The organism is Streptomyces sp. NPDC000878, assembly GCF_053599695.1.
The window spans coordinates 1-57671 of the sequence record NZ_JBSFMT010000068.1; the positions used below are offsets into that span (position 1 = coordinate 1).

45 protein-coding genes and 2 pseudogenes (1 of these 47 running past the window's edge) are annotated in these 57671 nt (G+C 69.7%); 14 read left to right on the forward strand and 33 right to left on the reverse strand.

Annotated features, from left to right (window positions below; genetic code table 11):
- From ACWDR4_RS39230 to ACWDR4_RS39240, 3 genes are all read left to right on the forward strand, one after another.
- Window positions 1-408, forward strand: a 408-nt coding sequence (locus tag ACWDR4_RS39230; protein ID WP_450415639.1) for a CoA transferase, incomplete at its 5' end; no start/stop codon positions are given.
- A gap of 194 nt (window positions 409-602) precedes the next feature.
- A complete protein-coding gene (locus ACWDR4_RS39235; protein WP_450415705.1) occupies window positions 603-1994 on the forward strand; it encodes an OFA family MFS transporter in 1392 nt (463 codons plus the stop codon).
- Window positions 1995-2038: 44 nt separating this feature from the next.
- A complete protein-coding gene (locus tag ACWDR4_RS39240) occupies window positions 2039-3484 on the forward strand; it encodes an OFA family MFS transporter (RefSeq protein ID WP_450415641.1) in 1446 nt (481 codons plus the stop codon).
- 79 nt (window positions 3485-3563) lie between these two features.
- Here ACWDR4_RS39240 and ACWDR4_RS39245 read toward each other — a convergent pair whose 3' ends face one another.
- The 19 genes and pseudogenes from ACWDR4_RS39245 to ACWDR4_RS39335 all read right to left on the reverse strand — a co-directional run bounded on the left by ACWDR4_RS39245 (window position 3564) and on the right by ACWDR4_RS39335 (window position 27080).
- The gene (locus tag ACWDR4_RS39245; RefSeq protein WP_450415642.1) at window positions 3564-4604 is read right to left on the reverse strand and encodes a sugar phosphate isomerase/epimerase family protein; all 1041 of its coding nucleotides are present in this window, start codon (window positions 4602-4604) and stop codon (window positions 3564-3566) included.
- Window positions 4605-4664: 60 nt separating this feature from the next.
- Window positions 4665-6017 carry an alkaline phosphatase family protein gene (locus ACWDR4_RS39250; RefSeq protein ID WP_450415707.1) on the reverse strand — a complete coding sequence of 451 codons (1353 nt, stop codon included), beginning with the start codon at window positions 6015-6017 and terminating at the stop codon, window positions 4665-4667.
- Window positions 6018-6307: 290 nt separating this feature from the next.
- Window positions 6308-7477: a metabolite traffic protein EboE gene (gene eboE / locus ACWDR4_RS39255; protein WP_450415643.1), complete on the reverse strand. Its 1170-nt coding sequence runs from the start codon at window positions 7475-7477 to the stop codon at window positions 6308-6310.
- A 3-nt stretch (window positions 7478-7480) separates the two neighbouring features.
- Complete coding sequence (locus ACWDR4_RS39260) at window positions 7481-8329, reverse strand: TatD family hydrolase (RefSeq protein ID WP_450415645.1); 849 nt, start codon at window positions 8327-8329, stop codon at window positions 7481-7483.
- Complete coding sequence (locus ACWDR4_RS39265) at window positions 8329-8997, reverse strand: EboA domain-containing protein (protein ID WP_450415647.1); 669 nt, start codon at window positions 8995-8997, stop codon at window positions 8329-8331. Before ACWDR4_RS39265 ends, ACWDR4_RS39260 begins: the two co-directional genes overlap by 1 nt.
- Window positions 8994-10241: a sugar phosphate isomerase/epimerase family protein gene (locus ACWDR4_RS39270; protein ID WP_450415648.1), complete on the reverse strand. Its 1248-nt coding sequence runs from the start codon at window positions 10239-10241 to the stop codon at window positions 8994-8996. Before ACWDR4_RS39270 ends, ACWDR4_RS39265 begins: the two co-directional genes overlap by 4 nt.
- A gap of 392 nt (window positions 10242-10633) precedes the next feature.
- Window positions 10634-11761: pseudogene (locus ACWDR4_RS39275) on the reverse strand (inositol-3-phosphate synthase); the annotation flags it as partial.
- A gap of 91 nt (window positions 11762-11852) precedes the next feature.
- Window positions 11853-13214 (reverse strand): ThuA domain-containing protein, encoded by a 1362-nt coding sequence (locus ACWDR4_RS39280; RefSeq protein ID WP_450415649.1) that lies wholly within the window; start codon window positions 13212-13214, stop codon window positions 11853-11855.
- Between the two features lie 12 nt (window positions 13215-13226).
- Complete coding sequence (locus ACWDR4_RS39285) at window positions 13227-15749, reverse strand: PQQ-dependent sugar dehydrogenase (protein WP_450415651.1); 2523 nt, start codon at window positions 15747-15749, stop codon at window positions 13227-13229.
- Window positions 15750-15855: 106 nt separating this feature from the next.
- Window positions 15856-16860: a sugar phosphate isomerase/epimerase family protein gene (locus ACWDR4_RS39290; RefSeq protein WP_450415653.1), complete on the reverse strand. Its 1005-nt coding sequence runs from the start codon at window positions 16858-16860 to the stop codon at window positions 15856-15858.
- Between the two features lie 15 nt (window positions 16861-16875).
- Window positions 16876-18120 (reverse strand): Gfo/Idh/MocA family protein, encoded by a 1245-nt coding sequence (locus tag ACWDR4_RS39295; protein ID WP_450415655.1) that lies wholly within the window; start codon window positions 18118-18120, stop codon window positions 16876-16878.
- Between the two features lie 243 nt (window positions 18121-18363).
- Window positions 18364-19410 carry a substrate-binding domain-containing protein gene (locus ACWDR4_RS39300; protein ID WP_450415656.1) on the reverse strand — a complete coding sequence of 349 codons (1047 nt, stop codon included), beginning with the start codon at window positions 19408-19410 and terminating at the stop codon, window positions 18364-18366.
- A 17-nt stretch (window positions 19411-19427) separates the two neighbouring features.
- A complete protein-coding gene (locus ACWDR4_RS39305) occupies window positions 19428-20447 on the reverse strand; it encodes an ABC transporter permease (RefSeq protein WP_450415657.1) in 1020 nt (339 codons plus the stop codon).
- A gap of 176 nt (window positions 20448-20623) precedes the next feature.
- A pseudogene (locus ACWDR4_RS39310) lies at window positions 20624-22147 on the reverse strand (sugar ABC transporter ATP-binding protein); the annotation flags it as partial.
- A 173-nt stretch (window positions 22148-22320) separates the two neighbouring features.
- Entirely contained in the window at window positions 22321-23502 is a 1182-nt protein-coding gene (locus tag ACWDR4_RS39315; RefSeq protein ID WP_389355019.1) for an ROK family transcriptional regulator, read from the reverse strand.
- A 196-nt stretch (window positions 23503-23698) separates the two neighbouring features.
- Window positions 23699-24376, reverse strand: coding sequence for a GntR family transcriptional regulator (locus tag ACWDR4_RS39320; RefSeq protein ID WP_450415709.1), 678 nt, complete (start codon window positions 24374-24376; stop codon window positions 23699-23701).
- Between the two features lie 153 nt (window positions 24377-24529).
- The gene (locus ACWDR4_RS39325) at window positions 24530-25483 is read right to left on the reverse strand and encodes a beta-ketoacyl-ACP synthase III (RefSeq protein WP_450415659.1); all 954 of its coding nucleotides are present in this window, start codon (window positions 25481-25483) and stop codon (window positions 24530-24532) included.
- Window positions 25484-25621: 138 nt separating this feature from the next.
- Window positions 25622-25768: an MFS transporter small subunit gene (locus ACWDR4_RS39330; RefSeq protein WP_450415661.1), complete on the reverse strand. Its 147-nt coding sequence runs from the start codon at window positions 25766-25768 to the stop codon at window positions 25622-25624.
- Complete coding sequence (locus ACWDR4_RS39335) at window positions 25743-27080, reverse strand: OFA family MFS transporter (RefSeq protein WP_450415662.1); 1338 nt, start codon at window positions 27078-27080, stop codon at window positions 25743-25745. Before ACWDR4_RS39335 ends, ACWDR4_RS39330 begins: the two co-directional genes overlap by 26 nt.
- A 340-nt stretch (window positions 27081-27420) precedes the next feature.
- Between ACWDR4_RS39335 and fdhD the strand changes: the two genes are divergently transcribed.
- Window positions 27421-28278: a formate dehydrogenase accessory sulfurtransferase FdhD gene (gene fdhD, locus ACWDR4_RS39340; RefSeq protein ID WP_450415664.1), complete on the forward strand. Its 858-nt coding sequence runs from the start codon at window positions 27421-27423 to the stop codon at window positions 28276-28278.
- A gap of 105 nt (window positions 28279-28383) precedes the next feature.
- Here fdhD and ACWDR4_RS39345 read toward each other — a convergent pair whose 3' ends face one another.
- On the reverse strand, window positions 28384-28815 hold the full coding sequence (locus tag ACWDR4_RS39345; RefSeq protein ID WP_450415666.1) for a MarR family winged helix-turn-helix transcriptional regulator: 432 nt from the start codon (window positions 28813-28815) through the stop codon (window positions 28384-28386).
- A 334-nt stretch (window positions 28816-29149) separates the two neighbouring features.
- Between ACWDR4_RS39345 and ACWDR4_RS39350 the strand changes: the two genes are divergently transcribed.
- Window positions 29150-31051, forward strand: coding sequence for an exo-alpha-sialidase (locus ACWDR4_RS39350; RefSeq protein WP_450415668.1), 1902 nt, complete (start codon window positions 29150-29152; stop codon window positions 31049-31051).
- Here the strand turns inward: ACWDR4_RS39350 and ACWDR4_RS39355 are convergent.
- Entirely contained in the window at window positions 30990-32093 is a 1104-nt protein-coding gene (locus ACWDR4_RS39355; RefSeq protein WP_450415710.1) for a bile acid:sodium symporter family protein, read from the reverse strand. The two genes, ACWDR4_RS39350 and ACWDR4_RS39355, sit on opposite strands and share 62 nt — an antisense overlap.
- Window positions 32094-32265: 172 nt before the next feature.
- On the opposite strand from ACWDR4_RS39355, the gene ACWDR4_RS39360 reads away from it, so the two are divergent.
- Window positions 32266-33129 carry a LysR substrate-binding domain-containing protein gene (locus ACWDR4_RS39360; protein ID WP_450415670.1) on the forward strand — a complete coding sequence of 288 codons (864 nt, stop codon included), beginning with the start codon at window positions 32266-32268 and terminating at the stop codon, window positions 33127-33129.
- Window positions 33130-33477: 348 nt separating this feature from the next.
- Window positions 33478-35304 carry an AMP-dependent synthetase/ligase gene (locus ACWDR4_RS39365; RefSeq protein ID WP_450415671.1) on the forward strand — a complete coding sequence of 609 codons (1827 nt, stop codon included), beginning with the start codon at window positions 33478-33480 and terminating at the stop codon, window positions 35302-35304.
- A 5-nt stretch (window positions 35305-35309) separates the two neighbouring features.
- Here the strand turns inward: ACWDR4_RS39365 and ACWDR4_RS39370 are convergent, their stop codons facing one another.
- The 3 genes from ACWDR4_RS39370 to ACWDR4_RS39380 are packed head-to-tail and all read right to left on the reverse strand — an operon-like array spanning window position 35310 to window position 38287.
- Window positions 35310-37229, reverse strand: a complete 1920-nt coding sequence (locus tag ACWDR4_RS39370) for a discoidin domain-containing protein (protein ID WP_450415672.1) — start codon at window positions 37227-37229, stop codon at window positions 35310-35312.
- Window positions 37230-37240: 11 nt separating this feature from the next.
- Complete coding sequence (locus tag ACWDR4_RS39375) at window positions 37241-38032, reverse strand: Tat pathway signal sequence domain protein (RefSeq protein WP_450415674.1); 792 nt, start codon at window positions 38030-38032, stop codon at window positions 37241-37243.
- Window positions 38033-38047: 15 nt separating this feature from the next.
- Entirely contained in the window at window positions 38048-38287 is a 240-nt protein-coding gene (locus tag ACWDR4_RS39380; protein WP_450415713.1) for a hypothetical protein, read from the reverse strand.
- Window positions 38288-38629: 342 nt separating this feature from the next.
- Between ACWDR4_RS39380 and ACWDR4_RS39385 the strand changes: the two genes are divergently transcribed.
- A complete protein-coding gene (locus ACWDR4_RS39385) occupies window positions 38630-39466 on the forward strand; it encodes an aldo/keto reductase (RefSeq protein WP_450415676.1) in 837 nt (278 codons plus the stop codon).
- Window positions 39467-39516: 50 nt separating this feature from the next.
- Here ACWDR4_RS39385 and ACWDR4_RS39390 read toward each other — a convergent pair whose 3' ends face one another.
- The 3 genes from ACWDR4_RS39390 to ACWDR4_RS39400 form a co-directional block, all read right to left on the reverse strand.
- Window positions 39517-40083 carry a VOC family protein gene (locus tag ACWDR4_RS39390; RefSeq protein WP_450415677.1) on the reverse strand — a complete coding sequence of 189 codons (567 nt, stop codon included), beginning with the start codon at window positions 40081-40083 and terminating at the stop codon, window positions 39517-39519.
- 105 nt (window positions 40084-40188) lie between these two features.
- Complete coding sequence (locus ACWDR4_RS39395; protein WP_450415678.1) at window positions 40189-40890, reverse strand: SDR family oxidoreductase; 702 nt, start codon at window positions 40888-40890, stop codon at window positions 40189-40191.
- A 101-nt stretch (window positions 40891-40991) separates the two neighbouring features.
- A complete protein-coding gene (locus ACWDR4_RS39400) occupies window positions 40992-41888 on the reverse strand; it encodes a class I SAM-dependent methyltransferase (protein ID WP_450415680.1) in 897 nt (298 codons plus the stop codon).
- 156 nt (window positions 41889-42044) lie between these two features.
- On the opposite strand from ACWDR4_RS39400, the gene ACWDR4_RS39405 reads away from it, so the two are divergent.
- Complete coding sequence (locus ACWDR4_RS39405; protein ID WP_450415682.1) at window positions 42045-42815, forward strand: phytanoyl-CoA dioxygenase family protein; 771 nt, start codon at window positions 42045-42047, stop codon at window positions 42813-42815.
- Window positions 42816-42945: 130 nt separating this feature from the next.
- Here ACWDR4_RS39405 and ACWDR4_RS39410 read toward each other — a convergent pair whose 3' ends face one another.
- The gene (locus ACWDR4_RS39410) at window positions 42946-44652 is read right to left on the reverse strand and encodes a glycoside hydrolase family 6 protein (protein ID WP_450415684.1); all 1707 of its coding nucleotides are present in this window, start codon (window positions 44650-44652) and stop codon (window positions 42946-42948) included.
- 124 nt (window positions 44653-44776) lie between these two features.
- Complete coding sequence (locus tag ACWDR4_RS39415) at window positions 44777-46273, reverse strand: cellulase family glycosylhydrolase (RefSeq protein ID WP_450415686.1); 1497 nt, start codon at window positions 46271-46273, stop codon at window positions 44777-44779.
- A 275-nt stretch (window positions 46274-46548) separates the two neighbouring features.
- On the opposite strand from ACWDR4_RS39415, the gene ACWDR4_RS39420 reads away from it, so the two are divergent.
- The 3 genes from ACWDR4_RS39420 to ACWDR4_RS39430 all read left to right on the forward strand — a co-directional run bounded on the left by ACWDR4_RS39420 (window position 46549) and on the right by ACWDR4_RS39430 (window position 52701).
- The gene (locus ACWDR4_RS39420) at window positions 46549-49464 is read left to right on the forward strand and encodes a glycoside hydrolase family 48 protein (protein WP_450415687.1); all 2916 of its coding nucleotides are present in this window, start codon (window positions 46549-46551) and stop codon (window positions 49462-49464) included.
- 153 nt (window positions 49465-49617) lie between these two features.
- Window positions 49618-52278, forward strand: coding sequence for a cellulose binding domain-containing protein (locus tag ACWDR4_RS39425; RefSeq protein WP_450415689.1), 2661 nt, complete (start codon window positions 49618-49620; stop codon window positions 52276-52278).
- 168 nt (window positions 52279-52446) lie between these two features.
- Window positions 52447-52701 (forward strand): SCO0607 family lipoprotein, encoded by a 255-nt coding sequence (locus ACWDR4_RS39430; protein WP_450415711.1) that lies wholly within the window; start codon window positions 52447-52449, stop codon window positions 52699-52701.
- A gap of 42 nt (window positions 52702-52743) precedes the next feature.
- Here ACWDR4_RS39430 and ACWDR4_RS39435 read toward each other — a convergent pair whose 3' ends face one another.
- The 3 genes from ACWDR4_RS39435 to ACWDR4_RS39445 all read right to left on the reverse strand — a co-directional run bounded on the left by ACWDR4_RS39435 (window position 52744) and on the right by ACWDR4_RS39445 (window position 55954).
- Window positions 52744-54642 (reverse strand): rhamnogalacturonan lyase, encoded by a 1899-nt coding sequence (locus ACWDR4_RS39435; protein WP_450415691.1) that lies wholly within the window; start codon window positions 54640-54642, stop codon window positions 52744-52746.
- A gap of 235 nt (window positions 54643-54877) precedes the next feature.
- Window positions 54878-55627, reverse strand: a complete 750-nt coding sequence (locus tag ACWDR4_RS39440; protein ID WP_450415692.1) for a class I SAM-dependent methyltransferase — start codon at window positions 55625-55627, stop codon at window positions 54878-54880.
- 21 nt (window positions 55628-55648) lie between these two features.
- Window positions 55649-55954 carry a 4a-hydroxytetrahydrobiopterin dehydratase gene (locus ACWDR4_RS39445; RefSeq protein WP_450415694.1) on the reverse strand — a complete coding sequence of 102 codons (306 nt, stop codon included), beginning with the start codon at window positions 55952-55954 and terminating at the stop codon, window positions 55649-55651.
- 106 nt (window positions 55955-56060) lie between these two features.
- On the opposite strand from ACWDR4_RS39445, the gene ACWDR4_RS39450 reads away from it, so the two are divergent.
- The gene (locus tag ACWDR4_RS39450) at window positions 56061-56906 is read left to right on the forward strand and encodes a helix-turn-helix domain-containing protein (protein WP_450415695.1); all 846 of its coding nucleotides are present in this window, start codon (window positions 56061-56063) and stop codon (window positions 56904-56906) included.
- On the opposite strand, the gene ACWDR4_RS39455 is transcribed toward ACWDR4_RS39450, so the two are convergent.
- The gene (locus ACWDR4_RS39455; protein WP_450415697.1) at window positions 56888-57316 is read right to left on the reverse strand and encodes a hypothetical protein; all 429 of its coding nucleotides are present in this window, start codon (window positions 57314-57316) and stop codon (window positions 56888-56890) included. The genes ACWDR4_RS39450 and ACWDR4_RS39455 overlap by 19 nt on opposite strands.
- A gap of 295 nt (window positions 57317-57611) precedes the next feature.
- Between ACWDR4_RS39455 and ACWDR4_RS39460 the strand changes: the two genes are divergently transcribed.
- On the forward strand, window positions 57612-57671 hold the start of the coding sequence (locus ACWDR4_RS39460) for a helix-turn-helix domain-containing protein (protein ID WP_450415699.1). 804 nt of this gene lie beyond the right edge of the window; the window shows 60 of its 864 coding nt (coding positions 1-60); its start codon is at window positions 57612-57614; the stop codon falls past the right edge of the window.

Consider the following 57671-nt stretch of genomic DNA (forward strand, 5'->3'; position numbering starts at 1 on the left):
TTGATCGGCCGGCCTGAACTCGCGGACGACCCGGAGTGGGCGACCCCCGAAGTCCGGTTGCCGAAGCTGGCGAAGATGTTCCAGCTGATCGAGGAATGGACCATCACCCTGCCCAAGTGGCAGGTCCTGGAACTCCTCAACACCCACAACATCCCGTGCGGGCCGATCCTCTCCACGAAGGAGATCATCGAGGATTCCTCGCTGGCCGCGAACGACATGATCGTCACGGTCGGGCATCCCGAGCGCGGTGAGTTCACCACGGTCGGCAATCCCCTCAAGCTCTCCGACTCCCCCACCCGTATCACCGCCCCGCCCCTCCTCGGCCAGCACACGGAGGAAATCCTCATCGGCGAACTCGGCCTGGGCGACGAGGAACTGCGCCTGCTCAGGTCGAGCGGGGTGATCTGACGTGGGGGCCCTGGAGCGCACCACACAGGTGAAGGTGCGGAACCGTCCGGCTGTTGGGGGGCGGTTCATGACGTAACCGAGCACAGGGAGCGGCCGACGGTGCGCGTCGGCAGCCCCGGGACCCATGCGCGCACGAAAGGCATTTGGACAGGGGGCGCTGGCCAGATCTTTCGACGCAAGGAGTCTTGACCAAGATGACAACCATCGACTACTCGACGTCCGTCCCGTACCGGGAGGTGACGGATCCCAACGGCCGCAAGTACCGCATCGGAGAATCCGATGTCGACATCATGGGCCGTGGGCGCAAGTGGATGGTCATCCTGCCGTGGATCGGCATGATGGGCATCAGCTCCGCCGAGTACGCGTTCACGTCCGCGGAGGACACCCTCCACGAGGCCCACCTGTGGGACAGCGGACACATCTTCTGGCTGATGGGCGTCTGGGTGTTCTTCCAGGCGGCCGTGGCCTTCCCCGCCGGTCAGTTGCGGGAGAGCGGCAAGCTGCCCGCCCGTACGGCGATGATGATCGGCGCGGTCGGCACCATGCTCGGCTATGTCTCACTGGCGTACGCGCCGAACGTGCTCGTGGCGTACTTCGGCTTCGGCATGTGCAGCGGTATCGGTGCCGGTCTGGTCTACGCGACCTGCGTGAACATGGTCGGCAAGTGGTATCCGGAGCGCAAGGGCGGCAAGACGGGCTTCGTCAACGGCGGTTTCGCCTACGGCTCGGTGCCCTTCGTGTTCCTGTTCACCTCGTACATGGACATCAGCAACTACCAGACCGTGCTCGCCTGCGTCGGCGTCGGACTGTGCCTGGTCGTGGCGTCGGCCGGCTGGTTCTTCAAGGACCCGCCGAAGAACTGGTGGCCCTCGCACGTCGACCCGCTCAAGGCCACCGACGACCCGAAGATCCGCCGGGCGCTGGAGAAGAACCCGCCGGCGGTCAAGCAGTACACCCCGCGGGAAGCCTCTCGGCAGCCCGTCCTGTGGATGATGTGGTTCTGCCTGCTCTGCACGGCGGGCATCAACATCTTCGGTATCGCCTTCCAGGTGCCGTTCGGCAAGGACATGGGCTTCGCGGGCGGGATCGTGGCCACGGCGATGTCCCTGAAGGCCATCGTCAACGGCACCGGTCGCGGTGTGATCGGCTGGATATCCGACCGGTACGGGCGTCGCAACACGCTCATCATCGTGTGTCTGGTGCTGGGCACGGCCCAGTTCGGTGTGCTGATCTCCGGCCAGATGGGCAGCATGCCGTTCTTCCTGTTCTGCTCCATGGTCTCCGGCTTCGGCGGCGGGGCGATCTTCCCGCTGTTCGCGGCCATGACCGCGGACTACTTCGGTGAGAACAACAACGCCTCCAACTACGGCATGGTCTACAGCTCGAAGCTCATCTCCGGCCTCGTCGGCTCCGGAGTGGGCGCGATCGTCGTCGACAACTGGGACTACGAGGGCGCGTTCGTCCTGGCCGGCTGCATCGGCCTGGCCTCCGCGGTACTGGCCGTGTTCCTCAAGGCGCCCGGCAAGCCGACAGCCGCCCGCCGGGTCTCCCCCAACCCCCAACCGCTCGGCGAGGAAACGGCCTGACCCATCGGCAAGGAAACGGTCCGACACGGAGGAATTGGCCTGAGATGACGGCAGATCCGATCGCGACGAACGGTTCGACGAGCAGTCCGACCAACGGTTCGTCGACCGACCCCGAGGCCGCACACCGTCCCCATCCCCATCCCACCCCCTATCGAGAAGTGACCGACTCCCGCGGTCGGGTCTACCGCGTCGGCGAGACCGACCGGGACATCCTCGGTCACTCCCGCAAGCTCATGGTGTACCTGCCGTGGATCGCCATGATGGCCATCAGTGTCTTCGAATACGCGTACGGCTCGGCGGAGGACACCCTGTCCCACGCCCACGGCTGGACGCAGAGCAACACCTTCTGGATCCTCAGCGTCTGGGTCTTCTTCCAGGCCGGCATCGCCTTCCCCGCGGGCTGGCTACGGGAGAAGGGCGTCCTGACGGCCCGTAGAGCCATGTACATCGGCTCAGGCCTGTGCGCCCTGGGATTCCTCGCCCTGTCGCACCTGAGCAACGTCTGGCTGGCGATCCTGGGCTTCGGCGTCGTCGGAGGCATCGGCGCCGGGCTGGTCTACGCGACCTGCATCAACATGGTCGGCAAGTGGTTCCCCGAGCGCCGGGGAGCCAGGACCGGGTTCGTCAACGGCGGATTCGCGTACGGATCGCTGCCGTTCATCTTCATCTTCAACTACGGCTTCGACACCGCGAACTACCACCGGGTCCTCGACCTGATCGGCTGCTACATCATGATCGTGGTCCTCGCGTCCGCCTTCTTCTTCAAGGATCCCCCGAAGAACTGGTGGCCCGCGGACATCGATCCGCTGACGTACGCCGGCGACGCGAAGAACGCGACGAGCCTCGCCAAGAACCCTCCCGCGGTGAGGCAGTACACGCCCAAGGAGGCCATCAGGACCGGCATGCTCCCCCTTATGTGGGTCTCCATCGTGCTGACCGCCGGCGTGTCGATCTTCGGAATCTCCTTCCAGGTCGACTTCGCCAAGGAGGTGGGATTCGGCCCATTGGTGGCCGCCTCGTCCATGGGTGTCATGGCGGTCATCAACGGCATCGGCCGCGGTGTCGTGGGCTGGCTGTCCGACAAGTGGGGGCGCAAGCCCACCCTGGTGTTCGTCATCGTCGTCCTGGGCCTGGCCCAGTTCGGGGTGATCTGGGCGGGCGACGTCAAGAGCGAGGCACTGTTCCTGTTCTTCGCCTTCCTCTCCGGCTTCGGCGGCGGCGCGTTCTACCCGCTGTTCGCGGCGCTCACCCCGGACTACTTCGGGGAGAACTACAACGCCTCCAACTACGGGCTGGTGTACAGCGGAAAGCTGATCAGCGGCCTGTTCGGGGGCGGCCTCGGCTCCATGGTGGTCGCCGCCTGGGGGTACGACGGCGCGTACGCCCTTGCCGGTGCCGTCTCCATGGTGGCGGCGGGGATCGCCCTGCTGCTGCGGCAGCCGGGGCACTCCACGGCCGTCCGGACCGCGGAGCCGCAGCCCGCGGGGTGACGGCACGCGCGCGTGAGGAGGCCCTCCCGGAATCCGCCGACCCCGGGAGGGCCTCCTCATGTGCACAGGGTGCTGTTCGTCAGCACTTCTCGCGCAGCGAGTGCAGGTGCTCGCTGGAGCGGCGCGCGAAGGTGAAGGACTCGGTCGGGTTGTCGTGCTCGGCCTGCCAGTGGTGGGCCAGCCGCTCACCGCGCAGCCGGGTCACGGCGGAGATGAACCGCTGGTAGTCGATGTCGCCGTCGCCGACGTCGGTCATGCGGTAGCCGTACTGGTTGCCCGGGTCGCTCACGCCGTCCTTCACGTGGAAGAGCGGGTAGCGGTGGGGCTGCTTGAGCACGTAGTCGAGCGGCTCGAACGGGGCGGGTTTGCCGTCGGGACGCCTGGAGAAGCGGAACTGGCCGGAGTAGGCCCAGAAGATGTCCATCTCCAGGTACACGAGCTTGGGATCGGTCTCGGCGAGGAGTACGTCGTACAGCCGGACCTTCGGGTTGTCGGTGGCGAAGGAGAACTCCTCGGAGTGGTTGTGCTGGTAGAACTTCATGCCGCGCGCCCGGGCCGCCGCGCCGTACGTGTTGAACTCCTCCGCCGCCCGCTTCCAGGCGTCGACGGTGGAGCCGTAGCGGAACGGGCCGGAGGCGGTGCCGATGTGCTTGAGGCCGAGGGCCTGGGCGTCGTCGAGGACCTTGTCGAGGTTCTGCGCGAAGGTGTACGCGTTCGGGTCGTCGGCGTAGTAGCCGACGTGGCTGCCTATCGGGTTCAGGCCGTTGTTGCGCGCCAGTCTCTTGAGCTGGGCGAGGGTGATGGGGCCCGCCGAACCCTGGGTGTATCCGGCGAACTCGACCTCGTCGTACCCGTACTTCTTCAGCTCGGCGAAGACGGGTGCGAAGCCTAGCGTGGAGACCTTGTCGCGCAGGCTGTAGAGCTGGATGCCGAGCCGGCCGGGCGGCAGGACGGGGCGGCCCCGGCCCGCGCCGCCGGACGTGGACTGGGTGGTGGCGCCGGCGGGGGCCGCGGCGGCGCCCACGAGTGCGGCGGCGGTGGCACCCGCGGCCACGCCGAGCATGTTTCGTCTGCTGAGGCGGTGGGCGAGTTCGGGGTCGGTGTGGTGCGTGCGGCTCATTGCTGGAACTCCTCGGAATTGGAGGGCGTTGTCAGTGGTGAGTGCTTCACTTGTGACCAGTCAGGAGAGACCGGCCAGTTGGAGCAGGAGTGCTTTCACGTCGGTGGCCGCGATACGGCCGTCGACGGCACGGGGGGTGGAGCAGATGAGGAGCGGACCGTCGTCGTCGCTCGCCGGAAGGCGGCCGTGGCTGCCGCGAATAGGTGAGGGATCCAGGGGCACGACGGCCATGCGGTAGCGCAGGCCGAGTTTCTTGCGGGCCAGTGCGGTGGCCGCCTTGACCTTGACGTAGGGGTCGCGCGGATCCATGAAGAGTTCGACCGGGTCGTATCCGGGTTTGCGGTGGATCTCGACGAGCTGTGCGAAGTCGGGCGCGTGTGCGTCGTCGAGCCAGTAGTAGTACGTGAACCAGGCGTCCGGCTCCGCCACGGCGACGAGCTCGCCGGCGCGCGGATGGTCGAGATGGTGGGTCTTCTTGCCCTCGTCGTCGAGGAGTTGCCCGATGCCGGGCAGGTCGGCGAGCGCTTCCTTCACGGTCTCCAGATCCTCAGGTCGCCGCACGTAGACGTGGGCGATCTGGTGGTCGGCGACGGCGAAGGCGCGTGACGCCATCGGGTCGAGGTACTCCATGCCGTCCTGGGTGTGCACTTCGAGCAGTCCCGCGCGGCGCAGGGCCCGGTTGATGTCGACGGGCCGGTCGACACGGGTGATGCCGTACTCGGAGAGCGCGACGACGGTCCGGCCTTCGGCCCGGGCGTCGTCGAGAAGCGGGGCCATGGCCGCGTCCAGGTCGGCGGCGGCCTTCAGGGAGCGCGGGTCGTCGGGGCCGAAGCGCTGCAGGTCGTAGTCGAGATGAGGGAGGTAGCACAGGGCCAGGTCGGGGTGGCGGGTGCGCAGGATGTGCCGGGTCGCGTCGATGATCCAGCGGCTGGAGGTGAGGTCGGCGCCGGGGCCCCAGAAGTGGAACAGGGGGAACGTGCCGAATTCGGCGGTGAGTTCGTCGTGCAGGGCCGGGGGCCGGGTGTAGCAGTCGGGTTCCTTGCGGCCGTCGGAGTAGTAGATCGGACGGGGGGTGACGGTGATGTCGGTGTCGGCGCCCATGGCGTACCACCAGCAGATGTTGGCGACCGTGTAGCCGGGGTGCGCGCGGCGGGCGGCGTCCCACAGTTTGTCGCCGGCGACGAGTCCGTTGTGCTGCCACCACAGGAGTACGTCGCCGAGGTCGCGGAAGTACCAGCCGTTGCCGACGACGCCGTGCTCGGCGGGGTGGGTGCCGGTCAGGAAGGTGGACTGGGCGGCGCAGGTGACGGCGGGCAGGACGGTGCCCAGCGGGGCACGGGAGCCGGACTGGCCGAGGGCTTTGAGCCGGGGCATGTGGTCGAGGAGACGGGGGGTGAGGCCTACGACGTCCAGGACGAGGAGGGGTGTGGGGGCTGCGGGGGCGGAGTCCGTAGGTACGGGGGCAACGGGGTCGGGGGCGGGGTCGGCAGACGCGGGGTCAGGAGGTGCGGGCACTGGTGGTGCCGAGGTCGGAGGTGCCGGGGTTGAAGGTGCCGGAGCTGGAGTCGCCCGGTTCGGTGCTGCCGGGGTTGAAGGGGCCGAGGTTGAAGGTGCCGGAGCTGGAGATGCCGAAGCTGGAGTCGCCCGGATTGAAGGTGCCGGGTCCTTCGGCGGTTCGGAGTCTTCGCCGGCGGGGTGGGGGCTCATGGCAGCTCCTTCAGGCCCAGGTCGGTCAGCAGGTCGCGGGCGAGGGTGAGTTCGGCGGCGATGCCGTCGGCGAGCTGGGCTCGGGCTCGGGGCCGTAGTTCCGGCGGGAGGGCCTGCCAGGTGTAGGTCTCGACCTCCAGATGGCGGGTGAGGGGGTGCGGGCCGCCGACGAGCCAGGTCAGGGCGGACTTGAGTACGGGGAGCGTGGAGGTGAGGGGTGCGGCGGGGGCCGCGTGGAGCGGGACGTGGAAGTGGGCGCGCCACGGGGAGGCGTCGGGCAGGGTGTCGCCCTTGAGGGCCTCGCCCAGGTCGTCCGTGCCGCGCAGTCCGGCGGCGGTGGCCGTGCGGGTCTGGTGCAGGAAGCGGGGTTCGTCGAAGGCGGCGAGGGCCTCGCGGACTTCGGGGAGATGGGGGTGTTCGGCGTGCAGGGCGGCTGAGAGCTGGGACTTGACGACGGGGACACGGGCCTCGGTGAGCGCGTCCAGGGCGGTGTGCGGATCTTCGAAGGAGGTGGCGAGGTGGCAGGTGTCGACACAGATGCCGATGCGGTCGTGGCCGATCGCGGACAGCGGGGCGATGGCGTCGGCGGTGGTCTCGACGGTGCAGCCGGGTTCCGGTTCCAGTCCGACGCGGATGGAGCGGCCGGTGAGTTCGGCGAGGGCGTCGAGGCGTTCCGCGAGGGTGCCCAGGGCGGTCATGGCCGAGGCCGCGCGCTCGCCGTCGTATGCGGTGCGCCAGGCGAGCGGCAGGGTGGAGATGCTGCCTTCGGTGACATCGTCGGGGAGGAGGCCGGCGAGGACGCGGGCCAGGTCGGTGGTGTGGGCGAGCCTCTCAGGGTCGGCCCAGTCCGGCTTGTAGACGCGGTACTTGACCTCCTCGGCGCCGAAACCCTCGTACGGGAAGCCGTTGAGGGTGACGACTTCGAGGCCGCGGCGGTCGAGTTCGGTGCGCAGGCCGCGCAGGGCGGAGGGGTCGGTCACCAGGGAGTGGGCGGCGTCCTTGGCCAGCCACAGTCCGATGCCGAGGCGGTCGCGGCCGAGGCGTCGGCGTACGGGTTCGCAGTGGTCGCGGAGCTGGGCGAGGACGCCGTCGAGGGTCTCGGCGGGGTGGACGTTGGTGCAGTAGGCGAGGTGGACGGTGGAGCCGTCGGGGTGGCGGAAGCGCATCGGTCACTCACCGCCGCGCAGGATGGAGTTGCCCTCGTGGGTGGCGTCGGTCGCGTCGACATCGAGGTCCAGTCGGCCGCTGAGCCCGTAGAAGGCGACCGGGTTGCGCCACAGGACGCGGTCGACGTCGTCCTCGGTGAAGCCCTCCGCCAGCATCAGGTCGCCGACTTTGCGGGTCTTGAGGGGGTCGCTTCTGCCCCAGTCGGCCGCGGAGTTGACCAGCACCTGTTCGGGTCCGTGGGCGCGGAGGATCGCAACCATCCGTTCCTCGTCCATCTTGGTCTCCGGATAGACCGAGAAGCCGAGCCAGCAGCCGGCGTCCTTGGCCTCCTTCACGGTGGTCTCGTTGAGATGGTCGAGCAGGACGTGCTCCGGGGGCAGCGCGGACTCCCGTACGGCGTCGAGGGTGCGGCGCAGGCCGGCGAGCTTGTCGCGGTGCGGGGTATGGACGAGCGCGGGCAGCTGGTGGTCGGCGGCGAGCTGGAGCTGGGCGGCGAGGGCGGTGTCCTCGGCGGGGGTCATCGAGTCGTAGCCGATCTCGCCGACGGCGACGACGCGGTCCTTGACGAGATAGCGGGGAAGTTCGTCGAGGACGGGGGCGCAGCGGGGATCGTTCGCTTCCTTGGGGTTGAGGGCGATCGTGCAGTGGTGGGCGATGCCGTACTGGGCGGCGCGGAAGGGTTCCCAGCCGAGGAGGGAGTCGAAGTAGTCGAGGAAGGAGGCGGGCGAGGTGCGGGGCTGGCCGAGCCAGAAGGAGGGTTCGACGACGGCGCGGACACCTGCGGTGTACATGGCCTGGTAGTCGTCGGTGGTCCGTGACGTCATGTGGATGTGGGGGTCGAAGATGCGCATCAGGACTCCTTGGCTTCGGACGCCGTCAGGGCCAGGACTCGGTGCAGGTCCTCGGGGACGGGGCGGCCGGCGGCGGCGCGTTCGGCGGCGTAGTCGTCGAGCATGCGGGCGAGTTCGGTGTCGGCACGGGCCCGGTGGTGGAGGTCGGCCACGGTGTCGAGGGGTACGCCGGTGAACAGGCACTTCAGTACGGCGTGGCGCCAGTTGTGGGCGTCCAGGTGCCGGGCGGCGTACGGGCCGACGGCTGCGGCGACGAGGCGGGTGTCGTTGGTGCGCAGGGCGTCCTCGACGAGGGGGAGGGCGTCGGGGCCGGGGACCAGGTGGGGCAGGGCGTGCAGGACGGCTCGGCGTTCGGCGGCGGTGCCCTGCTGGTAGACGCGGGTGAGGGCGTCCGGGCCGGCTTGGGCGGCGTGCAGGATCAGAACGCGTACGGCGTCCACGTGGTCGGTGCCGCAGCGGCGGCCGGCTTCGGCCAGACGCAACTCCCAGGCGGAGATGGGTCCGTGGGTGCCGGAGCGGGCGGCTGCCTCGTCCAGGGCGCGGGCGAGCCAGGCGCGGGCGGGTTCGGTGAGGTGGGCGGTGAGGTGGGTGCGGAGGTCGTCCAGGGAGGTGAGGGCGAGGGGGTTGCCTGCCGGCGGGGTGTCCCTGCTGGTGTGGGGCTGGGTCACGGGGTGCTCCCTTCGGCGGGGGTAGTGGAGTGCTTGGCCGGGGCGGCTATGAAGGTGGCGGGAGCGGCAGCCGGGGCTGCGACGGGCTGCGGGCGGGGTGTCTGCGGGACTTCGGTGGGCCGGGGCGGCGAGGCGGGCGACGTGGCGGGCTGCGGACGGGCGGCCTGCGGGGCTTGAGCGAGCCGGGACGCCGTGGCGGTCGGCGCTGCGGCTTCAGCGGAGCAGGCGGACTCTGCGGCTTCAGCAGAGTCGGCAGACTCGGCAGACTCGGCAGACTCGGCAGACTCGGCAGACAGGGTCGGGGTGCCCGGTGCCGTTCGGCGGAGGAAACGCAGGGAGTGTTCGGCGTAGTGGGGGCCCGCGTGGGAGTGGCGGGGGAGTTCCACGACGGTCAGTCCCTGGTAGCCGGTGGTGGACAGGGCGGCCAGTACTGGCGGGAAGTCGATCTCTCCGTCGCCGAACGGGAGGTGTTCGTGGATTCCGCGGCGCATGTCCTCGATCTGGACGTGGCGCAGCCAGGGGGCGGCGGCGCGGACGCAGTCGGCGGGAGGGAGTGGTTCGAGGCACTGGCAGTGGCCGATGTCGAGGGTGAGGCCGAGGGCCTCGGGGTCGTCGAGTGCGTGGCGGAGGTGGTGGAAGTCGGCGATGGTGGCGAGGAGTTGGCCGGGTTCGGGTTCGACGGCGAGCGGAACGCCTGCTGCGGTGGCCGCGTCCAGGACGGGGGCGAGGGCGTCGGTCAGGCGGTGCCAGGCGGTGTCCGGGTCCGTGCCGGTGGGGGTGATGCCGCTGAAGCAGTGCACGGCGTGGGCGCCGAGGTCCGCGGCGACTCGCACGGCCCGGAGCAGGAGGTCGACGCGTCGTCGGCGGTCGTCCGGGTCGGGGTCGAGGAGGGAGGGGCCGTGTTTGCGGCGCGGGTCGAGCACATAGCGGGCGCCGGTCTCCACGGTGACGCCCAGGCCGAGGGTGTTCAGGCGGCGGGCGAGCTGTCGGGTGCGGGCGGGGAGGTCGGGGGCGAGCGGGTCGAGATGCATGTGGTCGAGCGTCAGGCCGACGCCGTCGTAGCCGAGGTCGGCGAGCAGGCCGAGGGCGTCGTCGAGGCGGAGGTCGGCGAGGCCGTTGGTTCCGTAGCCGAAGCGGAGGGGGGTGGTGGCGGAGGAGTCGTGCGGTGCGCTGGGCCGGGTGTGTGCCCGGTCGCCCCGGTCCTGGGCGCCACCCCGGGTCGGCGCGTCCGCTCGCGTGCTCACCGGCGTTCCCCCTCACCGTCGGCCGGTCGCCCGCCGCCCGGGGACCCGCTCGGCCGGGGTTCCTCCGCCCAGGCGTCCGCGTCCCGGCCGCTCTCCTCGACGCTCGAAGGCCCGGCCGGTCCTGCCACGTCACCCGAAAGCCCCGTGTCCCCCGCAGTCCCCGGTGTCACCGCAGACGCACCAGGCCCCGGGCCATTCCCTTCGGCGCCCGAAAGCCCCGCCGGTCCCACCCCCTCACCCGAAACTCCCGCGCCCCCCGCAGACCTCGGCGGCACCGCAGACCCAGCAGGACCCGCAGACCCCGCAAGACCCGCAGGCTCCGAAATCACTGCAGGTTCGGCAGCCCCCGACATCACCACCGGCCCCGCAGGCACCGCCGTCACCCCCGCCCCTCCCCCACCCCGCAACCGCCCCGCGAACCCCACCAGCTCCGCGTACTGCTCCCCCAGCCCCGGCGGGCCGTCCCCGACCGGGTCCTTGAAGTAGAAGCCGAGTTCGCTCAGGGGGCCGGAGAGGCCGGCCTCGTGGGCGCGGGCCGTCAGGCGGGCCAGGTCGAGGATCAAGGGCGCCGCCAGGGTCGAGTCGCAGCCCTGCCAGGTGGTCTGGAGGATCATGCGGGTGCCGAGGAAGCCGTCGAAGGCGATGTGGTCCCACGCGGTCTTCCAGTCGCCGAGGGACGGGACGTCGTCGATGTGGACCGTGCCCTCCGGTGTCGTGCCGAGGGTGTCGGCGAGAACGCGTTCCTTGCCGGCGTTCTTCGCCGCAGCCGCGGAAGGGTCGGCGAGGGACGCCCCGTCGCCGCCGCCGAGGAGGTTGGTGCCCGACCAGGCGCGGACCTCCAGGGCGCGTTGGGTGAACATCGGGCCGAGGACCGACCTGAGCAGGGTCTGGCCCGTCTTGCCGTCGCGGCCGGCGTAGGGGAGGCCACTGGTCGCCGCCGCTTGGGCCAGCGCCGGGTGGTGCAGCCCTGTCGACGGGGTGAAGTTGACGTAGGGGCAGCCCGCGCGCAGGGCCGCCGCCGCGTACAGCGAACTGGGCGGGAGGGCGGTGCCGGTCGGGGTGGGCTCCGTGGAGGCCACGTTCACCACGACCGCCCGGGTCAGCGCGTGGCGTCGTACGAAGTCCTGGATGTCGGCGGCGAAGGCGGCCACCAGGTCGTCCGGGGTTCGGGTGGTGTCGCCGGGGGTGGGAGCGCCGGGCCTGATCTCCCGGTCCGCGGCGGCCAGTTCGGAGGTGATCGCCGATGTGAGGCCGTACGGCAGGACGCCTGCCGCTGTCAGCGCCTCCGCGCGTTTCGGGAGGGGGCAGTCCACGGTGTCGTGGCCGCCGAAGACCAGGGCGGACAGGGGCGGGAGGCCGCAGTCGGTGAACGGGGGTGTTTCGGTGACCATGCCCGTGGGGCGGTGCAGTCCCGCTGTCACGGCGGCGCAGCCCGCGACGACGGTGGTGGCGACGGAGCCGCGGGCTCCGATCAGCCATACCCCCACACGAGTTCGAGGTTCGGACGACGACGTGGACATGGGCAGCAGCCTCCTTGTCGTTCACACGCCCCGGCGGCAAGCCGGGTGGAAGGCGGCGGGCGGGAGTCCGGCGTCCCCCGCCCGCCGCCGCTCAGTCGCCCGTGGCGGCCGGGGTCGCCGGCGCGGTCACGGGCAGTTCCCTGATCCGGATGTCACGGAAGGACACCTGGTCGTCGGCTCCGTGGTTCTGGATGCCGATGTGGCCGTCCCGCAGGCTGCGGGCCGGATCGGTGTTGGTGAAATCGTTGATCCGCACGCCGTTGAGCCAGATGCGGAGGCGTTCGCCCTCCACGCGGATCTCGTACGTGTTCCACTCCCCCGGCGGATTCAGCGCACGGTCGCGCTTCTTCACGTCGGCGGACTTGAACCCGTACACGGCCCCGGTGGTGCGGTCGGGGGCGTCGGTGGCGTCGATCTGGATCTCGTAGCCCTGGTCGACCGCCGACCACGGGTCGTCCGAGGGCGGGAAGCCCACGAACACCCCGGAGTTGTCGTCGCCTTGGGCCTTCCAGTCGAGCTTCAGCGAGTAGGCGCCGAAGCTCCGGTCGGCGTACCAGAGCATCCCCATGCCGCCCGACGACGTGAGTGTGCCGTCGTCGGAGAGGGTGAAGGTGCCCGGGCCCGCCTGTCTCCACCCGGCCTGGGAGGTGCCGTCGAAGAGCGGCCTGTAGCCGTTCTCCGGACGGCAGTCCGCCTGGGCCTTGCCGGTGGCCCAGCGCAGGCCGCCCAACAGGTGCTGTCGGAGGGCGGGTTCGGCGTACGCGGACGGCAGGTGGCCGACGCCGGTGTAGAAGGAGCGTCCGCCCGCGTAGTTCTGGCACCAGGCGATCGGATGGTCGCCGTTCATCGTGCCGCCGGTGTACGACGACTCGTCGAGGGAGGCCAGGACGTGCACCGAACTGCGGGGATTTGAGCGGTAGTTGTACCACTCGTCGGTACGGTTCCAGTCCGCGCCCAGGGTCGAGGTGGCCGGGTGGGCGCGGTCCTCGACCACCGTCCGGGCCGGCTGGATCGCCGGGTGGCCCTGGAAGTAGGCGCCGACCAGGCCGCCGTAGAACTGCCAGTCGTACTCCGTGTCGGCCGCCGCGTGGATGCCCACATAGCCGCCGCCGTGGTGGATGTAGCTTTCGAAGGACGCCTGTTGACGGTCCGTCAGGACATCGCCGGTCGTCGAGAGGAAGACGACGGCCGCGTACCGGCGGAGGTTCGCCGGGTTGAACGCGGTCGCGTCCTCCGTCGCGTCGACCCTGAAGCCGGCGCTCGCGCCGAGTTCCTTGAGTGCCGCGATGCCGTCAGGAATGGAGTCGTGCCGGAAGGCTGCCGTCTTGGAGAAGACGAGCACCCGGTCGGTATGGCGTGGCGGTGCGGGCTTGGACGCGGCCGGGGTCGACACGCTTCCGAGGAGGAGTGCCGTGCCCACAACAGCGGTGACGGTTCGGCCTGTTGGTCGCATGGCGCACTCCCCTCAGCCCGTCGTGAAGTGGAAGTCGTCCACCTCGTACAGATCGCCGCTCGCCGCTCCCTTGAAGACCAGGTAGAAGGTGGTCGTGCCCTTGGGGGTGTGGGAGAGGGTGGCGGTGACGTCCTGGTAGGTGTCCCAGCCGCCGGTCGCCGGTACGGTCGTGCGGCCCAGCACCTTGCCGGTCGGTGAGCCCGCGCGGATCTCCAGCTTGCCGCCCGCGCCGGCCGAGGCGACGCGTGCCGTGAGCGACTTGGCGTTGCTCAGGACGTACGGCGTGAAGGCGATCCAGTCGCCGTTGTCGATGTCGCCGACGGCCTTGCCGCCGTTGGCCGACTCACGTGAACTCACCGCCGTGCCCGAGGAGTTGTTGAAGTGCTCGGCCTGGCGGTGGGTGGGCTGGACGACGTTCTGGTCGTGGGTGGTCAGGGGTGCCTGGCCGCCGCCTCCGAGGTCGGTGTACTGGGCGTCGAAGACCCCGAAGATGTTGGCGTTCGGGTCGTGGCCGCCGTCGGCGCTGGTCTGGATGGTGCCGGAGCAGCCGTTCGCCGAGGTCTGCGGGTGGCCGTGGCTGTCGTGGCCGAGGATGAAGGTGACCTGGACCTTGGTGCAGTCGATGCTCCGGCCGTCCTCCCGGTCGGTGACCTTCACCTTGAACGGGATGGCGTCACCGAACGCGAACAGCTGCCCGTCCTGCGGGAGTTGAAGGACCACCTTGGGCGCGGTGTTGCCCACCACGACCTGGACGCTCGCGCTGCCCGTACGGCCGGTGGTGTCCTTGGCGGTCACCGTCGCCGTGTACGTCCCGTTCGTCCTGTACTTGTGGGAGGGGTTCGCCGAGGTCGATGTACCGCCGTCGCCGAAGTCCCAGCTGTAGGTGAGGGCGTCGCCGTCCTGGTCGGTGGTGCCGGCGGAGGAGAACTTCACCTTCAGCGGGGCCTGCCCGGAGGTGACGTCGGCGGCGGCCTGCGCGACCGGGGAGTGGCCGTCGGTGGCGTTCTCGATGCGGTACAGGGCCGAGTTCTCGTCGCCCCCGAACCAGGCGAGGCCGTAGTCGAGGACGTACAGCGCGCCGTCCGGACCGAAGGCCATGTCCATCACCTGGGTGCCGGTCCACGGAATGTCGTTGATGGACTGGACGGTCCCGTCGGCGTCGCTGCTGATCCGCTTGATCCAGCGGCGGCCGAACTCACCGGCGAAGAAGTCGCCGTCGTAGGCCTCCGGGAACTTGACCGGGGAGTCGAGTGAGGCGTCGTAGTGGTAGACCGGGCCGCCCATCGGTGACTCGGAGCCGTCGCCGAACTCCGGTACGGACGGGCCGTTGTACGGGATCCAGGCGGCCTGCGCCGGGGGAAGGTCGGTGAGGCCGGTGTTGTTGGGCGAGGTGTTCTTCGGGGCTGCGCAGTCGAAGGCGGCGCCCGAGGTGCCGGTCGCGAAGTCGTAGTCGACGTAGGGGTCGTTGGCGCCGGTGCAGTAGGGCCAGCCGTAGTTGCCGGGGCCGGTCACGCGGGCGAACTCGACCTGGCCCGCGGGGCCTCGGGCCGGGTCGGCCGCGCCGGCGTCGGGGCCGTACTCGCCGATGTAGAGGATGCCGGTCGCTTTGTCGACGCTGAAGCGGAACGGGTTGCGGAAGCCCATGGCGTAGATCTCGGCGCGCGTCTTGTCCGTGCCGGGCGCGAACAGGTTGCCGGACGGGACGGCGTACGAGCCGTCCGCGTTGACCTTGATACGCAGGATCTTGCCGCGCAGGTCGTTGGTGTTGCCGGACGAACGCTGGGCGTCGAAGGCCGGGTTGCGGTTCGCGCGCTCGTCGATGGGCGTGAACCCGTCGGACTGGAAGGGGTTGGTGTCGTCGCCCGTCGACAGGTACAGGTTGCCCGCCGCGTCGAAGTCGATGTCGCCGCCGACATGGCAGCACAGGCCGCGGGAGGCCGGGACGTCGAGGACCTTCGTCTCGCTGGCGTTGTTCAGCGTGCCGTCGGCGTTCAGGACGAACCGGGAGAGCCGGTTGACGCCGTCGAAGGGTGCGAAGTCGGCCGCGGTACCCGTCTCGGGGGCGTCGCCCGCCGGGGTGTTCAACGGAGGCGCGTAGTACAGGTAGATGAAGCGGTTGGTGCTGAACTCCGGGTCGACGCCGATGCCTTGGAGGCCCTCCTCGTCGTGGGAGTAGACGTCGAGCTTGCCGGCCAGCCGGGTGTTTCCGGCGGCGTCGGTGATGCGGAGTTCGCCGTCGCGCGAGGTGTGCAGGACCGAGCGGTCGGGGAGGACGGCGAGCGACATGGGCTCGCCGACCTCCGGTTCGCCCTTGGCGAGGGTGACCTGCTGGAAGTCCTCGGCGGCGGCTGCTCCCACGGGGGCCGCCTCGTCGGCGACGGCTGCGCCGGCCTGGGGTGCGGTGAGACTGAGCGAGGCGCCTGCGAGGAGCAGGCCGCTCAGCAGGGAGAGCGCCTTGCGTGACGTACGAGAGGTGAGGCGTCGTCTGTGACCTGTGGATCTGCCGGTGCGGGTGGTGCCGTCTTTCGCGTGCACGAATGCCTCCAGAATGGGGCTGGTTGTACATGCGGGTGCGTTACGCCGGGGTGCGCCGTCACCCCGGAACATTTACGAGCGGCTCGGTGGAACCTTCAGGAGCGGCTCAGTCGTTGCTGCCGAACGCCGCGTCGAAGGAGGCCGACGGAGGCTCGAAGTCGTACGCCTTGAGGTGGGCCAGTGCCTCGGGGGCGCCCTGGAGCCGGTCCATGCCGGCGTCCTCCCACTCCACGGAGATGGGCCCCCGGTAGTCGATGGAGCGCAGCATGCGGAAGACGTCCTCCCAGGGGACGTCGCCGTGGCCGGCCGACACGAAGTCCCAGCCGCGGCGCGGGTCGCCCCAGGGCAGATGGGAGCCGAGGCGGCCGTTGCGGCCGTCGAGCCGCTTGCGGGCCTCCTTGCAGTCGACGTGGTAGATCCGGTCTCGGAAGTCCCACAGGAAGCCGACCGGGTCGAGGTCCTGCCACACGAAGTGCGAGGGGTCGAAGTTCAGACCGAAGGCGGGCCGGTGGTCAACTGCCTCCAGGGCGCGCTGGGTTGTCCAGTAGTCGTAGGCGATCTCGCTCGGGTGGACCTCGTGCGCGAACCGCACGCCCTGGGCGTCGAAGACGTCCAGGATCGGGTTCCAGCGGTCGGCGAAGTCCTGGTAGCCGCGGTCGATCATCGACTCGGGGGCCGGCGGGAACATCGCGACCAGGTGCCAGATCGCGGAACCGGTGAACCCGATGACGGTGTCGACGCCGAAGGCGGCTGCGGCCCGTGCGGTGTCGGCGATCTCGGCCGCCGCCCGCTGCCGTACGCCCTCCGCGTCGCCGTCGCCCCAGATGCGGGCGGGCAGGATCGCCTGGTGCCGCTCGTCGATGATGGCGTCGCAGACCGCCTGGCCGACCAGGTGGTTGGAGATCGCCCAGCACTTGAGGCCGTACTTGTCGAGGAGTTGGTGGCGGCCGTCCAGGTAGGAGGGGTCCGCGAGGGCCTTGTCGACCTCGAAGTGGTCGCCCCAGCAGGCGAGTTCGAGTCCGTCGTAGCCGAAGTCACGGGCGAGGCGGCAGACCTCTTCGAGGGGCAGGTCGGCCCACTGGCCGGTGAAGAGCGTGAAATCGCGCGGCATTCTCGTCGAACCTCCTCAGACCGATACGGGCGAGACCGTGGTGGGTGGGGCCGTGGTGGGTGAGACCTTGATGGGTGTGTAGACGGAGTTCTTCTCCGCGCTCTCCTCGACCGCCGCGAGGACGCGTTGCACCTGGAGTCCGTCCGCGAAGGACGGCCGGGGCCGGCTGCCCGCCGCGATGGCGTGGACGAGGTCGCGGGCCTGGTGGACGAAGGTGTGCTCGTAGCCGAGGCCGTGGCCCGGCGGCCACCAGGCGTCCAGGTAGGGGTGGTCGGGTTCGGTGACGAGGATGCGGCGGAAGCCCGCGTGGGTGCCGGGTTCGGTGCCGTCGTGGTAGGCGAGTTCGTTGAGGCGCTCCAGGTCGAAGGCCAACGAGCCGTGCTCGCCGTTGAGTTCGATGCGCAGGGCGTTCTTGCGGCCGGTGGCGTACCGGGTGGCCTCGAAGGAGGCGAGGGCGCCCGAGGGGAAGCGGCCGGTGAACAGGGCCGCATCGTCCACGGTGACCTGTCCGACGCCGGCGGTCGCGGCGGCTGAGAGGCCGCTCGTCGGGCCGCCGGGCAACGGGCGTTCCCGTACAAAGGTTTCGGTGAGGGCGGAGACTCCGGCGAGTTCCTCGCCCGCGAGGTACTGGGCGAGGTCGACGATGTGGGCGCCCAGGTCGCCGAGCGCGCCCGACCCCGCGGCCTCCTTGCGCAGCCGCCAGGTGAGCGGGAACTCCGGGTCCACCAGCCAGTCCTGAAGGTACGTCACCCGTACGTGCCGCAGGCTGCCGAGCCTGCCCTCGGCGACCATGGAACGGGCGAGCGCGGTGGCGGGCAGGCGGCGGTAGTTGAACCCGACCATCGCCAACTGGCCGCGCCGCTCGGCCTCTTCGGCCGCCGCCGTCATCGCCACCGCCTCATCGACGGTGTTCGCGAGGGGCTTCTCGCACAGTACGTGTTTGCCTGCGGCGAGAGCGGCGAGGGCGATCTCGGCGTGACTGTCGCCGGGGGTGCAGATGTCGACGAGATCGACGTCGTCCCGTTCGATCAGGGCGCGCCAGTCGGTCTCGGCCGCCGCCCAGCCGTGGCGGTCCGCTGCGGCTTGGACGGCGTCGGCGTCACGGCCGCAGATCGCGGCGAGCAGCGGGCGCCGGGGCAGGTCGAAAACGCGGCCCACTGTGCGCCAGCCCTGGGAGTGGGCTGCGCCCATGAACGCGTATCCGATCATGCCGACGCCCAGTGCCGGCTTGTCGGCGGCGTCTGCCTGCGGCTGTGCCATGCGGATGTCCTCCTCGTCGTTGGCGCTGTGTGGGGGGTGTGCTCCGGGGCCAGGTGCGGTGGTGTTTCGGCTGCGGGTGCGTTGTGGCTGGTCGCGCAGTTCCCCGCGCCCCTTTGGGGCGCGGCCGATCCGCACGCCTGGGGAATCAGCCCCTGCCACCAGCCCTCGCCCGCTCCCCAAAGCCGGCTCCACAAGCCGGCCCCCGGACACAAGCCCAACTCCCAGCCCCTGACCCCGGACCCTCTACTTGAAGCCCGTCGGCATGTACTGGTCGACGTTCGTCTTGTCGACGACCGCCGAATAGAGCGTCAGTGAGGACGGGATCTCGAATTCGGCGAGGCCGCTCACGCCCTTGGCCTGGCCGAGGGCGCGGGCCAGGTCGATGGCCGAGGCGGCCATCGTGGGTGGGTAGAGCACCGTCGCCTTGAGGACGCCGTTGTCCTGCTTGATGGCCTGGAAGGCGGAGAGGGCGCCCGCGCCGCCGACCATCAGGAAGTCGTCGCGGCCGGCCTGTTCGATCGCCCGGAGCGCGCCCACGCCCTGGTCGTCGTCGTGGTTCCACAGGGCGTTGAACTTGGGCTGGGCCTGGAGGAGTTGGGCCATCTTGGCCTGGCCGGACTCGACCGTGAACTCGGCGGCCTGGCGGGCGACCTTCTTGACGTTGGGGTAGTTCTTCAGGGCGTCGTCGAAGCCCTTGGTGCGCTGCTGGGTCAGTTCCAGGTTGTCGAGGCCCGCGAGTTCGATGACCTTGGCGTCGTCCACGTCCTTGAGCTGCTCGCCGATGTAGTGACCGGCGTTGAGGCCCATGCCGTAGTTGTCGCCGCCTATCCAACAACGGTACGCCTGCGGGGTGTTGAAGATCCGGTCCAGGTTGACGACCGGGATGCCGGCGCGCATCGCCTTCAGGCCGACCTGGGTGAGGGCTTTGCCGTCGGCGGGCAGGATCACCAGCACGTCGACCTTCTTGTTGATCAGCGTCTCGATCTGGCCGATCTGTGCGGCGGTGTCGTTCGAGCCCTCGGTGATCTCCAGGGTCACGTCGGAGTACTTCTTGGCGCGGCTCTTGGCGTTGTCGTTGATCGCGTTGAGCCAGCCGTGGTCGGCCTGCGGTCCGGCGAAGCCGATGGTGACGGCCTTGCCGGGGGTGTCGGCGGCGGCCGGCTGGTCGTTCGCCGTGGGCTCGTCGTCGGACTCGTTGCTGGTGCAACCGGCGAGCAGGACTCCCGCCCCGACGGCGGCGGTCCCGAAGAGCAGCCCTCTGCGGCTCGTGAAAGGCGTCGACTCTGGCATGGCGGTGAACCCTTCCCTCAGGTCGTGCTTGCGGTACGGCGCTGGACGAGCACGGCGGCGACGATGATCGCGCCCTTGGCGATCTGCTGCACGTCGCTCTGCAGGTTGTTCAGGGCGAAGATGTTGGTGATCGTGGTGAAGATCAGGACGCCCAGGACGGAGCCGACGATGGTGCCGCGGCCCCCGCTGAGCAGGGTGCCGCCGATGATCGCGGCGGCGATGGCGTCCAGCTCGTACAGGTTGCCGTTGGTGTTCTGGCCCGAGCCGGAGAGGATGATCAGCAGGAAGGCGGCGATTCCGCAGCACAGTCCGGAGAGCAGATAGAGGTAGAGGCGTTGGCGGCGTACGTCGATGCCGGCCAGGCGGGCCGCCTCCGCGTTGCCGCCGACGGCGACCGTGCGGCGGCCGAAGGTGGTGCGGTTCAGGATGAGCCAGCCGATGATCGTCACTACCGCGAAGACCATGACCAGCGGTGGGATGCCCAGGACATACGCGTCGCGCTCGCCGAGGTCCAGGACGCTGTCGATCGTGACGATCTGTGTCGCGCCGTCGGTGATCTGGAGGGCGAGTCCGCGCGCCGAGGCCAGCATGGCGAGCGTGGCGATGAACGGGACCATCCCGCCGTACGCGATGAGCAGCCCGTTGACCAGTCCGCAGCCCACTCCGACGAGCACCGCGGTGAAGAGGATGCCGGCGAAGCCGTACTCCTGGGTGGCGACGGTGGTCGCCCAGACCGAGGCGAGGGCGACGATCGCGCCGACGGACAGGTCGATGCCGCCCGACATGATGACGAAGGTCATCCCGACGGTGACGACACCGATCACCGAGCCCTGGGTGAGGACGAGTTGGAGGTTGCGGGTGTCGAGGAACTCGTCGGGCTTGGTGATGCCGCCGACGACGATCAGCGCGGCGAGCACACCGAGGAGGGAGAGGGTGCGGAGGTCGGCGCGGGCCACCATGCCCCGCCAGACCGGGGGTTGACCGGCCGACGGGATCTTGTCGGTGCTGTCGCGCGGCGGGGAGACGGGCTGCGTCATGACGCCGGGCCCCCTTCGCCAGTCGCAGAGCTACCGGCCGCAGGGTTGTTCGGGTCTGCCTCGCGAGGTGCGCGCCGGTCCTCCGGCCCGACCCGTTTTCCTGCGGGGGGTCCGGGGGTCGCCCCCCGGGGAGATGCGGCACCGGCCGCAGACCTGCCGGCCGCTGAGCTTGCGCTGGCCACAGGGGCTCCTTCCATCACGAGGTCGAGTACGCGGTGTTCGTCGAGTTCGCGGGCGGGTGCCGTGTGCACGACGCGGCCCTCGCGCAGTACGAGCACCCGGTCGGCGAGGCCGAGCACCTCGGGCACTTCGCTGGAGACCAGCAGGACGGCGAGGCCCTCGTCGGCGAGGCGCCGGATCACCGCGTACAGCTCGGCGCGGGCGCCGACGTCGACGCCCCGGGTCGGTTCGTCGAGCAACAGGACCCGGCAGCCGCGCAGCAGCCAGCGGGCGAGAACCGCCTTCTGCTGGTTGCCGCCGGAGAGGGTGCGGACGGGCACGGAGGGGTTGTCGGGCCGCAGCGACAGTTCACGGGTGGCGGCACGGGCGGCGCCCAGTTCGGCGCCGCGGTCGATCCAACCCCCGCGTGCGAAGCGGGACATGGAGGAGACCGACACATTGCGGGTGACGGACTCCAGCATCAGCAGGGCCTGCGCCTTGCGTTCCTCGGGGGCGAGCCCGAGTCCGGCGCGCACGGCGGCCCGTACGCTGCCCGGCCTCAACGCCCGTCCATCGACGAGGACTTGACCGGCTGTCGGCTTGCGGGCGCCGTAGATCGTCTCCAGGATCTCGGAGCGCCCTGACCCGACAAGGCCGGCGAGGCCGACGATCTCGCCGGGGCGCACGATGAGGTCCACAGGCGCGAACTCCCCCTCCCTGGCCAGCCCTTGGACTTCGAGGACCGGTGCGGTGCCGGAGTCCGTCGGCGTCGCTGGGCGGCGCTCCGGGAAGACGTACTCGACATTGCGGCCCGTCATCATGGCGACGACCTCGCGGGTCGGTGTGGACTTCGCGGGGAGTCCGCCCGCCACCGCCCGGCCGTCCTTGAGGACGGTGACACGGTCGCCGATACGGCGGATCTCCTCCAGCCGGTGCGAGATGTAGACGACGGCGACCCCGTCGGCGGTCAGGTCGCCGACGATGCGGAAGAGGTTGTCGACCTCCTCCGGGTCGAGCGCGGCGGACGGCTCGTCCATGACGATCAGCCGTACGTCGTGGGAGAGCGCCCGCGCCATCGACACGATCTGCTGCTGTGCCGCCGACAACTCCCCGACCAGTCGCCCGGGATCGACCTCCGGGTGGCCAAGTCGCTTGAGCAGGGCGGCGGTTGACGACTTCGCCGCCTTTCCTCGTACGACGAATCCGGCGGTCGTGGGTTCATGGCCGAGGTGGACGTTCTCGGCGACCGACAGGTGCTCCACCAGGTCGAGTTCCTGGTAGATGGTGGCGATGCCGAGGCGCATGGCGGCGATGGGCGAGCGCAGGGTGACCGGCTCGCCGCGCCAGGTGATGGTGCCGTCGTCGGGCTGGTGGGCGCCGGCCAGGACCTTGATGAGCGTGGACTTCCCGGCGCCGTTCTGGCCGAGCAGACAGTGCACTTCACCGGCCTGGACGTCGAGGTCGACGCCGTCGAGGGCCCGGACGCCGGGGAACGACTTGGTGATGCCGGACATGCTGAGCAGCGGTGGTTCTGGTGCCATGACGGTTCCCCTTGGCGGGCGTGCGGGCCGGTTGCAGGGCAAATCGCGTGCGGGACAAATCGCTTGCTGGGCAGGCGTTTTGAGCAGGGCGGAGCAGCAGGATGCGCGGGGCGGAGCATTCGGAGCAGGGCAGAGCAGGGCGCCGTACCGGTGAGCCGCGTGTACGAGGTGGTCTACGCGGGTGAGAACAGATGGTCGCTGATGAGCCGGGCCGCGCCGATGACTCCGGCGGTGGGGCCCAACTCCCCCAGCACGATGGGCAGGTTGCCGGTCGCCAGTGGCAGTGACTGCCGGTAGACCTGGGTGCGGATCGCGGCGAGCAGGGTGTGGCCGAGGCCGGTCACCCCGCCGCCGATCACCACCAGGCCGGGGTTGAAGAAGCTGACCAGGCCGGCGATGACCTGGCCGGTGCGGTTGCCGCCCTCGCGGATCAGGTCGAGCGAGGTGGCGTCCCCGGCGGCAGCGGCGGCGGCGACGTCGACGGCGCTCAGGGCGCCGCTCGCCTCCAGTCGGGCCGCGAGTTCCGCCGAAAGCCCTTGCTGGGCCGCCTCCTTGGCGTCGCGGGCGAGCGCGGCACCGCTGAAGTGGGCTTCCAGGCAGCCCCGGTTGCCGCAGGCACACGGGCGGCCGTCGGGCACCGCCTGGATGTGCCCGATGTCGCCGGCACTGCCCGTCACCCCACGGTGGACCTCACCGCCGACGACGATGCCGCAGCCGATACCGGTGCCGATCTTGACGCAGAGGAAGTCGCCCACGGAACGGGCGACGCCCGCGTGCTGCTCCCCCATCGCCATCAGGTTCACGTCGTTGTCGACCATCACCGGGCAGCCCAGTTCCTGGCTGAGCGCCTCCCGTACGGGGAAGCCGTCCCAGCCGGGCATGATCGGCGGGGCGACTGGTACGCCCTCGGGGAAGCGGACCGGGCCCGGGACGCCGATACCGGCGCCGTCGAACCCCTCCGCGAGCCCGGAGGCCCTCAACTTGGCCGCCATGGACAGGACTTGCTCGAAGACCGCGACGGGGCCCTCGCGTACGTCCATGGGCTGGTTGACGTGTCCCAGCACTTCCAGTTCGGCGTTGGTGACCGCGACGTCTATCGAGGTCGCGCCGATGTCGACGCCGAGGAAGCGCAGGGCGGGGGCGAGCCGGATGTTGTGGGAACGGCGGCCTCCGCGCGAGGCGGCGAGACCGTCGGCCACGACCAGGCCCGTCTCCAGGAGTCGGTCCACCTCCACGGCCAGCTTGGACCGGGACAGGTCGACCTGGTCCCCCAGCTGGGCCCGGGAGTTGGGCCCACCGTCACGCAACAGCCGTAGCAGCCGGGCCTGATGGGCGTTCGCGGGGCGTGCGGTCATACGTCTCACAAGCCCCTCCCCGCCTAGTCAGGCACCAACCAGCCACGGTTTCCGGCCACTTCGCCGGGCTTTCGAGTGGAACGTAGCAGCGGCTGCCGGGGCTGGGAAGAAGTTGCGCACAGATTGCCACTCACTTTTTCCTCTGAGTGGACAAAGAAGAGGACGTGTATCCCCTCGCTGCCGACGGTCGGGGGGCTCAGTCGCGCGGGCGCTGGTGGTACGTCTTCCGGGTGTGTTCCGTGTGGGCCCGCATGATCTCCGTGGCCCGCTGACCGTCGCCGTCCGCGATCGCCGCGATCAGTTCGCGGTGCTCGATCCACGACTGCCGGCCACGCTGTCGGGCGACCGGCGTGTAGTACCAGCGCACCCGGCGGTCGACCTGCGCGGCCAGCTCCGCGAGGACCGTGTTCCCGGCGAGTTCCATCACCTTCGCGTGGAAGCGGGCGTTCATGGCGACCGCGCCGTCCACGTCGTCCTCGCCCACCGCGCGCTCGCCCTCGGCGCACAGCTGCTCCAGCGCCTCGACGCCGGCGCTGTTCGTACCCGCGGCGGCGAGCCGGGCGGCCTCGGCCTCCAACAGCGTGCGGACGGTGAGGAGTTGGTCCGCCTCCTCCTCCGTCGGCTCGTGCACGAAGGCACCCTGGGCCGGCCGCAGATCCACCCAGCCCTCGGTGCTGAGCCGTTGAAGCGCCTCGCGGACCGGCTGCCGGGACACCCCGAGATGCCCGGCGAGTTCGCTCTCGACGAGATGCTGGCCGGGCCGCAGGGCACGCGTGGTGATCAGCTCGAGCAGCGCCTCGTACACCCGGTCACGCAACGGACCGGGGCGTTCGAGCCTGGGCACCGCACCCAGCGGCAGTCCCGTCGACGACAACATCGCGATCCCCCTAGGGCAACGCCGGGCAGAGCAGCCGGGAGGTCAGTATGAATTGCCTTTCGTCTACAGTCCACGGTGCACAGATACCGTCCACGGTGCACACAAGCCGAGGCGCTCACGAACAGCGGACCCGCGCGGACACCGAGGCACTCAGGGACAGCGGACGACCTGTCCGGCGTACGAGAGGTTGCCGCCGAAGCCGAACAGCAGGACCGGGTCGCCGGTGGTGATCTCGGCGCGCTCGACCAGTTTCGAGAAGGCGAGCGGGATGCTGGCGGCCGAGGTGTTGCCGGACTCGACGACATCGCGGGCCACGACGGCGTTCACCGCGCCGATCTTCTCGGCCAGGGGTTCGATGATGCGCAGGTTGGCCTGGTGCAGGACGACGGCGGCGAGGTCCTCGGGGGCGAGTCCCGCACGCTCGCAGGCCTGGCGGGCGATCCGCGGCAGCTGGGTGGTGGCCCAGCGGTACACGCTCTGTCCCTCCTGCGCGAACACCGAGGGGGTGCCCTCGATCCGTACGGCGTGCCCCATCTCTGGCACGGAACCCCACAGCACGGGCCCGATGCCGGCGATCCCCTGCTCGACCGGCGGACAGGCCTCGACGACCGCCGCGCCCGCGCCGTCCCCGACGAGTACGCAGGTCGTGCGGTCGGTCCAGTCCGTCACCGCGGACATCTTGTCGGCGCCGATGACGAGGGCCCGGGTCGATCCCCCGGCCCGTACCGCGTGGTCGGCCGTGGCCAGGGCGTGGGTGAAGCCGGCGCACACCACGTTGAGGTCCATCGTGGCCGCCGAGGGGATGCCGATCCGGTGCGCGACCCGGGCGGCCATGTTCGGGGAGCGGTCGACGGCCGTGGAGGTGGCGACGAGGACGAGGTCGATGTCGCTCGCGGCCAGGCCGGCCGCCGCGAGCGCCTTGGCGGCGGCGTGCGCGGCCAGCTCGTCGACGGGCTCGTCGGGGCCGGCGATGTGGCGCGTACGGATGCCCACCCGGCTTCTGATCCACTCGTCGTTGGTGTCGACCAGACCCGCCAGATCCTCGTTGGTGAGCACCTTGGCGGGCTGGTAGTGACCGACGGCGGCGATGCGCGAGCCGTTCATGAGTGGGTCCCCTTACTGCTTTTCGGTAGCGGGATCCACCAGTCTGATCAGTGACTCACCAGTACGACGGCACGCGATGCCACAGGATTCACGCGGCCGGGTTGTCGGCTTCCATCAGACCCCATGGCGACCGAACACCTACCCCGTGAACAGCTGTGTCGCCTTCTGTACCAGTTCGTAGACCCCGTAGCAGAGCGGCGCCCCCACCCACAGCCAGGCGAACGCGATCAGGGGCCGCCGGTCGGGCGGGCCCGCGCTCTCAGACGGACTGCTCTCGCTGGACATCGGCGGCCTCCTTCGGTACGGGGATGTGGTGGCGGGGGTCGACGGGGCGGACGAGTTCGTTGGCGACGAAGCCGACGGCGAGCAGTCCGATCATGATGTAGAACGACATCCCGTAGAGGGCGGAGCCGGTCTTGCCGGCCTCCTCCTGCCGGTCGGCTATCCAGTTGACGATCAGCGGGCCGAGGACACCGGCCGTGGACCAGGCGGTGAGCAGCCGCCCGTGGATCGCGCCGACCTGGTAGGTCCCGAAGAGGTCCTTCAGATAGGCGGGGATGGTGGCGAAGCCGCCGCCGTAGAAGGAGAGGATCACCAGCGCGCACAGGATGAACAGCGGCTTCGAGGAGTCCCCGAACCAGGCGATCGACGCGTACATCAGCGCGCCCACGCCCAGGTAGACGCGGTAGATGTTCTTGCGGCCGATCAGGTCGGAGGTGGACGACCAGCCGATCCGGCCCGCCATGTTGGCCGCCGACAGCAGCGCGACGAAGCCGGCCGCCGCCGACACCGAGACCGGTGTGGAACTGTCCGCGAAGAAGTCCTTGATCATCGGCGCGGCCTTCTCCAGGATGCCGATGCCCGCGGTCACGTTCATGCAGAGGATGACCCACAGGCACCAGAACTGCGGGGTCCGCACGGCACTGCGCGCGGAGACCTGGACGCCCGAGAGGGCACTGGGCCCGCTCGCCGCGCCCCCGGCGGCGGGCTTGTCGGTGCGCGGCACCCGCACCAGGAGCACCCCGAGCGACATGAACACGGCGTACGACAGTCCGTGCACAAGGAAGGCGAGCGCGATCCCGGAGCTGTCGGAACCGAACGACTCCAGCATCTGCGCCGACCAGGGCGAGGCGATGAGCGCGCCGCCGCCGAAGCCCATGATCGCGATGCCGGTGGCCATGCCGGGCCGGTCCGGGAACCACTTGATCAGGGTGGAGACGGGCGAGATGTAGCCGATACCGAGGCCGATGCCGCCGACGAAGCCGTAGCCGAAGACGATCAGCCAGTACTGCTCGGTGGCGGCGCCGAGCGAGGCGATCAGGAAGCCGGAGGAGAAGCAGACCAGGGCGACGGTCATGGCCCAGCGTGGCCCGTTGCGCTCGACGAGGGTGCCGCCGAACGCGGCGGACAGGCCGAGCATGACGATGCCGAGCTGGAAGGGCAGTGCGCTCTGTGTGCCGCTGAGGCCGAGGGCTGATTCCAGCGGCGGCTTGAAGACGCTCCAGGCGTAGGCCTGACCGATGGAGAGATGGACCGAGAGGGCGGCCGGAGGAACGAGCCAGCGGCTCCAGCCGGGTGGCGCTACGGGGGGACTCATGATCCCGGACGATAGGAACCGGCCGCATGGTTGGGAAGGCGGCCGGTCGAACTCGCCGACCGTATGCGGTGAGCGGTATCCGGGCTGCGCCGAACGGTCGTTCGGACCGGACGAACGGTTTGCCGGAGCCGCGCCGAGCACCACTTCCGAGCCACGGACACCTCGCCCGGCCCGTCCGACCCGTGCCGTAACCCTTGCCGACGCCACCGCCATACTGTAGACAATATTCGCCAGCGCGGTTCGGCCTCACGGCCACCGCACGTCGCTCCTCGCCCGTGCAGGACAATGAGACCGTGAAGGCCACCCACCAGCACGTACAGAACCGGGGCTGATCAAGGACATGGGACGAGTCACGGAACGACGCAAGGTGATCCGCATCCGCGACGGCGCGGTCTCCGCCCGTCCGGACACCCTCGTCGCCGAGGAACCCCTGGAGATCCGGCTCAACGGCAAGCCGATCGCCATCACCATGCGGACCCCGGGCGACGACTTCGCGCTGGCCGCCGGCTTCCTGGTGAGCGAGGGCGTGCTCGCCGAGGGGCGCGAACTCCAGAACATCGTGTACTGCGCGGGCGCCACGGAGGACGGCTCGAACACGTACAACGTGGTGGACGTGCGCACTGCGCCGGACGTGGTGCTGCCCGACATCACGCTGGAGCGGAACGTGTACACGACGTCCTCGTGCGGCCTGTGCGGCAAGGCGAGTCTGGACGCCGTCCGTACGACGGCCCGCTGGGCGATCGACGACGGCGCCGACGCTCCCCCGGTCCGGCTGACACCCGAGCTGCTCGCGAGCCTCCCCGACCGGCTCCGCGCGTCCCAACGGGTGTTCGAGCGGACCGGGGGCCTGCACGCGGCGGCCCTGTTCACGGAGGAGGGCGAGCTGCTCGACATCCGTGAGGACGTGGGCCGGCACAACGCGGTCGACAAGCTGGTCGGCCGGGCGCTGCAGAACGGCCGGCTGCCGCTGTCCCGGACGATCCTGCTGGTTTCGGGCCGGGCCTCGTTCGAGCTGGCGCAGAAGGCGGTCATGGCCGGGATTCCGGTGCTGGCGGCCGTCTCGGCGCCCTCGTCGCTCGCCGTCGACCTGGCGGCCGAGTCGGGGCTGACGCTGGTGGGGTTCCTCCGGGGCGCCAACATGAACGTGTACGCGGGCGAGGACCGCATCGCCCTGCAAGCCGCGGCCTCCCAAGGCTGACCGGGCCTCCCAGGGCTGACCGGCTTCCCCGCGGCACGGCGGCGGGGCCCCGAACGGCGGGGAGCGCCCCCTGCGCCGTGGGGCCCCGCCTCTACCACCGCTCAGCTACCCGGCGCCCGAGACCCGGGTGAGCAGGGACGTCAACAGTTCGCGTTCCACAACCGTGAGCGGCGCCAGCAGCTCGTCGTTGGCCTTGCGCGCGGCCCGCTCACAGCGGGTCAGCAGCCGCCGTCCGTCCGCCGTGACCGACACCGCGTTCTTGCGGCGATCGTGCGGGTCGGGTGCGCGGACGACCAGTCCGGCGTCCTGGAGGTCGTTGAGGACGCCGACCATGTCCTTGGCGTCGAGCCCCACCCCGCGCACCAGTTCGGCCTGCGCGACCGGGCCCAGCTCCGCGACGGCGGAGAGCACCACGTGATGCCACATCTTCAGCCCTTCACGGGCCAGCGCGGCGGCGACCAGCGCCCGCCCGCGGTCGGCTGCCCTCCCCAGGATCCAGCTGGGGAGGACGCGTATCGAACGAAGTTCGGCAGACATAAGAAAAGCCTAGCGAATAATCATTGGACCTCCCAACGGTTATACGTTTATCGTTGGGGCTCCCAATGGTTTTCGCGGAGGTGCGGTGTGGTCGGTGTCGTCGGCGCGGTCCCGCACGGCCGAATACCAAGGTTGTCCTGAACCCGCGACACGCGGTTCTTGTGGGGCAGCTGAGCAGCCAACTACCGTCTGATGCGCGCAAGTTGGACGTGGGATGTCCGGATTTCCGGATGCCCGGTTGTTCAGATGTCCAGACCTCTGAAATCCCCCACCCACGTTCAGAACTCTGAAGTCCAGACGCATGAAGTCCAGACGTTGAAGGGCAGGGCCGCACATGCCGTCAAGTCTTCGCGCACGTCTCAGATCCACCCTCACGGCCGTGTGCACCACGGCCGCTCTGCTGTTCGCGCTGCCGAGCCCCGCGGGCGCCGAACAGGCCACCCCGACGGCCACGTTCGAGCAGCAGGTGCTCTTCCGGGCCTCCCAGGACCCCGGCTACGCCTGCTACCGCATCCCGGCCGTCGTCCGGACCCTGAAGGGAACGCTGCTGGCCTTCTCCGAGGGGCGGAGGGACAACTGCGGGGACGCCGGTGACATCGACATCGTCGTCAAGCGGTCCACCGACGACGGGCTGACCTGGGGACCGCTCCAGGTCGTCAACGACGGCGGGGCCGACACCCACGGCAACCCGGCGCCGATCGTGGACCGGCAGACCGGCCGCATCCTCCTGGCGGAGACCTGGAACACGGGCCGGGGCGGCGGCAACTGCCCGGTGCCCTGCGACCGCAGCCCCCATCTGCAGTACAGCGACGACGACGGACTGACCTGGTCCGAGCCGCGCGACCTCAGCGCCGAGATCATGCCGCCCGAGTGGAACTCCTGGTACGCGACGGGCCCCGTCCACGGCCTCCAGCTCACTCGGGGGGCACACGCGGGCCGGCTCGTCTTCGGCGTCAACACCGAGACGTGGGACGGCAGCCGGATCAGCGCCAACCACGCCGCGCTGATCATCAGCGACGACGGCGGCGACCACTGGAAGGTCGGCGCCACCGACAGCTGGCCGATCGCGGCGGACGGCACCTTCCGGCAGAAACCCTCCGAAGTGACGCTCACCGAGCGCCCGGACGGGGTGATCCTGGTCAGCGGGCGCGAACAGGACGGAACCGATCTCGGACACCGCACCCAGGCCTTCAGCGCCGACGGCGGCAGCAGCTTCCAAACCCCGTTCCACACCCTCCCGGACCTCTACGCACCCCAGGTCCAGTGCTCCACCGTCGACTTCGGCGCCCGCGTGCTGCTGGCCTGCCCGGGCGATCCCGACCGGCGCCGGACGATGATGATCCGCTCCTCGTACGACGGCGGGCGCACCTGGGACAGCGTGGACCGGGGCACGGTCGTCACCCGGGACTGGTCGGGCTACTCCGATCTGGTGAAGATCGACAACCAGACGGTGGGCCTGCTGTACGAGGGCGGCGCCGTCGACGCACGCGACGAGATCCGCTTCGCCCGCTTCACCGAGGACTGGCTGACCCCGGCGCGCGGTCCCGACCCGACCACCCCCGACCTCGCCCCGCAGGCCCGTCCGGCCGCCGTCCTCGGCGGTGCCGCGCAGACCTCCGGGGTGTTCGGCGGCGGCGCACTGGAGTTCGACGGCGTGGACGACGCCGTACGCCTCCCGTACAGCGACCGGCTGCCGCTGGGCACGAAGGACTTCACGGTGGCCCTCTGGTTCCGTACCACGGCGACGACGGGTGACCGGCCGCTGCTGTGGATGGGCGGGGTCGGCTCGACCCAGCCGCAGGTCTGGCTCCGCGCCGAGCCCGCGAGCAACCGTGTCCGGGGGCTGATGACCGTCCGGGACGGCGCGTCGGCGGTCAGGACGGCGTCGGCGACCTCCGTGGGCACGTACAACGACGGGCAGTGGCACTTTGCCGCTCTGCGTCGTGGCGGTGGGCAGTTCACGCTCTTCGTCGACGGTACGGCGGTGAGTGTGGCGGACGTTGCCGGGTCTGTCAGTCGCAACTCGGCGTTCGGGGTGCATGTCGGGGAGCGGATGGACAGTCTGCAGCACTTCAGTGGTGCGATCGACGATGTGCGGGTGTGGGACCGGGCGTTGGGTACGGCGGAGCTGTCCGCTGCGGCCATGACCGCGACGGTGGATCCGGCTGCGGCCACTAGCGATACGGTGCTTTGGCTGCCTCTGGATCAGGTGAACGCGAGTCGCTCCGGGCGATAGGTGGTTCGTCGGCCGCGGGTCCGGTGGGGGCTTGTCGCGCAGTTCCCCGCGCCCCTGTCGGGGGGCGCGAGCGCCCACCCGACCCCACCTGGTCCGCGGCCATCGGGTCCTGGGAGCGGCGTTTGGCTATGACCGCGCAGACCATCAGCTGCATCTGGTGGAAGAGCATCAGGGGCAGTACGGCCAGTGCGGCCTGGGGGCCGAACAGGACGCTCGCCATGGGGAGTCCGGCTGCCAGGGACTTCTTCGAGCCGGCGAACTGGATCGCGATCCGGTCCTCGCGGTTGAAGCGGAGCGCCTTGCCGCCGTACCAGGTGAGCGTCAGCATCACCGCGAGCAGTACGGCCTCGACGACCAGCAGTCCGGCCAGCCGGGCCGGGCTGACCTGGTGCCAGATGCCCTCGACCATGCCCTCGCTGAACGCGGTGTAGACGACGAGGAGGATCGAGCCCCGGTCGACCAGCCCGAGCACCTTCTTGTGCCGGGTGATGAACGCGCCGATCCAGCGCCGCAGCAGCTGCCCGGCGACGAACGGGACCAGCAGCTGGAGCACGATCTCGAGGAGCGAGTCGAGCGAGAAGCCGCCGCCGGTGCTGCCGAGCAGGGTGGCCGCGAGCAGCGGGGTGACGACGATGCCGACGAGGGAGGAGAAGGAGCCCGCGCAGATCGCGGCGGGCACATTGCCCCGGGCCATCGAGGTGAAGGCGATCGACGACTGGATCGTGGACGGGACGAGGGTGAGGAAGAGCAGGCCGGTGTAGAGGTCGTGGGTCAGGAACACCGGTTCGAGTCCCCGGGCGGCCAGGCCGAGCAGCGGGAAGACGACGAACGTACAGGCGAGGACCGTGACGTGCAGCCGCCAGTGCTTGAGTCCCTCCAGCGCCTCGCGGGTGGAGAGCCGGGCGCCGTAGAGAAAGAAGAGGAAGGCGATGGCGGCCGTGGAGGCACCGGATGCGACGTCGGCACCCGTCCCGCGCGCCGGGAGGAGTGCCGCGAGCCCTACCGTCCCGAGCAACAGCAGGATGTAGGGGTCGATCGGCATCCAGCTCGGCCACTTCAGGCGTTTCACGGTGCTCCACTACTTCAGGGACAGGGACGTCAGGTTCAAGGACGGTCGTGCCCTTTCCATCGTCCTCCTCGGGTTCGTGATCGGGAATCCCGTACACCGCTCTGACTGTCATCACGTCTCGCGATAACGCGCTAGCGTGGAGGGCGTGTACGACCCCTCTCATCTGCGGACCTTTCTGACCGTGGCGCAGACGCTCAGTTTCACGCAGGCCGCCCGGCGGCTCGGGCTGCGTCAGTCGACGGTCAGCCAGCATGTGCGGCGGCTGGAGGACGCGGCCGGACGGCAGCTGTTCACCCGGGACACGCACTCCGTGGAGCTGACCGAGGACGGCGAGGCGATGCTCGGTTTCGCCCGCCGCATCCTGGACGTGCACGAGCAGGCGACGGCGTTCTTCACGGGCACGCGGCTGCGCGGCCGGCTGCGGTTCGGCGCGTCGGAGGACTTCGTACTGACCCGGCTGCCGGAGATCCTGGAGGGCTTCCGGTCCGACCATCCCGAGGTCGATCTGGAGCTGACCGTGGAGCTGTCGGGCACCCTGCACGAGCAACTGGCCGCCGGGAAACTGGACCTCGTCCTGGCCAAGCGGCGCCCCGAGGACCCGCACGGCGAGCCGGTGTGGCACGACGAGCTGGTGTGGATCGGCGCGGAACGGCTCCGGCTGGACCCCGACCGCCCGGTGCCGCTGATCGTGTACCCGCCGCCGGGCATCACCCGCGCGCTCGCCATGGAGGCCCTGGAGCGGCAGGGCCGGGCCTGGCGCGTCGCCTGCACCAGTGGCAGCCTCAACGGGCTGATCGCGGCGGCCCGGGCGGGCCTGGGTGTGATGGCCCACTCGCGCGGACTGATCCCGCCCGGCCTGGTCCGCGTACCCGACCGCTTCGGGCTGCCGGAGCTGGGCCGGGTCGACTTCGTCCTGGTCCACGGCCATCGTCGAACGTCGGCCCAGAGCGCGGCGGACGCGCTGGCGGCGGCGATCCTCACGAGCGGGGACCGGCTGCACCGGCGTTAGGGCCTGTCGCGCCGACAGCCGCGATCCAGATCCAGGTGTGACAAAAACGGCGTCCGGGACGCAGACAGAGAGGGTGAAGCGGTCGACCGAAGGGCTTCTGGAACCTTAAAGAGCGTCCCAAGAGGCCTGGTACGGGCGGTGATCGGGTCGGTCGGATTCGGTGGAGATTGCGGAGCCGAAACGTACTTCGACGTAAGAAATTCTGTCCGTCCCCTACCCATACAGACGTATTTTCCGCCCGGCGACGGCGCCGAAGCTGAACACCGTTCGGCTTGGTACCCCCTCCCGCACCACAGACCTGTGGGGTAGCTTTCACCGCGCCGAGCCGGAGCGTCACTAGGAGCGGGTTTGCGCGAATTCACCAACCCTCCGTTGGCGTTGGCGCCGCCCGTGGGCGGTCTGGCCGACGTGGTCTACGAGCATGCCCAGGAAGACCCCCTCCGGGTCGCGCTCGGCCGCAAGGACGAGGCCGGCCAGTGGCGGGACGTGACCGCGGGCGAGTTCCGCGACGAGGTTCTCGCCCTCGCCAAGGGCCTGCTCGCACAGGGCATCCGGTTCGGGGACCGCGTCGCGATCATGTCCCGTACGCGCTACGAGTGGACGCTCTTCGACTACGCGCTCTGGACGATCGGCGCCCAGGTGGTGCCCGTCTATCCGACGTCCTCCGCCGAGCAGGTCTTCTGGATGCTGTACGACGCCGAGGTGACGGCGGCGATGGTGGAGCACGAGGACCACGCGATGACCATCGCCACGGTCATCGACCGGCTCCCCCAACTGCGTCAGTTGTGGCAGCTCGACGTGGGGGCCGTACAGGAGCTGTACGAGGCCGGCGCGCACCTCGACGACGAGATGGTGCACCGGCAGCGGCTCGCGGTCACGCCCGATTCGACGGCGACGATCATCTACACCTCCGGCACCACGGGCCGCCCCAAGGGCTGTGTCATCACCCACGCCAACTTCATGTTCGAGGCGGACACGGTCATCGAGCGCTGGGAACCGGTGTTCCACTCCAGGAAGGGCGACGAGGCGGCGACTCTCCTCTTTCTCCCCCTCGCGCATGTCTTCGGCCGGATGGTGCAGGTCGCCGCGATCCGTGGCGGGGTGCGTTTCGGCCATCAGCCGCAGCTGAACGCGGCGGCACTGCTGCCCGACCTGGCCGCGTTCAAGCCGACGTTCTTCCTCGGGGTGCCGTACATCTTCGAGAAGGTCTTCAACGCGGCCCGCCGCAAGGCCGAGCGGGAGGGCAAGGCGGGCCCCTTCGAGAAGGCCGTCGAGATCGCGGTGCGTTACGCGGAGGCGGTGGAGGAGAAGGCCTGGGACCTGGGCCCCGGCCCGTCGGCGGGCCTGCGGATGCAGCACCAGCTCTTCGAGAAGCTCGTCTACTCCAAGATCCGGGCCGCGATGGGTGGACGCGTCCGGCACGCCATGACGGGCGGTTCGGGGATGGACCGGCGCCTCGGGCTGTTCTTCGCGGGCGCGGGCGTCCACATCTACGAGGGCTACGGCCTCACCGAGACGACGGCGGCGGCCACCGCGAACCCGCCCGAGCGCACCCGGTACGGCACGGTCGGCCAGGCCATCCCGGGCATGACCGTGCACATCGCGGACGACGGCGAGATCTGGCTGCGCGGCGACAACGTCTTCCAGGGCTATCTGAACAACCAGAAGGCGACGGACGCGACCCTGCACGACGGCTGGCTCGCCACCGGCGACCTGGGCTCCCTCGACGACGACGGCTTCCTCACGATCACCGGCCGCAAGAAGGAGATCCTGGTGACGTCGGGCGGCAAGAGCGTCTCCCCCGGGGCCCTGGAGGAACGCGTCCGGGACCACCCTCTCGTCGCCCAGTGCATCCTGGTCGGCAACGACCGCCCGTACATCGCGGCCCTGGTCACCCTGGACCAGGAGGCGGTCGAGCACTGGCTCACGATGCGCGACAAGCCCCAGCTGACCCCGACGGAACTGGTGCGCGACCCGGACCTGGAGAAGGAGGTGCGGCGCGCGGTGGTCGCCGCGAACACCCTTGTCTCCAAGGCCGAGTCGATCCGTACCTTCCGCATCCTCGCCCAGCCGTTCACCGAGGAACACGGTCTGCTGACGCCGTCCCTGAAGCTGAAGCGCAAGGCGATCGAGAACGCGTACGCGAAGGAGGTCGAGGCCCTGTACCGGGCCTGACCCCTTCAGCGGGCCCAACTGACGTCCAGGGCGGCCCTCGTGGTCGGTGTGGCGTACGCCGTGCCGATCCATGCCTCGTCGATCCGCAGCCGCTGGTAGCGGGTGGTGTCGGTGGCGGCGGCCCAGGTGGAGTCGACTTCCAGGCGGACGTACCGGGCGTTGGCCGCGGTGAGGTCAATGCCCTGGATTCCACGGTGACTTGGGAGTTGCCCGGTCTTGACCGCGCTCCCCCAGTTCGAGCCGTCGTCACTCAGATAGACCTGGTAGTCCTTGATCCGCGCCGACTGCTCGGTGGCGGAGCGGGCGTAGGCGACGGAGTCCTCGCGCTGGTTGAGCCCGATGTACCGGACCCGCTTCACCGAGCCGAGGTCGAAGGTCAGGTCGACCGGCAGGGTCTTGTCGCTGTCCCAATAGGTGAGGTGGTCTCCGTCGGCGGCGGCCGATCCGGCGTGACCGCTCGCGGAGGCGCTCGCAGTCGTCGTGACGCCGGTCAGGATGCCCTGGCGGCCGGCCGTGGTGACCTTGAAGACGGTGTCGTACGGGTCCCAGTCCCCGAGCCCGGTCAGGGTGAGCGCGCCGCCGGACTGCGACCACGAAATGGCCGCGCCCGTACGGAGGTTGGTGACGGAGGCGATGCGGTAGCCGTTGTCGCGGATGCGCAGGGTGCTGGTGCTGGGCGGGGTCAGGACATGGACGTACTGCCGGTTGGGGTTCGCCTTGCTGATCGTCGTGACGCCATGAGCGCCGTCGTTCCAGAAGCCGGGCTTGAGGCCGCCGTACAGGTAGCCGCCGCCCTCGGTGCCGTGCAGGGACTGCCGGATGGGGGCGAGGTAGGAGTCGGCGAAGTCGTTGAAGGCGGCCTGGTTCGCCGGGAACTCGCCGTTGACCTGGGCGGTTTCGGCCATCAGTGCCTTCACCGAGGAGCCCGCGTTGGTGATCAGGCGGCCGAAGGTGAGTTTTCTGTCGACGGCCGGGTCGGAGCCGTCGTACCACCAGGCGCCGGTCGAGGGCAGCTTGAAGTCGGCCTCGGTCAGGCGGGGTTGGGCGGTGTAGACGGCCTGCGGATAGTCGTAGGCGGGGGTCATGCCCGTCTTCTGCTCGTTGCTGACCATGTCCATGATCGGCGTGTCTTCGTTGTTGTTGCTGAGCGTGTAGTTCGGGCGCCTCTCGTAGATCTGCCGGTAGAGGTCGTGGCTCTCCCAGTACGCGTTGTCGTTGTCGATCCAGAAGCCGCCGAGGTCGGGATAGCGGTCCATGACCTCGAAGAAGTTGTCGTAGCTGTACTGCCCGAAGCCCTCGCGGGTGGTCAGGTCGACGTTCGTGCCCTTGTGGGCGGAGTACGCGGCCGAGTCGAGCCACTCGTGGCCGCCCTCGGCGTGCCACTGGGGGTCGTCGGTCATGTAGAGGATGACCTTCAGGCCCTTGGACTTGGCCGCCGTGATCAGTTCGCCGAGGAAGTCCCGTTCGGTGGAGCAGGATCCGGGGATGTCCGACGGCCAGGCACGGGCGTAGCCGAGGCGGCTGTGGAAGCTGGCGAGGACGAGGTACTGGGTGTGCAGCTTCTGTGCCTCCCGCACCCAGTAGTCCGGCGTCCAGCCGCCGGCCGTGACGTCGTCCTCCCAGGCGGTGCAGTCGGTGTGGGCGGGCGCGGTGCGCAGACCCCAGTGCAGGAACAGGCCGCCGACGGAGTTGCGCAGGAACTCCTGGCGGGGGTTCTCCAGGTCGCGCGGAGCGGCTGCGACGGCCTTGTCGACGGCGGAGGTGGCAGAGATGGCGGAGGTGGCGGAGATGGCGGCGGGTTGTCGCGGGGCCGGGAGGGCGGTCGAGGGGTTGGTCAGCCCGAGGACGACGGCGAGGGCGAGGGCGAGGGCGAGCAGGACGGTCGTCGCAGCGCCACGGGTTCGGAGCGTGGGGGGTGGTGGCATGTGACGGCTCCTCAGACGAGTTGGTAGCCGCGGAGGTTGGTGAGCAGGAGGTAGGTGTCCTGGAGGGACCCGGAGGTGTCGCCGAGGGAGCGGTAGATGCCCCACTTCGGGCGCACCCGGTCGGCCAGGAAGGTGTCGACCCCGGTCTTCGAGGCGTCGATCACCGTCGAGCCGCCCGACGTGAGGATCCAGCGGACCGTGCCCGCCGAGCCGTTGCCGACCTTGATCTGGAAGTCGACATCGGTCCATTTGTTGTGCAGCGGCTCCAGGTTCGTACGGCCGATCAGGATGTTGTCGATGGCCAGCTTGAGTTCGATGGTCTGCACGCCGTTCACCCGGCGCAGCGACTGCACGACGAGCGGCGAGGTGCCGCTGCCCGGCTGCTTCATCTGCATGATGTGCGTGAAGGTGGTGGTCGCCTTGAGCGAGCTGGGGATGTACATCGAGTAGGTGACCCGCCAGGTCTGCCCCTCGGTCCACTTCAGGTAGTTGCTGCCGCTTCCGTTGCGCAGGCCGGTGACCTCCTGGCGCTGGCGGTCGGTCGAGGTGTCGCGGTCGACGGTGTGCATGTTGAAGCGCCAGTTGTTGCCGGTGGCGTAGATGTGCGGGTTCGCGGCGGTGTGGGAGTCGGCGCGGTCGTCCTCGATGGTCTCGAAGGCGCCGAGGCCGTTGGCGCTCGCCGACGGAGCCCACTTCTGCTGCCAGGAGGCGGCGTGGGCGGTGGTGGCGGTCGGCAGACCGACGGCCGCTCCGGCGGCCCCGCCCAGGGCGGCGCCCAGCAGTGTCCTTCTGGATGTACTCATGACACTCATCACCTCTCAGTTGTTCGTCGCGGTTGATTCGCCCGATCCGCCTGTTCGGCGCACTTGTTCGTTCATGATCAGGAAGGCGCCCAGGCCGTGGAAGTCGTTGGTGGCCCGGGTGCGGGCGATGCAGTACGCGTAGTCGCCGACGTTCGTGCCGATGGAGATGTCGGCGAGTTCGAAGTGCGGGGCGAGATAACGCTGTTGGGCGCCGCGCGCGAGGGGCGTCAGTGCCGTCTGTCGATGTCGTCCCATGGTGAGGCGGTCACCTTTTCATCCGATGTTTTCCGTGTCCCGACGTTTCAGTGGTCGCGGAAAGACGAGGGGTGGGGGGTTACGGCTACCCAGAGGGGCATAATTGTTCACATCCATGTACCGAGTTCATGAACTCAGCCGTCGGCGCGAACCAGCGTCGCGGCAGGACGTTCCGGGGTCAATGGTCCGGACCGAAGACGTCGGAGGGATTTCCGGCCAATCTCACTCCCCCGACGCCGACTCGTCGGTCGGTCCGGACGGATTCCCCGGACAGGAATGCGACACGGCCCGCGATCGTTGACGATGGGCGTACCACTCCGACGACTGAAGGATCGAGAGCTCGTGAGCAGCAAGGTCCCCCCGATCATCCTGAACAACGGCGTCGAGATGCCCCAGCTGGGCTTCGGCGTCTGGCAGGTGCCGGACGACGAGGCGGAGCGAGCGGTCGCCATCGCGCTGGAAACCGGGTATCGCAGCATCGACACAGCGGCGATCTACGGCAACGAAAAGGGCACCGGAAAGGCTCTCGCCTCATCCGGCGTCCCCCGCGAGGACCTCTTCGTCACCACCAAGCTCTGGAACGCCGACCAGGGATATGAGTCGACGCTCCGCGCCTTCGACACCTCCCTGGAGAAGCTCGGCCTGGAGTACGTCGACCTGTATCTGATCCACTGGCCGCAGCCGGCCAAGGGCAGCTTCGTCGACACGTACAAGGCGTTCGAGAAGCTCGCCGCGGACGGCCGCGCCCGGGCCATCGGTGTCTCCAACTTCCTTCCGGAGCACCTGGATCGGCTCCTCGCCGAGACGTCGGTCATCCCGGCCGTCAACCAGATCGAACTGCACCCGCACCTCCAGCAGCACGCGTCCCGCGAGTACCACGCGGAGCAGGGCATCGCCACGGAGGCCTGGTCCCCGCTCGGCTCCGGCAAGGGTCTGCTGGAGGTCCCCGCGATCGTGGCCATCGCCCAGAAGCACGGGCGTACGCCGGCCCAGGTCGTCCTGCGCTGGCACCTCCAGCTGGGCAACGTGGTGATCCCCAAGTCCGTGACGCCGGCCCGGATCAAGGAGAACATCGAGGTCTTCGACTTCAGCCTGGACACGGAGGACCTCGCGGCGATCAGCGCGCTCAACGAGGACCGGCGCCTGGGCCCGGACCCGGCGACCTTCGAGTCGGACTGATCCCTCGGCCGGCTGCCGGGACTATGCCCGAGGGGGCGCCACGCCCGCGTTCACCGCGAACGCGGCGCCCCACGGGTCGAGGAACGTCGCCTGGCGCCCGATCGCCTGCTGGGTCTCGGCCGGGTAGACGAGCGTGGCGCCCCGGGCGAGCGGCCGTCCCACGCGAACACCGCCTGGTAGAAGGCCTTCGCCGCCGGTACGTCCGTGGTGTAGTGCTGCGTCCACCGCAGGGCGCCGGGCGCGTCCACGAGGTCGAGAACCGGCGCCGGTCCGGGCCGCCGGAGGCCGAAGCGGACGCCGGTGGGGTCGGTGACGTACAGGACGCCGGTGCCGGCACAGGCACCGGCGTCCGCCGTCCGTTCGCCGCCGGCCGCCGCCACCGACCCGGCCGTCGTCTCCGCGTCCCGGGTGTGGAACGAGAGCACCCAGCCGCCGTCCACCGCATCGGCCTCGCGCACCCCGGCCACCCCGGCCACCGCGGCCCCGTCGAGCCGGAACACCTCGGCGTCCCGCTCCCAGCCGAACAGAGCCGCGTAGAACTCGCTCGCCGCCCGCACGTCAGGCGTACGCAGTTCGACCCAGTTCGGCGCGCCCGGTACCTGGTCGGACGTGAGCATGTACGGCCTCCGTGCCACGAGGAACTACCTGGATGTTCTTAGCATCTCAGACAATTAACCTTCCCCGCACGGCGGTTGATGGACTGTCGGCCGGTCGGGCAGCGGTCAGACGGGCTGCCCGATCGGCCGTACGACCACGGTGTTGACGTCGACTCCCTCCGGCTGCCGGATCGCCCAGACGATCGAGTCGGCCAGCTGGTCGGCCGTCAGCAGATGCCCCGGCGGGAGGCTGCCGTAGCTGTCCCAGAACGGGGTCTCGACGCGCCCGGGGGCCACCAGCGTCACACCGACGCCGAACTCCGTGACCTGGCGTCGGGTGTTCTCGGCCAGGCCGGTCACCGCCCACTTGGTCGCCCCGTAGATGTTGCCCGGCCCGTGGATGAACCCGGCGACACTGCCGACCAGCACGATCCGGCCCCGGGTCTCCTTCAGCGCGTCGATCGATGCCCTGATGAGCAGCGCGGGCCCGAGCACGTTGGTCAGCACCATCTCGGTCCAGCCGGCCGGGTCACCCTCGGCGACGGTGTCGTGGGTGCCGAACCCGGCGTTGGCGATGACCGTGTCCAGCCGCCCGAACTCCTTGAGCGCCGTCTCGACCGCGCCGCGCACGTGGTCGTACTCGGCGGCGTTGCCCTGGATCGTCAACAACCCCTCCGGGCGACCGAGTTCCTCGGCGAAGTCACGCAACCGCTCCTCGCCCCGGCCGGTGACGACGACCCGGTGACCGGCGCCGAGCAGCTGCCGTGCGACGGCGGCGCCGATGCCGCTGCCGCCACCGGTGATGAGCGCGACGGGTGATTCGGACATGGTTCCCCCTGTGTGTGCCGTACGTGAGTCGTGAACGGCGGAGAGTCCATCACTTGAAGCGCCCTCCAAGTCAAGGGAGTTGGGGATGCGCTCCGACTCGGCTATTCGTTCGGCTTCGTGCCCGTGTAGAGCGTGTGCGTGGCCAGGACGAAGAGGTCGGGGCGGTGGTGGAGGCTCGCCTTGTCGTCGGGGTCGAGGAGACGGTCGAGGGTGGCACGGTCGTCGGCGTCCAGCTCGTCCGCGAACATCGTGCGGCGCCGGTCGAAGACACCGATCACATAGGCGCGGGCCTCGTCCGTGAGCGGGGCGGGGAGGTCGAGGAGGAAGGCACGGGTGCCGGAGGGGCGCAGACCGGCGGCGGTGAGCAGGGCCGGCCAGTCCTCGGTCTCGCGTACATGGCCGCGCAGGGTGGTGCGCATCTCGCTGAACCAGGACTGCTCGATCAGGTCCATCCGCGTCTCCAGGCCAGGGCGCCCGAAGCCGAGGTCGCGCGGCAGGTTCCGCTCCGGGAGGCCGCCCTCCATGACGGCGAGTGTGCCGCCCGGCGCGAGCACGGCCGCGAGTGCGGCGAGCGCGGCCCGCTGGTCGCCGACGTGATGCACGACCCGGCTCGACCACACCAGGTCGGCGGGGTACTCCAACTCGCCGAGCCCGTCCGGGAGTTCCGCCTCGACGGTGCTGAAGCGGTCGGCGTTGCCGAGGCGTTCGGCGTTCTCGCGGGCCCGCTCCAGGAGCGCCGGCGAACTGTCCGCCGCGACGATGCGTGCCACGGGGAACGCCTCCGCGAAGAAGCCCGAGATGATGCCGGGGCCACAGCCCGCGTCGACGATCAGCCCCGGTTCGGGCTGCTGCCGGTGCAGCCAGGCCAGGGCGTCGGCGTAGAGCGGCGCGAACAGCTCGGCCTGCCCCTCCAGCATGGGGATCATCTTGCCGAAGTCGATGTCGCCGCGGTCGTGTGCGTCGGCGTGCTCATGAGTGTGCTGGTGCTGATGGGCCATGGTCTACGGGCCTCCCGTTGTCGTTGGCACCAGCCTGCTCCGACCCCGCCGACCGGGCCAGTTCTGTTGCCGTAACGGCAAACGAGAATCTCCTCCTCGACCACCCACGGCAAAAACCGGATGCGCGTGCCCACCCCGCTCCCCCACGATGTCCGCATGGACGACGATCTGGTGGAGCGCTTCCTCGAAGACGGGTTCGTGAAGATCGAGGGCGCCTTCCCGCCGCGTGTCGCCGAGCACTGCGCACGGCTGCTGTGGCGGGAGACGGGATGCGACCCGGACGACCCCGGCACCTGGACGAAGCCGGTGCACTGGGTGTCGGACATGGCGCAGGGCCCGTTCGCCGCCGCGGTCAACACCCCTGTGCTGCATGAGGCGTTCGACGTGCTGGTGGGCGAGGGCCGCTGGGCGTCGCGCTACTCCCTGGGCAGCTTCCCGCTGCGCTTCCCGCACGAGGAGGAACCGGACGACGCGGGCTGGCACATCGAGGGGAGCTACGCCGTCGAGGGCGCCGACTGGCCGTATACGAACCTCCGTTCCCGGGACCGGTCCCTGCTGATGCTGTTCCTGTTCAGTGAGGTCGGCGAGGCGGACGCCCCGACACGCATCCGGGTCGGCTCGCATCTGGACGTACCGCCCCTGCTGGAGCCGTACGGCGAGGAGGGCGTCTCGGGCCTGGAACTGGCACCCGACCTGGTCAGGGCCTCGGCACACCGCCCGCTCGCCTACGCCACCGGTCGCCCCGGCGACGTATACCTCTGCCACCCCTTCCTGATCCACGCGGCCCAGCCCCACCACGGCACCCGCCCCCGCTTCATGGCCCAGCCCCCACTGCACCCGACGGCCCCGTACGAACTGAACCGCACGGACAAGAACCACTCGGCAGTGGAGTTCGCGATCCGCCAGGGCCTGGGGAAGAGCAATTGAAGCCCCCTGGCGGACCACGACTTACCTCTCCTGACGAACGCGGGTGCGCATGGCGCCTTTTAGGGGCGCGGGGAACTGCGCGACCAGCCCCCACCGACCCGCAGCGAACAACCGGCCGAACCAGCGGAGCCTAAAGTGCCGGGTACGCGTTCCTCATCAGTTCCTGGAACTGCGCAGAGAACCAGTGCCCCGAAAGCGGCGAGTTCGCCAACGCCCCCGACAGGTTGTTGTTGTTCCGCGGATTACCGGTATACGTCGGGTCGCACATCCGGTCGAACCCCTTGCCCTCGTCGTTCGGAATCGCCGAACTCGACCCGTCCGACTCCCCCGGAGGCTTCATCCACACATACGCGTCGATCCCGGCAGCCGGCGCGGCCGTAGGCCGTTCACCCAGACCCGCCCCGGACTGGTTGCACCAGTTCCCGACATGGATGCGCCGGTCATAGCGCCCACCGTCGACATACGTGTCGACCGTGGTCGTCGCGCCGGGCCCGGCCGGCCGCGCAGTGCCACCCCACCCGTTCCTGGACGTGTCGATCAGCATGCCGATGCCCGCCGGGAAGCCGACCGTGACCAGCTGGTTGCGGAAGGCCTGCGCGAAGGACAGCTCGTCGGTGTACCGGTTCCAGTCCACCCACTTCGACTCGCGGACGGACTTGCCGGCCACGGTGTCGTTGATGGTGAAGTTGTTCTCCTTCAGGGCGCTGTAGTTCGCCGTGTTGGTGATGAACCCGTGCACGTCGTTCACGGTCGCGCCCTCGGCGGTGGCCGCCTGCTTGAACACATCGGCGGAGGCACCGAAGTTGTCGTCCCAGCCGATCCAGCCGTGGTGTCCGGCGTCGACGTAGTTGTAGACGTTCGGCACGTCACCGAGCTTGCCGAGCGCGTAGCCGACGCCCTTGACGTAGTTGCCGTTCGCCTTCATCACATCGCACGCGGGCGTGGCCGTGGGCCGGCTGCCGGTGTTGGTGACGAGGTTGGGCAGCGAGTCGATCTCGACGGTCGTGACGATGCGCAGGCCCGCGTACTTGGTGTCCGCGAGGATCGCCGCGATCGGGTCGATGTACGCGGTCTTGTAGCGGTCGATCTCCGTCGGGCCGAGTTCGCCGTTGGAGGCGAGGGCGGCGCAGTCGCGGCCGGGCAGGTTGTAGATGACCAGCTGGACGACGAGTTCGCCGGTGCCCTTCTGCTGGAGGGCCGCGTCGAGGTGGGCGCGCAGACCCATCCCGCCGTTGACTCCGTTGATCGCGGCGATCCGGTCCAGCCAGACGCCGGTGGGCTGGCTGGAGATCCGGCTGCCGCCCGTCTCGGCGGCGGCCTTCGCGGACCACTCCGGGTTCACGTACACCCGGGCGCCCGCGTACGGGTTGTCGACCCGGTTGGACGGCGTACCGGGACCCGGGTCGGTGCCGCCGCCGTCGTCGACGTTGCAGGTGACGCCGTCGAGGGTGAAGGAGGTCGGGAGCGCGTTCGTGCCGCTGTAGCTGCCGTTGAAGCCGAAGCTCACCGAACTCCCGGTGCCGAGCGTCCCGTTGTAGGTCTCGTTGGCGGCGGTCACGGCGGTCCCGCTCTGGGTGATCTTCGCGTTCCAGCCGCTGGTGACCTGCTGGTTGCCGGCGTACGACCACTTCACGGCCCAACTCGACTTGGCCGCGCTGTTGTTGGTGACCGTCACGGCGGCGGTGAAGCCGGTGGACCACTGGCTCTGCACCTTGTAGTCGACGGTGCAGGGGATCGCGGCGATGCCGACGTCGGCCGGTGTGGCTGCGACGGCGGCGCCGGTGGCACCGGCGACCAGCGCCATGGCGGCGAGGATCGCTGTTCTGGTACGGCTCATGAGTGCGGGTGTCCTCTCGTGTTCCGTTCGTTTTCCGGGTGGGGCGAGAAGCGCCTTGCTGTGATGGGGAGTTGGAGCACTGACCGATGAAGCGCCGGCCGATGGAGCACCGACCGATGGCGTGCTAACCGATGGCGCGAAGGTGGTCGCGCAGTCCGATACCGAAGGCCGTGGGTGTGCCGTCGTAACCGGAGATCAGGGACGGGCCGGTGGCGCAGTTCCAGGTGTTCCAGGTCCAGCCGAGGTACGACAGGGAACGGTCGTCGAACCACTTCATGACCCGGTCGATGAAGGAGTGCGCGCAGGTGTTCTCGCCGATCTCGCCCGCGACCAGCGGGACCTGGGCGGCGACCGGCGCGAGTGTCGAGTCCCAACAGCTTTCGTTGGAGCAGGAGTTGAAGTTGTAGACATGCCAGGCGGCGGCGAGATTGCCCGCCGGGTCGCTCGGCCTGTACGTCAGCCACTGGCTGAGGTCGTTGGAGTAGGCGAGCCCTCCGGCGAGGATCACGTTCTTGGCGCCGGTGGCCCGGATCGCGTCGATCAGATCCTGCATACCGGCGACCTCGTACCCGATGCCGGGGCAGGTGCCGCCGTCCCGCCAGCAGGTCCAGGCCTGGGCCGCCGTGGAGGTGGCGCGGTCCGGGTAGGGCTCGTTGAAGAGGTCGAACACGACGGCCGGGTCACCCTTGAAGGTGTTGGCGACCGAGGTCCAGAAGGCGGGCGTGTACTGCATGTCGGGCATCGGCTTCTGGCAGCTGGCGTGTACGTCGGAGCAGCCCGCCGAGTTGCCCGTGTACTGGCCCCAGGTCCAGTGCAGCTCGACCATCGGCGTCATGCCGTGCGCCTTCACCTTGGCCACCAGGTCCTTGACGGCGGCCATGTAGTTGGCGCCCGCGTACTCGGGCTTGATGTTGGACAGGCCGAGCCAGCACTCCTCGTTCAGCGGAATGCGTACGGTGTTGACGTTCCAGTCGGCGATCGCCTTCACCGAGGCGTCGTCGACGGGCCCGTCCCAGATGCCGTTGCCCTGGACGCACGCGAACTCGCCGCCGGAGCGGTTGACACCGAGCAGCCGCCGGGTGGCGCCGCCGGAGTCGACGAGCTTGTTGCCGGACACACGCAGGGTCGGCGGCCCGTCCTCGGGGACCGGCGGATCGGTGGGCGACGGAGTCGGCGTCGGGGTGGAAGTCGGGGTGGGCTCCGAATCCACGTTGCACGTCGTCCCGTTGAGCCTGAACGACGCCGGTACGGGATTGCTCCCGGACCGTGAGGCGAGGAACCCCGCGCTGACGCTCGCGCCCGTGCCCAGCGAGCCGTTGTAGCTCTCGTTGACCGCGGTGACAGTGACACCGGACTGGGACCACTTGGCGTTCCAGCCCTGGGTGACCTTCTGACCTGCGCCGAAGTCGAAGGTCAGACTCCAACTGCTGAGCGCCGCCTGGTTGTTGGTGACCTTGACGGAGCCCTGGAAGCCGGCGTCCCACTCACTGGTGACCGAGTACTCCACCGTGCACGCGGGGGTGGCTCCCGACGCCGTGAGGACCGGCGCGACCGCGGTGCCCACAAGGGCGACGGCAGCGCCGAGCACGACTAAAAGACCTGAACGCGGGGGGTGTCGCATGAGCGACTCCTTGCAGATCGGGCGCGTCGTGACGGACGCGTCGACTGATGGAACCGCTCCCACTGGTGTCAACGAAGCTAGCGCCAAGTGACGGTAAAGGACAGAGGGGTTGACGTGTTTCCATCAGATGTCGCCGTCGAATCTTTTCGACTCTTCAAACACCTTGACCCTTGACACGCCCGTCTTCAATATGGGAGCGCTCCCACTGGTTCAAGGCTTGTTGCTCTCCCCACTTCTCCACGAGCACCTCCGAGCCGCTAGGAGGAACCAGCACCATGCACCCCCGACACAGACGCCGCGTCGCGCGGCGGTTCTGGACCGCTGTCGTGGCGGCCCTCGCCCTTCCCCTGACCATGCTCGCAACAGGCACAACTCCCGCGCAGGCGGCGGCAGTTCAGTGCAGCGTCGACTACAAAACGAATGACTGGGGGTCCGGTTTCACCGCGGATCTGACGATCACCAACCGCGGTACGGACGTCATCAACGGCTGGACACTGACGTACGCCTACGCGGGCAACCAGAGGCTCAGCAATGGCTGGAACGGCACCTGGTCCCAGTCCGGCCAGACGGTCACCGTGCAGAACGCCACGTACAACGCGACGATCGCCGCCGGCGCGGCGGTCAGCACCGGTGGGCAGTTCACGTACAGCGGCGCCAACGCGGCGCCGACCTCGTTCGCGGTCAACGGCACGACCTGCGCCGGGGCCCATCAGCCGCCGGTGACCGTGCTGACCAGCCCGGCCGCGGGCGCCGTCTACTCGCAGGGTGACGCGGTGCCGATGGCGGCCACGGCAGCGGCGGCGGACAGCGCGACGATCACCAAGGTCGAGTTCTACGACGACACCACACTGCTCGGCACGGACACGACCGCGCCGTACACGTACGCGGCCACCGGGCTGGCCGTGGGCGCCCATTCACTGCTGGCGAAGGCATACGACAGCCTGGGCGCCTCGGCGCCTTCCACGCCGGTCGGCATCACGGTCGCCTCGGGTCCCGCCGTGGTCGCCGTACCGACCCAACTCGGCGTGCAGCAGGGCCAGTCGGCGACGTACGACGTGAAGCTGTCGACGCAGCCGAGCGCCAACGTGACCGTGACGACGGCCCGGGCGAGCGGCAACACGGGCCTGTCGGTGACGGGCGGTGCCTCGCTCACCTTCACACCGGCGAACTGGAACACGGCCCAGAAGGTGACCATCACCGCGAACGCGACGGGCACCGGAACGGCGGCCTTCGACTCGACGGCCACCGGCCACGCCAAGGCGACGGTCACCGTCACCGAGCTGGCCGCCTCGAAGGTGTACGACGCCCGCTTCCTGAGCCTCTACGGCAAGATCACCAACCCGGCGAGCGGCTACTTCTCCCCCGAGGGCATCCCCTACCACTCGGTCGAGACGCTGATCGTCGAGGCGCCGGACCATGGCCACGACACCACGTCGGAGGCGTACAGCTACCTCCTGTGGCTCCAGGCGATGTACGGCAAGGTGACGGGCGACTGGAGCAAGTTCAACGGCGCCTGGTCGATCATGGAGCAGTACATGATCCCCACCCATGCCGACCAGCCGACCAACTCCTTCTACAACGCGTCGAAACCGGCGACGTACGCCCCCGAGTACGACCTGCCGAACCAGTACCCGGCCGCGCTCAACACCGCCGTCTCGGTCGGCCCCGACCCGATCGCGGCCGAGCTGAAGACCGCGTACGGCACGGACGACGTCTACGGTATGCACTGGCTCCAGGACGTCGACAACGTCTACGGCTACGGCAACTCGCCCGGCAAGTGCGAGGCGGGTCCGGCGGACACCGGCCCCTCCTACATCAACACCTTCCAGCGCGGACCGCAGGAATCGGTGTGGGAGACGGTTCCGCAGCCGACCTGCGACGCCTTCAAGTACGGCGGCACGAACGGGTACTTGGACCTGTTCACCGGCGACGCGTCGTACGCGAAGCAGTGGAAGTTCACCAACGCCCCGGACGCCGACGCGCGCGCCGTGCAGGCCGCGTACTGGGCGGACATCTGGGCCAAGCAGCAGGGCAAGGGCGCCGACGTCTCGGCGACCGTCGGCAAGGCGGCGAAGATGGGCGACTATCTGCGCTACTCCATGTACGACAAGTACTTCAAGAAAATAGGGAGTTGTGTCGGACCGACGACCTGCCCGGCCGGTACCGGCAAGGACGCCTCGCACTATCTGATGTCCTGGTACTACGCGTGGGGCGGCGCCACCGACACCGCGGCGGGCTGGGCCTGGCGCATCGGCTCCAGCCACACGCACGGCGGTTACCAGAACCCCCTGGCGGCCTACGCGCTCAGCTCGTACGCCGACCTGAAGCCCAAGTCGACGACGGGACAGGCGGATTGGGCGACCTCCCTCACCCGGCAGATCGAGTTCTACCGCTGGCTCCAGTCCAACGAGGGCGGCATCGCGGGCGGCGCGACCAACAGCTGGGCGGGCCGTTACGCGACCCCGCCGGCCGGTACGCCGACCTTCTACGGCATGTACTACGACCAGCAGCCGGTGTACCACGACCCGCCGTCCAACCAGTGGTTCGGCTTCCAGGCGTGGTCCATGGAGCGGGTGGCCGAGTACTACCAGCAGACGGGCAACGCGGCGGCGAAGACCGTCCTGGACAAGTGGGTCGACTGGGCGCTGTCCAAGACGACCATCAACCCGGACGGCACATACCGGATCCCGTCGACACTCCAGTGGTCGGGCGCCCCCGACACCTGGAACGCGTCGACTCCGGGCGCCAATGCGGGACTTCACGTGACGGTGGCCGACTACACGAACGACGTGGGTGTGGCGGCGGCGTACGCGAAGACGCTGACGTACTACGCCGACCGCTCCGGTGACACCGAGGCGGCGACGACGGCGAAGGCGCTCCTTGACGGCATGTGGGCCAACCACCAGGACACCCTGGGCATCGCCGTCCCGGAGACCCGCGCGGACTACAACCGCTTCGACGACGGCGTCTACGTGCCGTCGGGCTGGACCGGCACGATGCCGAACGGTGACGCGATCAACTCGTCGTCGACGTTCGACTCGATCCGCTCCTTCTACGAGGACGACCCCAACTGGTCCAAGATCGAGGCGTACTTGGCGGGCGGCGCCGCGCCCTCGTTCACGTACCACCGGTTCTGGGCCCAGGCGGACATAGCCCTCGCCATGGGTTCGTACGCGGAGCTTCTCGAATAGCCCCCGTCAGGTCCACCAGGACCTGAGTTCCGCGTACCGCGCCGGGCGGCCCCTTCCCGCACTGGGGGTCGCCCGGCAACTCTCGCCATACGAGGAAAGCGCTTACCACCCCACTCGTACCTTCCCGAATCCCCCCACCCGGAAAGGACCCCCATGCGAAGAACCCGTATCCTCACGGCCGTACTGGCCCTGACCGCAGGCCTGTTGACCGGCGGCCCGCTCGCGCTCGCCGCCCCCAGCAGCGCTGAAGTGACCCTCGCCGCCGACACGTACACCTGGAAGAACGCCCGGATCGACGGCGGTGGATTCGTCCCCGGCATCGTCTTCAACCGGGCCGAGAGGAACCTGGCGTACGCCCGTACGGACATCGGCGGGGCCTACCGCTGGCAGGAGTCGACGAAGACCTGGACCCCTCTGCTGGATTCGGTCGGCTGGGACCGCTGGGGGCACACCGGTGTGGTCAGCCTCGCCTCCGACTCCGTCGACCCGAACAAGGTGTACGCGGCTGTCGGCACGTACACCAACAGCTGGGACCCCGGAAACGGTGCCGTGCTGAGGTCCGGCGACCGGGGCGCGAGCTGGCAACGGGCCGACCTGCCCTTCAAGTTGGGCGGCAACATGCCCGGCCGGGGCATGGGTGAGCGCCTCGCGGTCGACCCGAACAGGAACAGCGTGCTGTACCTGGGCGCACCCAGCGGCAAGGGCCTGTGGCGGTCGACGGACTCGGGGGCGACCTGGTCGCAGGTGGCGAACTTCCCCAACGTCGGCAACTACGCGCAGGATCCGACCGACACGAGCGGGTACGCCAGCGACAACCAGGGGATCGTCTGGGTCACCTTCGACGAGTCGACGGGTACGGCGGGGAGCACGACCCGCACGATCTACGTCGGGGTCGCCGACAAGGACAACGCGGTGTACCGCTCGACGGACGCTGGCGCGACCTGGTCGAGGGTGGCCGGCCAGCCCACCGGTTATCTGGCCCACAAGGGCGTACTGGACGCCACGAACGGCTACTTGTACCTGCCGTACAGCGACAAGGGCGGCCCGTACGACGGTGGCAAGGGCCAGTTGTGGCGGTACGCGACGGCGACCGGCACCTGGACGAACATCAGCCCGGTCGCGGAGGCGGACACCTACTACGGCTTCAGCGGTCTGACGATCGACCGGCAGAAGCCGGGCACGGTGATGGCGACGGCGTACAGCTCGTGGTGGCCGGACACCCAGCTCTTCCGGTCGACGGACAGCGGCGGCACCTGGACAAAGGCCTGGGACTACACGTCGTACCCCAACCGCTCGAACCGCTTCACGATGGATGTCTCGTCCTCGCCATGGCTGACCTTCGGCGCGAACCCGTCGCCGCCCGAACAGAGCCCGAAACTGGGGTGGATGACGGAGTCGTTGGAGATCGACCCGTTCAACTCGAACCGCATGATGTACGGAACGGGTGCGACGATCTACGGCACGGAGAACCTCACGAACTGGGACAGCGGCGGCCAGTTCAGCATCAGGCCGATGGTCCAGGGCCTGGAGGAGACGGCGGTCAACGACCTGGCGGCTCCCCCGTCGGGCGGAGCCGTGCTTCTCAGCGCACTCGGCGACATCGGCGGCTTCCGGCACACGGATCTCACCAAGGTCCCCTCGATGATGTTCACTTCACCGAACTTCACGTCCACGACGAGCCTGGACTACGCGGAGACCAACCCGGGGATCGTGGCCCGCGTCGGCAACCTGGACTCGGGTCCGCATGTCGCGTTCTCGACGGACAACGGCGCCAACTGGTTTGCGGGGACGGACCCTTCGGGTGTCTCGGGCGGCGGGACGATCGCGTCGGCGTCGGACGGCAGCCGGTTCGTGTGGAGCCCGGCGGGCACGGGCGTGCAGTACACGACAGGCTTCGGTACGTCGTGGTCGGCCTCGACGGGCATCCCGGCGGGTGCGGTCGTGGAATCGGACCGAGTGGACCCGAGAACGTTCTACGGCTTCAAGTCGGGCAGGTTCTATGTGAGTTCGGACGGCGGAGCAACGTTCACGGCATCGGCCGCCACAGGCCTCCCGGCCGGCGACAGTGTGCGCTTCAAGGCGCTGCCTGGCACGAAGGGCGACATCTGGCTGGCGGGCGGCGCGACGGACGGGGCGTACGGCCTGTGGCACTCCACGGACGGCGGTACGACCTTCACCAAGCTGTCGAACGTCGAGCAGGCCGACACGATCGGCTTCGGCAAGGCGGCGACGGGAGCGACGTACCAGACGCTCTACACGAGCGCGAAGATCGGCGGCATACGCGGCATCTTCCGCTCCACGGACAAGGGCACGACCTGGACACGCATCAACGACGATGCCCACCAGTGGGGTTGGACGGGCGGCGCGATCACCGGTGACCCGAGGGTGTACGGGCGCGTGTACGTGGCGACGAACGGACGCGGTGTCGTCTACGGCGAGTCGTCGGACTCGAGCGGTGGCGGGGGTGGCACGGACCCGACGCCGACCCCGACCGGGGCCTGCGCGGTGACGTACAAGGTGACCAGCGAGTGGTCGGGCGGCTTCCAGGCGGACGTGCAGCTCAGCAACACAGGCACAACTGCCTGGACGGGCTGGTCACTTGGCTGGTCCTTCCCGAACGGCCAGACCGTCTCCCAGCTCTGGAACGCCGAGTACACCCAGTCGGGTGCGACGGTGACGGCGAAGAACGTGAACTGGAACGCGAACGTGGCGGCGGGTTCGTCGGTGAGCTTCGGGTTCACGGGGAGCTGGTCGGGGGCGAACGGGAAACCGGCCGCGTTCAAGCTGGGCGACCAGAGCTGCACGGTCGTCTGAGCACCCAGGACGCGTACCTAGGGCGGTACGCGTCCTCCGTCCCGGAGTTTCTGAGTAGACGTACTCATGCCGGGATTCCTCGTGTCGCACAAGCTGGTCGCACACCACACCAAGAGGGAGTCACCTGTGCGTAGGACCAGCCGAGCCGGCCTTCTGTCGCTCCTCGCCATGACCGGCGTGACCGCCGTCGTGCTGACCGGCTGCTCGATCGAGCAGTCGAGCTGCGGCGGCGACGACTATCCGGTCCTCGCCGTGGGAAGCACCGGCAGCGCCTGTGTCCCCAACGGCGAGGAGCCCCCGAAGGGATACGTCCGCTACCCGGAGGGCAAGGTCCCCGAGCACGTCGGCGACAAGTGGGACGTCTATTGGGAGACCCACACCCTCGATGAGAGCGGCAAGATCATCAAGGCCCCCGAGGAATGAGCGGCGGCCGCCCGGAGTACGCAGGCGGCCGCCCTCACGACGTCACGGCGTATAGACCGTCGGCCTCGGTGCCGTAGGCATGCCGTTGCCGATGAAGAAGCTGGGGTGTGGGGGTTGGTTGTATGCGGTGTTCTGCCACGCGATGCCCGTGCGGTACATCGTGTCGTGGAGGAGGGTGGTGATCCTCGTCGTCGTTTCGGTCGGTGTCGAGTAGATGCGCAGGGCCGTGTTGTCGCTCGTCGCCCAGACGACCTCCTCGCGCCAGTCGCCGAAGAGGTCCCCGGAGAGCGCCGGAGTCGCCTTCGTGCTGTTGTTGGAGTGGACGGACGCGCCGGTCAGGAGGCGGGTGTCGGAGGACGTGCCGTACTTGTCGATGTGGGTGCCGTCGAGGAGTTCGCGGACCGGGTCGCCGTCCCACCAGGAGAGGAAGTTGACGGAGGAGGGTTCGCGGCCCTTCGTCGCGCCGGCCTCGTCACGGATCGACGAGTCCGAGGCCGACCAGACCTCCGCCCCGTCGTTGCCCGCCCAGATGTCCCCGGCGACTCCGCGACCGTTGTCGCAGCAGGCTGCGATGCTCCAATTGACCGTGCCGTTGGCCGGGTTGATGTACAGCTCGGCCGGCTGGGAGGTCGACTCGGAGACCTTGAAGTACTCCAGGCCCGCGTGCGCCGGGTCCAGGTCGCCGAGGTGCTGGGCGTCGCCGTGGCCCGTCTTGGTCGTCCAGAGGCCGTTGCCGTTGTCGTCGACGGCCATCGCCCCGTAGACGATCTCGTCCTTGCCGTCTCCGTCGACGTCCCCGACGGACAGGCTGTGTGAGCCCTGGCCGTCAAATCCCTTGCCGGTGTTGGTGGATGAGCTGGAGTCGAAGGTCCAGCGGCGCGTGAACGCCCCGTTCCGCCAGTCCCAGGCCGCGAGCACGGTACGGGTGTAGTAGCCGCGCGCCATGATCAGGGACGGGCGGGCGCCGTCCAAGTAGGCGGTACCGGCGAGGAATCGGTCGACCCGGTTGCCGTAGGAGTCGCCCCACGAGGAGACGGTGCCACGCGCCGGGACGTAGTCCACCGTCCCCATCGCCTTGCCGGTCTGCCCGTTGAACATGGTCAGGTACTCGGGCCCGGACAGCACGTACCCGCTCGAATTCCGGTAGTCGGCCGACGAGTTGCCGATGACGACGCCCGTCCCATCGACCGTCGCGTCCGCCGTCTTCATGGCGACCTCGGCCTTGCGGTCGCCGTCGTAGTCGTACACCTGGAACTGCGTGTAGTGCGCGCCCGAGCGGATGTTGCGGCCCAGGTCGATCCGCCAGAGCCGGGTGCCGTCGAGCTTGATCCCGTCGACGATCGTGTTGCCGGTGTACCCGGACTGGGAGTTGTCCTTGGCGTTGGTGGGCTGCCACTTCAGTACGAAGTCGAGGGCGCCGTCACCGTCCAGGTCGCCGACCGAGGCGTCGTTCGCCTCGTAGGTGTAGGCGACGCCGTCGGGGGTCGTGCCGCCGGCGGGCGGGGTGATAGGGACGTCCTTGTATCCGGTGCGGAACTGGATCGCGTGGACGGAGTCGGCCTGTTCGACGCCACCGACGACGGCACGGATCGTGTAGTCGGCCTGGGCCGGGGCGCCGGAGTGGAAGTAGTTCGTGGAGCCGGTGACCGGCGTCGAGTTGACCTTCGTACCGGCCCGGTAGACGTTGAAGGACACGTCGTTCGGGTCGGTGCCGAGCCAGCGCCAGCTGACCAGGTTGCCGTTGTCGGTGTGCACGCTGACGACACCCCGGTCGAGCGCCTCGACCTGGCGGGCGGTGGCAGCCTCGGCCGGTGCGGCGGAGAGCGACATGAGCCCTGCGGCGGCGAGAACTCCGGCGGCTACGGCGGACAGAAGGGTCCGGCGTCTCGTGCGGGTCGGGGTGAGGGGACGGGGTTGTGCGTGCGGCTGCGGGTGCTGCACGGTACCTACCTCCTGAGGGGCGGACGGGTTCCACTCGTCAGTCGCCGCCGCTCGCAAGGGAGTTGCCGCCCGGATGCGCCAAGTTGAGCCGCCGCTCCACCGGTTCGCCCGGTCGGGGATCCCGGACCGCACGGCACGCTGGGAGCATGAGATCTCGGTCCACGGCGGGGCGGCCCGGGTGCCCGACTGGACGATGGCCTTCAGCCGAGTCACCGCCTCCCGGGTGAGCCTCTTCTCAGGAGGGCCACGGCTTCCGGAACGCCCGCAGTGTGAACACCGGGTCCGGCCGGGGGCGGTCCTGGTCGGGCAGCGCCTCCAGGCGGGCGGCGAAGCCGTCGGCCAGGGGGTGGCCCGGCGGCAGCGTCATGAACCAGCCGCGCCGCAGGTCGGCGACGGCCCGGCGGGGACTGCGCCCCTGCCCGCGCCCCCGGAACCGGGCTTCCCCGGCCGGTACCAGCCCGTGCCCGACGGCATGCGCCTCGACGGCAGCCGCCGTGTCCGGCGCCGCGCGCCACGGGCGCGAGGCGAGCACGGCGTCGATGTCACTGCCCACGTTGTGCGAGGCGCCCTTGTCGACGGTGGTGACGTACACCCCGCCCGGCCGCAGCACCCGCGCGCACTCCCCGACGATGGCCCCGACGTCCTCGGGCCGCCCGGCGAGATGCAGCACCCACACAGTGGTCACCGCGTCCAACTGGCCGTCCAGAAAGGGCAGTTGACGACTGTCGGCGAGGACGACGGCACCGGGCAGCCGGGCGGCGGCCCGCCTGGCCATCGCGTCGGTGAGGTCGACGCCCGCCACCCGCATCCCGGCCCGCGCCGCGGCGAGCCGCCGGGTCACGATGCCCGTACCGCACCCCACGTCGAGCAGGCTGCGCGCCTCTTCGGGGACGAGGCTCAGCACGGCGTCCGCCGCGGCGGCGGCCCTGGGTTCGCCGCCGCGCAGGGCGTCGTACCGCTCGGCCTCCTGGTTGTAGTCCAGCACGACCGTGATCCCGTGCCCCGGTCAGCTCGCCCCGTGCCCCGGTGCGAGGTCCTCGACTCTGCGGGCCAGCGCGAAGTCGAGGTCCGTGACGGCACCGCCCGCGCTGTGGGTGTTCACGGTGAGTGACACGGTGTTGTAGCCCAGGGTGAGGTCGGAGTGGTGGCCCAGTTCCTCCTGGACCTGGGCGATGTGGACGACCAGGGCAGCCGCCGCGAAGTGCGAGCCGAGGCGGTAGGAGCGGGCGATGCGGTCTCCGTCGAGCGACCAGCCCGGCAGTTCCGCCAGCCGGTCCTCGATCTCCTTCTGCGACAGCGGTTCGTCAGGCATGGCCACGCTCCTTCCGCGATGTGGTTGCTCTCCCAGCGTGCCACAGGCCGCGCCTTCCAGCCCAGGTCAGGACGGTGCCGGGCGGCCTCTCGGCTACCGTCGTCGTATGACCACGGTCCCCACGGGCGGCGCCGCCCGCCCCAGCAGCCCCGAGGACACGGCGCACGAGGGAGTCGGACCGCTGCTGCGGGCCTGGCGGGAGCGGCGGCGCGTCAGCCAGCTCGAGCTGGCGCTGCGGGCCGACTCGTCCGCCCGGCACATCAGCTTCGTCGAGACGGGCCGCTCCCGCCCGAGCGAGGAACTGCTCCTGCGGCTCGCGGAGCACCTGGACGTCCCGGTCCGGGAACGCAACGCCCTTCTCCTGTCCGCCGGTTACGCCCCGCGCTACCGCGAGACCCCGCTCGACGACCCGGCGCTGGAATCCCTGCGCGACGGCGTCGAGCGGCTGATCCAGGGGTACGAGCCCTACCCGGCGTTCGTGGTCGATGCCACGTACAACGTCGTGGCCGCCAACCGGGGCATCCTGATGCTCCTCGACGGCCTCCCGGAGTCCCTGCTCACGCCGCCGATCAACGCGATGCGCCTGACCCTGCACCCGGAGGGCCTCGCCCCGCGCATCCGCAACCTCCGCGAGTGGCGCGGGCACCTGCTCGCCCAGATGGAACGCCAGATAGCCCTGCACCGCTCGGCACGGCTGCGCGCGCTGTACGAGGAGGTCGCCGCGTACCCGATACCGGAGACGGAGGAGAGCCCGGCGGACCGGACGGCCGACCCCATGCCCCACTTCGCACTCCCGATGCGGATCGAGCACGAGGGCCGGCTGCTCTCCTTCATCTCGTCGATCTCCACGTTCAACACCCCGATGGACATCACCGTCGCCGAGCTGGCCATCGAAACCCTCCTCCCGGCCGACCCGGCGACGGTCAAGTACCTTCACTCGATGATGAGTTGACGTGCCTTGAGGGACACGTACTGCAGCGCGGCGAACCCAGCCACGACCGCCGCTTGCAGCACCGCCCACACGGCCCCGGCCGTACTCGGTGTGAGCCACAGGGCCAACGCGACACAACTGAGCACAGCCCAGGCGAGGTTGACCTCGATCACGGCCCGCACCGGCAACACGGCGGGCCGCCCGCGCGAGGCCAGCCATCCGACCGCCCCGGCGTACACGGCCAGAACCAGGCCGAGTTCGAGCAGCAGCCCCGAGCCGACGCCGAGGAGGCGGGCGAGCGGACCGGCCGCCACCAGGTAGGCGAGCGCGTTCGCTCCGGTCACCAGCGCGTCCAGCGCCAGGAAGCGGCGCAGCATCACGGTCGGTTCGGCGGTCCGGGCGGCGAATGCGGCGAACTGGGATGCGGACATGGCGGATCACCCTCCGTCGAGGCAAAGTCGAGATCAGAGTCGAGTTCGGAGTCGAGTTCGGAGTCGAAGTCGAAGTCGAGCAACGAACGCTGGAATGCGGGGAAACCCGGGTTCCGGACCGGAGTGCGCCGCCCCGGAACCCGTTGCCGCCACTCTTCCGCGCGGGATCGCCGGGGTCGATTACCTCCCGGGTAATCCCCGTGATCCCCGTGATCTCCGTGGCTCGAACCTGTCGGGTCGGCAGCGGAACGTGACACACTGCTCGCTGTACTTCGGCGCGTAGGGGAGGCGTGGCGTGAGTGAGCGGCGGGCTGCGCCCACCGTGGGCCAAGTGGTGCTCGGGAGACGGCTCCAG

Coding starts and splice junctions, on each gene's coding strand:
- ACWDR4_RS39235 (WP_450415705.1), top strand. CDS start 603: ATGACAACCATCGACTACTCGACGTCCGTCCCGTACCGGGAGGTGACG.
- ACWDR4_RS39240 (WP_450415641.1), top strand. CDS start 2,039: ATGACGGCAGATCCGATCGCGACGAACGGTTCGACGAGCAGTCCGACC.
- ACWDR4_RS39245 (WP_450415642.1), bottom strand. CDS start 4,604: ATGAGCCGCACGCACCACACCGACCCCGAACTCGCCCACCGCCTCAGC.
- eboE (WP_450415643.1), bottom strand. CDS start 7,477: ATGCGCTTCCGCCACCCCGACGGCTCCACCGTCCACCTCGCCTACTGC.
- ACWDR4_RS39260 (WP_450415645.1), bottom strand. CDS start 8,329: ATGCGCATCTTCGACCCCCACATCCACATGACGTCACGGACCACCGAC.
- ACWDR4_RS39280 (WP_450415649.1), bottom strand. CDS start 13,214: ATGCGACCAACAGGCCGAACCGTCACCGCTGTTGTGGGCACGGCACTC.
- ACWDR4_RS39290 (WP_450415653.1), bottom strand. CDS start 16,860: ATGCCGCGCGATTTCACGCTCTTCACCGGCCAGTGGGCCGACCTGCCC.
- ACWDR4_RS39295 (WP_450415655.1), bottom strand. CDS start 18,120: ATGGCACAGCCGCAGGCAGACGCCGCCGACAAGCCGGCACTGGGCGTC.
- ACWDR4_RS39300 (WP_450415656.1), bottom strand. CDS start 19,410: ATGCCAGAGTCGACGCCTTTCACGAGCCGCAGAGGGCTGCTCTTCGGG.
- ACWDR4_RS39305 (WP_450415657.1), bottom strand. CDS start 20,447: ATGACGCAGCCCGTCTCCCCGCCGCGCGACAGCACCGACAAGATCCCG.
- ACWDR4_RS39315 (WP_389355019.1), bottom strand. CDS start 23,502: ATGACCGCACGCCCCGCGAACGCCCATCAGGCCCGGCTGCTACGGCTG.
- ACWDR4_RS39325 (WP_450415659.1), bottom strand. CDS start 25,483: ATGAACGGCTCGCGCATCGCCGCCGTCGGTCACTACCAGCCCGCCAAG.
- ACWDR4_RS39330 (WP_450415661.1), bottom strand. CDS start 25,768: ATGTCCAGCGAGAGCAGTCCGTCTGAGAGCGCGGGCCCGCCCGACCGG.
- ACWDR4_RS39335 (WP_450415662.1), bottom strand. CDS start 27,080: ATGAGTCCCCCCGTAGCGCCACCCGGCTGGAGCCGCTGGCTCGTTCCT.
- fdhD (WP_450415664.1), top strand. CDS start 27,421: ATGGGACGAGTCACGGAACGACGCAAGGTGATCCGCATCCGCGACGGC.
- ACWDR4_RS39345 (WP_450415666.1), bottom strand. CDS start 28,815: ATGTCTGCCGAACTTCGTTCGATACGCGTCCTCCCCAGCTGGATCCTG.
- ACWDR4_RS39350 (WP_450415668.1), top strand. CDS start 29,150: ATGCCGTCAAGTCTTCGCGCACGTCTCAGATCCACCCTCACGGCCGTG.
- ACWDR4_RS39355 (WP_450415710.1), bottom strand. CDS start 32,093: ATGCCGATCGACCCCTACATCCTGCTGTTGCTCGGGACGGTAGGGCTC.
- ACWDR4_RS39370 (WP_450415672.1), bottom strand. CDS start 37,229: ATGCCACCACCCCCCACGCTCCGAACCCGTGGCGCTGCGACGACCGTC.
- ACWDR4_RS39375 (WP_450415674.1), bottom strand. CDS start 38,032: ATGAGTACATCCAGAAGGACACTGCTGGGCGCCGCCCTGGGCGGGGCC.
- ACWDR4_RS39380 (WP_450415713.1), bottom strand. CDS start 38,287: ATGGGACGACATCGACAGACGGCACTGACGCCCCTCGCGCGCGGCGCC.
- ACWDR4_RS39390 (WP_450415677.1), bottom strand. CDS start 40,083: ATGCTCACGTCCGACCAGGTACCGGGCGCGCCGAACTGGGTCGAACTG.
- ACWDR4_RS39395 (WP_450415678.1), bottom strand. CDS start 40,890: ATGTCCGAATCACCCGTCGCGCTCATCACCGGTGGCGGCAGCGGCATC.
- ACWDR4_RS39400 (WP_450415680.1), bottom strand. CDS start 41,888: ATGGCCCATCAGCACCAGCACACTCATGAGCACGCCGACGCACACGAC.
- ACWDR4_RS39405 (WP_450415682.1), top strand. CDS start 42,045: ATGGACGACGATCTGGTGGAGCGCTTCCTCGAAGACGGGTTCGTGAAG.
- ACWDR4_RS39410 (WP_450415684.1), bottom strand. CDS start 44,652: ATGAGCCGTACCAGAACAGCGATCCTCGCCGCCATGGCGCTGGTCGCC.
- ACWDR4_RS39415 (WP_450415686.1), bottom strand. CDS start 46,273: ATGCGACACCCCCCGCGTTCAGGTCTTTTAGTCGTGCTCGGCGCTGCC.
- ACWDR4_RS39420 (WP_450415687.1), top strand. CDS start 46,549: ATGCACCCCCGACACAGACGCCGCGTCGCGCGGCGGTTCTGGACCGCT.
- ACWDR4_RS39425 (WP_450415689.1), top strand. CDS start 49,618: ATGCGAAGAACCCGTATCCTCACGGCCGTACTGGCCCTGACCGCAGGC.
- ACWDR4_RS39430 (WP_450415711.1), top strand. CDS start 52,447: ATGACCGGCGTGACCGCCGTCGTGCTGACCGGCTGCTCGATCGAGCAG.
- ACWDR4_RS39445 (WP_450415694.1), bottom strand. CDS start 55,954: ATGCCTGACGAACCGCTGTCGCAGAAGGAGATCGAGGACCGGCTGGCG.
- ACWDR4_RS39450 (WP_450415695.1), top strand. CDS start 56,061: ATGACCACGGTCCCCACGGGCGGCGCCGCCCGCCCCAGCAGCCCCGAG.
- ACWDR4_RS39455 (WP_450415697.1), bottom strand. CDS start 57,316: ATGTCCGCATCCCAGTTCGCCGCATTCGCCGCCCGGACCGCCGAACCG.